Here is a 56294-nt window from a genome sequence, read left to right on the forward strand (position 1 = left end):
TGCCGCAGCCGGACGAAACCCGCATCCTCGCGGATCGCCCGCAGGTGCCGCAGCCAGCCGAAGGAATGCAGTCGGGCCGCAAATTCGCGCGACGGCAAATCGATCTCGAACGGCGACTCGCCCTCCGTGTCGAGCACGCGGCCGGCAAGAGGGAAGCGCCCGGCAAGAATTTCTTCCGCGACAAAGGGATCGACGGCCCTCAGATCCGTCGGCGCAACGATCAGGCGATTGGGGGTGGAGCCGGTAAAGCGCAGAGTGGAGACGCGCCCGATCGACAGGCGACGCGACACGCGGCGCCAGCCTTCACGCACATACAGGTAAGAAAGCCTTCGCCTGCCGGAAAACAACATCAACGCCGCCGGTTACCTCATTTCTGGCACGATCACTCACATCATCGGAGCGCGCCAGGACCTCGCGCCAGCGTCCGCATGGTGCCGCGAAGACCATTAAACTTTTATCAATCCTGCCATCTTTGATAGGCTTCCCGGTCGAAAGCGTCAAATGATGCAGTGAAACAGGGCCTTGAGGCCCGGTTCCAGCTGCTGAAAGCTCAGTTTGCGCTGTTATTTGCGCCGAATCACCGCCGCGTAGAAACCATCGAGGCCGCTCGAAAACGGTGCATCGAGCGGCAGCATGGCCGGCGTCGTCCGCATTTCGCCGACCTGCGTGATCGCATCCTCGAGCCCCGGCCAATCCGCTGCAGAAATCGGAACGCGCTCGTAGCTTTCGCCGGAACCGATAACCCGAGCAACGACCTCTTCGCCTTCACGCGGGTCGAGGGAGCAATTCGAGAAGACGACGGTGCCACCGGGCTTGACCACCGTCAGCGCATGACGAAGCAGCCGCTCCTGCAGGTCGGCAAGCTTTTCGATGTCTTCCGGTCCCTTGGTCCACAACACATCAGGGTGACGTCGTGTCGTGCCGGTCGAGGAGCAGGGAGCGTCGAGAAGCGCCGCATCGAACAGGGCTTCCGGCTGGAAGTCCGCCATGTTGACTTCCTTGGTCTCAGCCTCGAGCCCCAGCCGCTTGAGATTGCCCTTCAGCCGGCGCAAGCGGCTGCCGGACTGGTCCAGCGCCGTCACTTCGGCGCCGGCAAGAATGAGTTGGGCCGTCTTGCCGCCCGGTGCGGCGCAGAGATCGACGGTCCGCTTGCCCTTGAGGTCGCCAAAGAGCCGCGCAGGGATCGATGCAGCCGCGTCCTGGACCCACCAGCCGCCATCATCGAATCCGGCTAAGGAGGGGATGGACCCGGAGAATGCGCCGAGCCGCACAGAGCCGGTCGGCAGGACGGTGCCACCAAGCCGCTCGGCCCAAGCCGCAGGCTCGGATTTGACGGAAAGATCGATTGCCGCCGGCGTCAACTGCGCCTCGGCGATCTTCTCGGCCGCCGCTGCGCCGTAGTGGGCAATGAGGCGCTCGAAGAACCATTCCGGCATCGCCGGAATATGGCGCGTGCTTTCGAGAACGGCTTCCTTTTCGCGCGACAGGCGCCGCAGCACGGCGTTCACGAGATTGGCGAAGCGGCGGTTGCGCGGATCGTTCTGCGCCTGTTCGACGGCGAGATCGACGGCGGAATGATCGGGCACGTCGAGATAGAGGATCTGTGCCGCTGCCACGGCAAGCACATGCTCCAGCGCCCGCGCACCCTCCGGTAGGGGCGTCTGCAGCAGCGAGTTGATCGCAGCCTGCACGCGCGGGAGATGGCGAAGGGCGGAATTGAGTATTGCCCGGACCAGAGCGCGGTCGGCGTCGTTAAGCTCGCGATAGGCCGGGTTGCCGTGCTCGCTGTCGAGCATGCCGTCGAGCGACGTCTTGCGGTCGATAACTGCTGCCAAGATCTTCGCGGCGGCCTGACGAGCCCTCAACCCCGGCTTCTCCGGACCACGCGGCGCCGGAGCGGGCTTCTTCGATTTCGCTGCGCCGCCGTTGCGGTGCGATCGTTTCGGACGTGAATCGTTGTTGTTTTCTGCAGACATCAGGACCAGGGACCTTTGGGCGGTTCGGAACCACCGCGACCCCATCCGGTAGAGGGCACAGAGCGCGATTTGCGCACGGGATTATCAGCACGAACCGGCGGCGTCGAGACCGAAGGCATCTCCTGCGCCATCTGCTCCAGGGCCGCGATGCGGTTTTCGGTGTTCGGATGGGTCGAGAACAGGTTGTCCATGCGCTCGCCGGAGAGCGGATTGATGATGAACATATGCGCCGTTGCCGGGTTGCGCTCGGCATCGTCATTGTGGATCTGATGGGCGGCGCCTGCGATCTTCTGCAGCGCCGAAGCGAGCGCCAGGGGCTTGCCGCAAATCTCGGCGCCGCGACGGTCGGCCGAGTATTCGCGCGTCCGGCTGATCGCCATCTGCACCAGCATTGCCGCCATCGGCGCCACGATCATCGCGACAAGCGTGCCGATGAAGCCGAGCGGATTGTTGTTTTCACGGTTGCCGCTGAAGAAGAAGGCAAAGTTGCCGAGCATCGAGATCGCGCCGGCAAGGGTTGCCGTCAGCGTCATCGTCAGCGTATCGCGGTTCTGCACGTGCGCGAGTTCATGCGCCATCACGCCGGCGACCTCGTCATAGTCGAGAGCGTGAAGCAGCCCGGTCGACGCGGCGACCGCGGCATTCTCCGGATTGCGACCGGTGGCAAACGCGTTCGGCTGCGGGCTATCGATCACATAGACGCGCGGCATCGGCAGGCCGGCATTGCGAGCGAGGTCACGCACGATGCCGTAATATTCCGGGGCACTGCGCTCATCGACCTCCTGCGCGCGGTACATGCGCAGCACCATCTTGTCCGAGTTCCAATAGGAGAAGAAGTTCATGCCTGCGGCCATGACGAAGGCGATCATCATGCCGCCCCGTCCGCCAATGGCGAAGCCTACCGCCATGAACAGGGCGGTCATGACTGCAAGCAGCATGGCGGTGCGGACAAGGTTCATCAGGAGGCTCCGGGTCGTCTACGTTTCACGTGAATCAGGGTTCCCGTCCGGGGAACGGCATCCTATATGATGGGTGCAAACACCCAATTCTTCAATATTGATGCTCGAATCCGGATACCGTTCAGATGCAGAACGACAATGACAACGCCGCCGACCGCCCGAAGAAGCCGCTGCCGCCCGCCGCTGTGCGGGCGCTGAAGGAAGCGGAAGAGCGGCGTCAGGCGGAGATCAAGAAGGAACTGCCGCAGGAGATCGGCGGGCGCGGAGGTGAAGATCCAGCCCGCTACGGCGACTGGGAGATCAAGGGTCGGGCGATCGACTTCTAAGTTCAGGTCGGGCGCCCGCGCCTGCAACCGCGATCTGAATCCGGCTCACGAAATGGTTTGACGGCCACCTGGCGACGAGAGGAGAACCGCCGCACGTCCAAGAGACGCGCGGCGGTTTTCAAGGTCAGGCCTTGTTCTGGCGGTTCGCGATCAGATCATCGACAACGGCCGGATCGGCGAGCGTCGAGGTATCGCCGAGCGCACCGAAGTCATCCTCCGCGATCTTGCGCAGGATGCGGCGCATGATCTTGCCCGAGCGGGTCTTCGGCAGGCCCGGAGCGAACTGGATCTTGTCCGGCGTCGCGATCGGCCCGATTTCCGAACGGACATGCTTCACCAAGGCGGCGCGCAGTTCGTCGTTGCCGATTTCACCAGCCATCAGCGAAACATAGCAATAGATGCCCTGGCCCTTGATCGGGTGCGGATAACCGACGACGGCCGCTTCCGAGACGAGATGATGCGACACGAGCGCCGATTCCACTTCGGCCGTACCGAGGCGGTGGCCGGAGACGTTCAAGACATCGTCGACGCGGCCGGTGATCCAGTAGTAGCCGTCCTCATCGCGGCGGCAGCCGTCACCGGTGAAATACTTGCCCTTGTAGGTGGCGAAGTAAGTCTGACCGAAACGCGCATGGTCGCCGTAGATCGTGCGCATCTGGCCCGGCCAGCTGTCGGTGATGCAGAGGTTGCCGTCGGCAGCACCTTCCAGAACATTGCCTTCGTTGTCGACGAGCTGCGGCTGAACTCCGAAGAACGGCCGCGTGGCCGAACCGGGCTTGAGATCGGTCGCACCCGGCAGCGGCGTGATCAGGATGCCGCCGGTCTCGGTCTGCCACCAGGTATCGACGATCGGCGACTTCTGCTCGCCGACGACGTTGTAATACCACTCCCAGGCTTCCGGGTTGATCGGCTCGCCGACCGAACCGAGCAGGCGAAGCGACGAGCGCGAGGCGCGCTTGACGAAGTCGTCGCCGGCGCCCATCAGCGAGCGGATCGCCGTCGGCGCGGTGTAGAAGACGTTGACCTTGTGCTTGTCGACCACTTCCCAGAAACGCCCCGCGTCCGGGAAATTCGGCACACCTTCGAACATCACGGTCGTCGCCGCATTCGCGAGCGGACCATAGACGATATAGGAGTGACCAGTGACCCAGCCGACGTCGGCGGTGCACCAGTAGACCTCGCCATCGCGGTAGTCGAAGACATATTCGTGCGTCATCGACGCATAAACGAGGTAGCCGCCGGTCGTATGCAGCACGCCCTTCGGCTTGCCGGTCGAGCCCGAGGTGTAAAGGATGAACAGCGGATCTTCCGCCTTCATCTTCGCCGGCTCGCAATGCGGCTTCACGGTCGCGATTTCCTGGTGGTACCAGAGGTCACGGCCCGGTGCCCAAGCGGTCTTGCCGCCGGTGCGGCGCACGACCAGAACCTTGTTGACGATGACATGCTGCTTGGCCGCGATGTCGATCGCCGTATCGGTGTTTTCCTTGAGCGGGACCGGCTTGCCACCGCGCACGCCCTCGTCGCAGGTGATGACGAAGGTGGACTCACAGTCGACGATACGGCCAGCAAGTGCGTCCGGCGAGAAGCCGCCGAAGACGACCGAATGGATGGCGCCGATGCGGGCGCAGGCGAGCATCGCATAGGATGCTTCCGGGATCATCGGCATATAGATGGTGACGCGGTCGCCCTTCTTGACGCCATGCTTCTTCAAGACGTTGGCAAGGCGGCAGACCTGCTCGTAGAGCTGGTTGTAGGTGATCTTCTTGTCGATATAGGGATTGTCGCCTTCCCAGATGATGGCAGTCTTTTCGCCATGCGTCTTCAGGTGGCGGTCGATACAGTTGTAGGAGACGTTGGTAAGGCCGTCTTCATACCACTTGATCGAGACCTTGCCTTTGAAGGACGTGTTCTTGACCTTGGTATAGGGCTTGAACCAATCGATCCGTTTGCCGTGCTTGCCCCAGAACTTTGCCGGATCGGAAACGCTCTCCTCGTACCACTTCAGGTAAGTGGCGTTATCAAGCAGCGTCCGGCTCTTGGCAGACTTCAACACCGGATAGATTTTGGCGGACATATTTTCCTCCCTACGCATTCCTAGTGCGGTTCGCCCCTCCTAGGGCTCCCCCGTTTCGCGCACATTCATAGCAGGTCAAATGCCCGCCGCAATTAGACAAAAGGACATTTGGAACTGAAGAATTGCAATTTCGCGACAACGACGGTATAGAGGCCCACATTTCCCGGAAATCAGTGGTAGACTCCACGGCCCGCGACACCGGCGCGGCGGACAAAAGGACTATATCCATGGCTCAGCAACTGCTTATGCCCAAGGCGACCGCCGTCTGGCTGGTTGACAATACCGCGCTGTCCTTCGACCAGATCGCGCAGTTCTGCAAGCTGCACCCGCTCGAAGTGAAGGCGATCGCCGACGGTGAATCCGCGCAGGGCATCAAGGGCCTCGACCCGATTGCGACCGGTCAGCTTTCGCGCGACGAGATCGCCCGCGCCGAAGGCAACCCCAACCACAAGCTGAAGCTGTCCGAGCCGAAGGTTCGCGTACCTGATAGCAAGCGCAAGGGCCCGCGCTACACCCCGGTTTCCAAGCGCCAGGATCGCCCGAACGCCATTCTGTGGCTGGTTCGCAACCATCCGGAACTCAAGGACGCGCAGATCTCGCGCCTCGTCGGTACGACCAAGTCGACGATCGAGCAGATCCGTGAGCGCACCCACTGGAACTCCGCCAACCTGACGCCGATGGATCCGGTAACCCTCGGCCTCTGCTCGCAGATCGACCTCGACCTCGAAGTCGAACGCGCTTCCAAGGGCCGTCCGCTGCCGACGGCTGCCGAACTCGGCCAGACACTGGAATCGGCCCAGGAAACCGAAAAGCTGGGCTTCAGCTACGAGCGCGAGGAAGAGAAGGAAATCGACGCCGATGCCGTCTTCGCCAAGCTCAAGTCGCTGAAGTCGGACCGCAAGGACGAGGACGAAGACGATCAGTACTGATCGCCGTCCAGCCCATTGAAAAAAGCCCGGATCGACGATCCGGGCTTTTTTGTTGGTCAGTGCTCAGCAACGTGCTCAGTAGGCCGAACCGGATGGATCATTGAGGTTGTGGCGCTCGGTCCCCTGAAGGGGCGGATTGAAAATGCTGACGAGGATCAGGTCTTCGTCCTTGCCGCCGCGCAAGAAATGCTTGTCGTGCTGGTCGAGCACGTAGATATCGCCCTTGTTGATCGGGAAGACCTTGCCCTGCATGTCCTCGACCTCGCCGTGCCCGGCGATGCAATAGCAGGCTTCGAGATGGTTGCGGTACTCGAGCAGCGATACCGTTCCGGCGCGCACCACCGTGTGGCAGACGGTGAAACCCATACCGTCCCTCTCGGTGAGCAGCCGATGACTGGTCCCGCTGCCCCACTCGACGAAATGATCAGTTGCTTCGATCTGCTGCAGGCTGCGGACGAACATGGGCCTCTCCATCTGTAAACATTTCTAATATCCGCCAACGGAAAAGCTCTCTCCCGCCTCGGTTGGAAGCCCAGTATCGATTGACATAGACAGGCAATCAAACGACGATTCCTCAAGGATTTGATGAGGAAAACTTACAGATGATGTTACCCCCACTCGGCATGCTGCGTGCCTTCGAAGCCGCAGCGCGTCTGGCGAGCTTCTCCCGCGCCGGTGACGAACTGCATGTGACGCACGCCGCCATCAGTCACCAGATCCGGCTGCTGGAGGCGTGGTTCGGCCGGCCGCTCTTCATGCGCGAGAAGCGTGGGGTCAGTCTGGCGCCGGAGGCGGAGAACCTGTCCGCCGTGTTGACATCGTCATTCGAGCGCATCGCCGCGGAAACGGAGTTGCTGCGGCTGAACGCCAAGGCGCAGTTGAGCGTTGCCTGCATACCCTCGATCGCCACGCGCTGGCTGATCCCGGCACTCGGCGAATTCCTGCAGCGTCACCCCGAGGTGGACGTCAAGGTCGTCTACGCGATGGCCGAGCAGCAATTGCGGGAAACCGGCTGCGACGTCCTCATCACGCTCGGCGCCGACAAGAGCGAGGGGACCCGCTCCGATCGGCTGTTCTCCCGCATCAATCGGCCGGTTGCGAGCCCCCGTTATCTCGAGCGGAAAGGCGCGTTGAGGACACCAGAGGCAATCGCGTCTGCCGATCTGCTGCACGACGAAACGACGTCACGCTGGCGCGATTGGCTGACAAGAGCAGGGCAGGAGACCACGCAGACGTTGCGTGGCCCGGTTTTCCAGGATTTCAATCTTCTGGCGACGGCGGTCATTGCCGGCCATGGCGTGGCGCTTTGCCCGGTCGAAGTCTTCCGCCGCGAAATCGAAAACGGTGACCTGGTGATCCTGTCCGATGTCGCCACCCTGGAGGACGAGAGCTACTTCCTGATCACCAAACTCACACGCTCGAAGGCGGCAGCCAGTTTCGCCGATTGGTTCGCGGCCATTGTGCACGCCTAATACGGAATGCACCTCGCAGATTCATGAGCCGGCTTACCAATCGTTATACACCGATGCCGCGCCCATGCAGCGCAACGGTGATTTCGTCGAGGATGACTGGATCGTCGATCGTCGCGGGCATCTTCCAGGGCTGGCGGTCAGCGATCTTCTGGATCGTGGCGCGCAGGATCTTGCCCGACCGCGTCTTGGGCAGCCGCTTGACGCAGATGGCCAGGCGGAAGGCGGCAACAGGTCCTATGCGTTCGCGCACGAGGCTGATGACCTCGCGCTCGATCTCCGACGTTTCACGGGAAACATTGGAGTTGATGACGAGGAAGCCGGCCGGTACCTGGCCTTTCAGGTCGTCGGCAATGCCGATCACGGCGCATTCGGCCACATCGGGGTGGCTGGCGCAGACCTCCTCCATCGCTCCGGTGGAGAGGCGATGGCCAGCCACGTTGATGATGTCGTCCGTCCGCGCCATGATGAAGATGTAACCATCCTCATCGAGGTAGCCGGCATCGGCAGTCTTGTAGTAGCCGGGAAACTCGTCGAGATAGGCCGCACGGAACCGATGGTCAGCATTCCAAAGCGTCGGCAGGCAGCCGGGCGGCAGCGGCAGCTTTACCACCACATTGCCGAGCGTACCGGCGCCAACCGGATGTCCGGCATCGTCGAGAATCTGGACGTCGTATCCCGGCAGCGGAACCGCCGGAGAACCGTACTTTACCGGCAGGAGCCCGAGCCCCATCGGATTTCCCGCCACGGGCCATCCCGTTTCCGTCTGCCACCAATGGTCGATGACGGGCACGCCGAGCGCGTTTTGTGCCCATCGGATCGTGTCGGGATCCGCCCGTTCTCCGGCAAGAAACAACGCGCGGAATTTCGACAGGTCGTATCGGCGAACGTGGGAAGCCTCCGGATCTTCCTTGCGGATCGCTCTCAGCGCCGTCGGCGCGGTGAACATCACCACGACGCCGTGTTCGGCAATGAGGCGCCAATAGGTGCCTGGATCCGGCGTGCCGACCGGCTTGCCTTCGAACAGGATCGAGGTGCTGCCGTTGAGGAGCGGACCGTACACGATATAGGAGTGGCCAACGACCCAGCCGATATCGGACGCAGCCCAGAACACTTCGCCCGGCTGCACGCCGAAGAAATTCTCCATCGACCATTTGAGCGCGACCATGTGGCCGCCATTGTCGCGCACCACGCCCTTGGGCTGGCCGGTCGTGCCCGACGTGTAGAGCACATAGAGCGGATCGGTCGAGGCGACCGGAGTACAGCCGACCTCTTCTCCCGCCTGCTTGGCCGCCGCCAAAGCCGCAGCGAAATCGAGGTCGCGTCCCTCGGTCATGGCGGCTTCCGCCATCTCGCGTTGGAAGACGAGGCAATGGGCCGGCTTGTGGGTCGCGATGTCGAGCGCCGCATCCAGCAGCGGCTTGTAGGCCACGGTGCGCCCAGGTTCGATGCCGCAGCTTGCGGACACAATGAGCTTGGCCTGGCAATCGTCGATGCGTACGGCGAGCTCGTTGGCGGCAAAACCGCCGAAAACCACGGAATGCACGGCGCCGATGCGCGCAGCCGCCAGCATAGCAACCGCCGCCTGCGGGATCATCGGCATATAGATAATGATCCGGTCGCCCTTGCCAACGCCGAGTTTCCGGTAGACGGCGGCAAGCGCTGCTACATCGCCGAGCAGAGACGCATAGGAGATGCGCTCGACCCGCCCGGTGACGGGACTGTCATAGATGAAGGCGATTTGCTCGCCACGGCCCGCGGCCACATGGCGATCCAGGCAATTGTAGCAGGTATTGGTGATGCCTTCGGCGAACCAGTGCCCATAGATGCCAGCGTCCGCATCAAATGCACGTGCCGGTCTTTCAAACCAGTCGATCGCATTGGCGGCATTTGACCAGAAACTCTGCGGGTCCGATTTCCAGCCCGCGTACACGTCGGCATAGCGACTCGCCATGTCCGTTCCTCCCTGCGCATATTGCCGGACATGTCCGGCCTCCTCGTGCACAAGGATAGGCTAATGAGAGACGAGGGGAACCCCGACGAAAGCGGTATGTGACGAACGGACCTCAGCGCGCGCCGAAAATGGCCGAACCGACGCGAACGCCGGTGGCGCCGAACTGGACGGCCGTCTCGAAGTCGCCTGACATGCCCATCGACAGCTTCTCGAGCTTGCAGGCAGCAGCCAGCTTCGCGAGCAGGGCAAAATGCGGGCCGGGATTTTCTTCCACCGGCGGAATGCACATCAGTCCCTCGATCGAAAGACCCAGCTCGTTGCGGCAGAGATCCACGAAGGCAACGGTCTCCTCCGGCGCGATGCCGGCCTTCTGCGGCTCCAGCCCGGTGTTGACCTGGACGTAGAGCCTAAGCGCCCGGCCCTGCCTCTGCATTTCGGCCGCAAGCGCGCGGGCGATCTTCTCGCGATCGACCGTCTCGATGACATCGAACAGCGCGACGGCTTCCGCCGCCTTGTTCGACTGCAGCGGGCCGATCAGGTGCAGTTCGAGACCGGATGTCTCGGCCTTCAGCTCCGGCCACTTGCCCTGCGCTTCCTGCACGCGGTTCTCGCCGAAGACCCGCTGCCCGGCGGCAATCACCGGGCGGATGGCGTCGGCGTCGAAGGTCTTGGAAACAGCGACCAGCGTGACGGCACCCTTGGCGCGACCGGCAGACTTCTCCGCTGCCTGAATCCGGCTCACGACATCCTGCAACCGTTCTTGAACTTCCATGGACCTGCTCTCCGACACGGGATTTCCAAACCACTGACCGAGCGGCTTAGGCAAAGTTGAGCCGATTGCCAAGGCCGCTCCGCCATGGACAGGCTCAAATCCGCCAAAGTGTCGCGGCAAACCCTTCAAAAACTTGACCGTCAGGCGGTTTCGTGGTGAAGGTCACCCCAATTATCATGAGGCGCCACTATGCGCCGCAGAACTTCCGGAACATCGAAAAGACATGTCTAGCGAACGATACAATCCGCGTGATGCCGAGCCCCGTTGGCAGCAGGAATGGGATAAGAACGAGGTCTTCCAGACCGAGAACGACGATCCGCGCGAAAAGTACTATGTGCTCGAGATGTTCCCCTATCCCTCGGGCCGCATCCACATGGGCCACGTGCGCAACTACACCATGGGTGACGTGGTAGCGCGCTACAAACGCGCCCGCGGCTTCAACGTGCTGCATCCGATGGGTTGGGACGCCTTCGGGATGCCGGCCGAAAACGCCGCAATGGAGCGTGGCGTGCACCCGGCCAGCTGGACCTACCAGAACATCGCCTCGATGAAGGCGCAGCTGAAGGTTATGGGCCTGTCGCTCGACTGGAACCGCGAGTTCGCCACCTGCGACCCCGCCTATTACCAGCGCCAGCAGTACCTGTTCCTGGACTTCCTGGAAAAGGGCCTCGTCTACCGCAAGCAGTCCAAGGTCAACTGGGACCCGGTCGACAACACCGTGCTCGCCAACGAGCAGGTGATCGACGGCCGTGGCTGGCGCTCCGGCGCGCTGGTCGAACAGCGCGAACTGACGCAATGGTTCTTCCGCATCACCGACTTCAGCCAGGAACTGCTCGACGCGCTCGATACGCTGGATCAGTGGCCCGAGAAGGTGCGCCTGATGCAGAAGAACTGGATCGGCCGCTCCGAGGGCCTGTCGCTGCGTTGGGAAATCGTCGAAGGCACCGCCGGCGACGCAACCGAGCTCACCGTCTACACCACCCGTCCGGACACGCTCTTCGGCGCCTCCTTCCTGGCGATCGCCGCCGATCACCCGCTGGCAAGGCAGGTGGCGGCCAGCAACCCTGAGGTCGATGCATTCTGCGAGGAATGCCGCCGCGCCGGTACCTCCCTTGCCGCGCTGGAAACGGCAGAGAAGAAGGGTATCGACACCGGTATCCGTGCCAAGCATCCGCTCGATCCGAGCTGGGAGCTGCCAGTTTATGTCGCCAATTTCGTGCTGATGGACTATGGCACGGGCGCCATCTTCGGCTGCCCCTCCGGCGACCAGCGCGACCTCGACTTCGCGCGCAAATATGACCTGCCGGTCGTTCCCGTCGTCATGCCGAGGGACGGCGATGCCGCGACCTTCGCCATTGGTGACGAGGCCTATATCGGCGACGGCGTGATGATCAACTCGCGCTTCCTCGACGGCCTGTCGACGGAAGACGCTTTCGAGACCGTTGCTTCGAAGCTCGAGAAGGAAATGCTCGACCGTGCGCCGCGTGCCGAGCGCAAGGTCAATTTCCGCCTGCGCGACTGGGGCATCTCGCGCCAGCGCTACTGGGGCTGCCCGATCCCGGTCATCCATTGCGAGGACTGCGGCGTGGTACCAGTTCCGAAAGCCGACCTGCCGGTCGTGCTGCCGCCGGACGTTACCTTCGACAAGCCGGGCAATCCGCTCGACCGTCACGCCACGTGGCGCCACGTCGCCTGCCCGCACTGCGGCAAGGACGCCCGTCGCGAGACCGACACGATGGACACCTTCGTCGATTCGTCCTGGTATTTCACGCGCTTCACCGCACCCTGGGAAGACAATCCGACCGACCCCAAGGTCGCCAACCACTGGCTGCCGGTCGATCAGTACATCGGCGGTATCGAGCACGCCATCCTGCATCTGCTCTATTCGCGCTTCTTCACCCGCGCGATGAAGGCCACCGGCCATGTTGCCGTCGACGAGCCGTTCAAAGGCCTGTTCACGCAGGGCATGGTCGTGCATGAAACCTATAGCCGCGGCGAAGGCGCCCAGCGCGAATGGGTGACGCCGGCCGAGATCCGCATCGAGGAGATCGATGGACGCCGTAGCGCGACGCTGATCGAAACCGGTGAGGAAATCACCATCGGCTCGATCGAGAAGATGTCGAAGTCGAAGAAGAACGTCGTCGATCCCGACGACATCATCGCTTCCTATGGCGCTGATACCGCCCGCTTCTTCGTTCTCTCCGATTCGCCGCCGGATCGTGACGTGATCTGGTCGGAAGCCGGTGTCGAAGGATCGCATCGCTTCGTGCAGCGCGTGTGGCGTCTGATCAGCGAAGCGGCCGAGAAGCTGCGGGCAATCGAGGCCGCCCCGGCGCTCGAAGGCGAGGCTCTCGCTGTTTCGCAAGCCGCGCACAAGACGCTGCGCGCGGTCGAGGCCGACTACGACAAGCTCGCCTTCAACAAGGCCGTGGCGCGCATCTACGAGCTCGTGAACACGCTTGCCGCACCGCTGACCCAGGTAGCAGCCGGCAAGGCCGACGCGGCCCTGGCGGGGGCTGTGAAGGATGCGACGACGATCCTGATCAACCTCATCGCACCGATGATGCCGCACCTCGCCGAGGAATGCTGGCGCGAGGTCGGGGGCGAGGGCCTGATTGCGGAACGCGGCTGGCCGGCTTTCAACCCCGCTTTGGTCGTCGAGAACGAAATCACCATGCCGGTGCAGATCAATGGCAAGAAGCGCGCCGATTTGACAATCGCTCGCGATGCGGATCAGAGTGCGATCGAAAGCGCCGTCCTGGCGCTCGATGCCGTCAAGTCCGCGCTCAACGGCAGCAGCCCCAAGAAAATCATCGTCGTGCCCCAGAGGATCGTCAATGTCGTTGTCTGATAGAGCTGGTTTCCGTATCCGGTCGATTCCGGTTCTGGCTGGCGCGCTCATGTTGACCGCGCTCGCCGGCTGCCAGGTCCGGCCGCTCTATTCCGACCCGGTCGGCACCTCGACGGCACTGGCGGCGATCGAGATTTCCGAAGCCACCGACCGTGTCGAGCAGGAAGTGCGTAACGCGCTGATCTTCCTGGCCGCAGGTGGTCAGGGCGAGCCCGTGAATCCGCAGTATCACCTAGCGCTCACCGTCACCCACCGGTCTATGGGCGTGCTCTACGATCAGGCCAAGGACCGCGCCGGCGCCGGCCGTATCGTCGTCAAGGCGGACTACAATCTGACGAAGATCGGTACGGGCGAGACCATCAAGTCCGGCAACCGCACGGCCGTTGCTCTCGTTGACTTCCCGGTCCAGGAATTTGCCAAGGTGCGCGCCGTTCGTGACGGCGAAAACCGCGCAGCCAAGGAACTCGCCGAGCTGATCCGGGCCGACATCGCCGCGGCTCTCAGCCGCTAACGGGTGTCGGCATGAGCGAGGTCAAGTCGCACGAGTTCGACTCCTTTCTCCAGAAGTCAGCCGGAATCTACCGGCTTTTCATCCTCTACGGGCCCGACCGCGGGCTCGTCTCCGAGCGTGCCACTGCAATCGCCGCCCGTTGCGGCGTGCCGCTCGACGATCCGTTTTCCCTGTTGAAGCTCGATGTCAGTGAACTGACGCAATCGCCCGGGCGGCTGCTCGATGAAGTAAACTCGATCGGCCTCTTCGGTGGAGAAAAGCTCGTCTGGGTCCGTGGCGCAGCCAATGAAAAGCCGCTGGTCGATGCGTTGCAGATCCTTTCGTCCGAGCCACCGACCGGAAGCTATGTGATCGTCGAAGCCGGCGACCTCAAGAAGGGGTCCGCACTTCGAAAGATCGGCGAGAGCGCGCGTTCGGTCGCCTGTATCGCCTGCTACAGTGACGACGCGCGCAGCCTGCAAGCGCTGATCGACAAGGAACTCGGCGACGAGAAGCTGGGCATCAGCACCGCAGCACGGCAACGATTGCTGGAGGCGCTCGGTGGCGACCGCCTGGCCTCACGAAACGAGCTGCGCAAGCTTGCGCTCTACTGCCGTGGCAAGTCCACGGTGGACGAAGAAGACGTGCTCGATATCGTTGGGGATGCCAGCGCCATCTCCGTCGACGATGCCGTCGATGCCGTGCTGAAGGGCGACCTCGATGGATTGCTGCATGCGATGCAGAAGATCACTACATCCAAGACGCCGGCCTTTCTGGTGCTGCAGGCGTGCCTGCGCCAGTTTCAGCAGCTCGATGTGATGCGCGCCGAGATGGATGCAAGCCGCCAGCAGGCGGGGCAAGTGATCGCCACGCTGGGGCGTGGGCTGCACTTTCGCCGCAAGCCGATCGTCGAGGCAGCCTTGAAGCATTGGTCGAGCCCGGCCATCCGCCGCGAGCTCAATCGCCTGCAGACGACTATCTTTCAGAGCCGCAGCCGTGCAAGCCTGGAGGAAAGCCTGGTGCTGCAGAACCTGATGGCGATCGCGGTGCAATCGGCGCGACGCTGACCTGCCTCTGTCGATCCAGTCCCGTTGCCGCAGCCTAGTGTTCGAATTTCGCCAACAGGTCTTCAGGCTGCATGAGGGAGATGGGTGGACCTCGCCGTCCGAAATTCAACTGGACGCCAAAAGATCTCATCATATCAAATAATTAGGCGCGCCGCTCGTTGGAGCGACGCGCCATCAATACGCCAAAGCAAAAATACGCACGAGTGGCTTATCGCCGCTCGAGCAGCCGGCAGATTTCTTCCAGTTGATCCAGCGTCTTGTAGGCGATGCGCAAATGACCACCGGACGCCTTGTGGTTCACGGTAACCTCAAGCCCGAGGCTATCCGACAACGTGCGCTCGAGCGCCAGCGTATCGGCATCCTTCTCGTCGCGACGGACGGTCTTGCCGTAATTCGGATCGTTCTGCGCGCGAATATCGTTCTGAGCGATGCGCTCGGCGTCACGCACCGAGAGCCCCTTGGCAATGATCGTCCGGGCGAGGGTAGCCGGATCCGAGGTCGGAATGAGTGCGCGCGCATGTCCAGCCGAAAGCGCGCCTTCCGACAACATGTCCCGAACAGGTTCCGGCAGTTTCAAAAGACGCAGGCTATTGGCGACATGACTTCGGCTCTTGCCGATGATCTCGCCGAGATCGTTCTGCGTATAGCCGTGCTCGGCGATCAACTGCTCGTAGCCAAGCGCTTCGTCGAGCGGATTGAGATCCGAACGCTGGACGTTTTCGACGATAGCGATTTCAAGCGCCGTGCGATCGTCGACGTCGCGAATGATAACCGGGATTTCGGTGAACCCGGCCAGTTGTGCGGCACGCCAGCGGCGCTCGCCGGCGATGATCTCGTAGCGATCGACGCCGATGGTGCGAGCAACAACAGGCTGGACAATACCATGCTGACGGATCGAATTGGCGAGATCCTGGAGTTCGGCTTCGTCGAACTGACGACGCGGGTTGCGCGGGTTGCGCGATACGAACTCGATCGGCACGCGCCGATCCGGATTGACCGGGGCAGGGGCAGCTGCCCCTGTTTGCAACGGCTGATCCATCTCGCCGATCAACGCGGCCAGTCCGCGACCAAGCCGCCTCTTCGAGCTATCGTCGTTCATATCGTCACCCGAGTTAAATTACGCTACCGAAATGATTATGCCGCTTTGCGCTGGCGCTCGCGTTGAATGACTTCGGAGGCCAGTTGCAGATAGGCCTGACTGCCAGCGCACTTCAGATCATAAAGAATGGCCGGCTTGCCATAGGAAGGCGCTTCCGAGACGCGAACATTGCGCGGGATCAGGGTGTGGTAGACCTTGTCGCCGAGATGCGTCCGCACATCGCTAACAACCTGCTGTGCCAGGTTGTTGCGCGAATCGAACATGGTCAGGACGATGCCCTGGATATCCAGGCTCGGATTCACGGTTCGGCGAATCTGATCCACAGTCTCCAGCAGCTGGCTCAGACCCTCGAGCGCGAAGAACTCGCACTGCAGAGGGACAAGCACCGAATGGGCGGCCGCCATCGCGTTCATCGTTAGCAAGTTGAACGATGGTGGGCAATCGACGAGCACGTAGGAATATTCCATCGCGGCGGGGCTAACCAAGGCCTTGCGTAAACGGAAGACACGATCCGGTTCCTGCGAAATTTCCATCTCGACGCCGAGAAGGTCCATGGTCGATGGAATGATCGAGAGATTCGGAACGGCTGTCTGCTGAGCTATCTCGCCGATCCCGTGCGATCCCATCATCAGCTCATAGGATGACAGGTTCCGATCGCGGCGTTGAATGCCGAGCCCGGTGCTGGCGTTGCCTTGCGGGTCCAGATCAACGATCAGAACGTGTTCGCCAATAGCAGCCAATGCGGTCGCCAAATTGATGGCGGTCGTGGTTTTGCCGACGCCGCCTTTCTGATTTGCGATTGTGATGATCCGGTTTTTGCCACCAAACATGTTTCCGCTCGCGATCACTGGGCCCTGCGCGCCAGATTTGCGATCTCGAGCACGACAGAATCCGGCTCGACCACGCTTGGATGTTTTACCAGATCAAACTGATAGCGGCCAACGGCTTTGTCGATTTCGCGCTGGTAATCCCGCCCTTTGTGGAAGTAGGCGACCGCTTTCTGCTCCTTCGCCGTCATCCATGGCGCAGAATAGTCGAGCAGCAAGGTCAAATCCGCGAGCGCGCGCGCCGAAACCGCGTCCGCTCGGGGAATCAATGCGCCTGCTTCTTCGATTCGAACCGGGTGAACCGAGCCGCGCGCACCCGTTTCGGCCAGAGCTACACGCAGAAAGGCAGCCTTCTTGTTGTTGCTTTCAACGAGATGGACCCAACCGTCGCCAAGTTCGGCGAGATAGATCGCCGTGATGACACCTGGAAAGCCGCCACCGCTGCCGAGATCGACCCAGGTCTTCGGACCGGGCGACAACTGCGCGAGCTGCAAGCTATCGACAATGTGGCGACGCCAAAGATCCTCGATCGTGGACGGCGCAACGAGATTGATCGACTTCGCCCACTTCTGAAAGAGCTTGGCAAAATGCTCCAGCCGTTCATTCGTTTCACGTGAAACACGCAGTCCGTTCAACACATCGATTGGACTCGCCTTCATTGTACGCCGGCCTTTTCTTCACGTTCTACCGTTCGGTTCTGTCGCTTCACCCACGCCAGGATCAGCGATGCTGCTGCCGGCGTCATACCATCGACCTTCATCACGTGAGCCAGATTGCGGGGCGCCTGCTGCTTCAGCTTCTGCTTCAGCTCGTTGGAGAGGCCTGAGAGCATATCGAAGTCGAAGCCATCGGGTATGGCGAGATTTTCCTCGCGCTGAATGCCGGCGATATCCGCCGCCTGCCGATCCATATAGACCGCATAGACCGCATCGATTTCAAGCGCCTCAACGACGCGCGGACCAATCGACGACAGCTCGGGCCAGATCGGCTGCAAGCCGGCAATCGACTGATCGGGATAGGACAGGATCTCGAAAGCAGTGCGCCGTTGGCCATCCTGGTTGAGCTTAAGGCCATGACGGTTACCTTCAGCCGGGGTTACCGAGAGGCCTTTCAACAGGGCACGCCCTTCGTCGAAACGCGCGCGCCAATCGACAAAGCGTTCGCGCCGCGCAGCCGAGATGCAGCCGACCTCCATCGCAAGCGGTGTCAGGCGCGCATCGGCATTGTCGGCCCGCAGCGACAATCGATACTCCGCGCGGGAGGTGAACATGCGATAGGGCTCGGTGATCCCGCGCGACGTCAGGTCGTCGATCATGACACCAATATAGGACTGCGTTCGGCTGAACACGATTTCGGGACGGTTGGTCGCGGCCAAGGCGGCGTTCAAGCCGGCAACAAGACCTTGCGCCCCGGCTTCCTCATAGCCGGTCGTACCGTTGATTTGACCGGCGAGGAAAAGCCCTGGCATCTTGCGGACAGCAAGGGTCGCGTTCAGTTCACGCGGATCGACGTGATCGTACTCGATGGCATAACCAGGCTGCAGTATTGCGACATTCTCCAATCCTGGGATCGTCTTGATAAAGGCTTCCTGGATGTCAGCCGGCAGCGACGTCGAAATGCCGTTCGGGTAGATCGTATCGTCGTCGAGACCCTCCGGCTCCAGGAAGATCTGGTGACCATCACGCTCGCCGAATCGTACGATCTTGTCCTCGATGGACGGACAATAGCGCGGTCCGATACCCTCGATCTGTCCGGAGTACATCGCCGACTTGCCGATATTGTCGGTAATAATCTTGTGCGTCTCTTCCGTCGTCCGCGTCACACCGCAATCGATCTGGCGATTCACGATCCCGTCGGTCATGAACGAAAAGGGCACAGGATCTTGGTCTGGACCTTGCCGGCCAACACGCGCCCAGTCGATGGTGCGTCCATCCAGGCGGGCGGGCGTTCCGGTCTTCAGGCGGCCGAGGCGCAACCCAAAACGCAGCAAGGTTCCCGAGAGCCCGACGGACGGTTCCTCACCGACGCGACCGGCCGGTATCTTCTGATCGCCAATATGGATGAGGCCCTTCAAGAACGTGCCCGTCGTCAGAACAACGGAGTTCGCTTGAAAGCGGCGGCCGTCCTTCATGACGACACCGTGGATGCAGCCTTGCTCTTCCAGAAGGTCGAAGGCATCGCCCTCGATAACGGTTAGATTCTCGATGGCAGCGATCTCCCGCTGCATGGCTTCGCGATAGAGGCGGCGATCGGCTTGCGTACGCGGTCCGCGCACCGCTGGACCCTTGCGACGGTTGAGCAAACGAAACTGAATACCGCCGGCATCAGCGACGCGTCCCATCAAGCCGTCCATCGCGTCGATCTCGCGGACCAGATGTCCTTTTCCCAAGCCGCCGATCGCCGGGTTGCAGGACATAACGCCGATCGTGGATGCCTTGTGCGTGATCAATGCTGTGTTGGCGCCCAGACGCGCAGCCGCAGCCGCGGCTTCGCAGCCGGCATGGCCACCGCCAATGATGATTACGTCAAATTGCATCATTGCCTCTTCTCCAGGGTTGACCCGGCACGAATCGTTTCACGTGAAACACAACGAAGGACTCGCACACGTTGTATTGCTCTGGCCTACTGGTTATTTCCCGATACAGAATTCAGAAAATATCACATCGAGAAGGTTCTCAACATCCACGCGGCCGGTTATCCGTCCAATTGCGTCGCCAGCAAGGCGCAACAGTTCCGCGCGTATATCCAGCCCCAAGTCCTGCCTTGCCAAGCTGTCGTCGATCGACCGCTGCGCCTGCCGGAGACTATCGACATGGCGCCGCCGCGAAGGCAGCGACAGCGAGGTCCGCCCACTGAGATCCGGCAGATGCGCCGCGATCGCGTCCAGCAGACCCTCCATGCCTTCGCCGCTTTTCGTCGAGACCAACACATCCGCGGCCCCCTCGCGCCAGCCATCACTGTCGCGATCAAGTTTGGTTCCGACGCGCAGCACGGGCGTCGTGTCGCATGGGAAGTCGGACATGACATCAAAACCGTCCGGCGCATCGGCCAACAGCAAGATCAGATCCGCTCGCTCGATAATTTCTCGTGCGCGACGAATACCTTCTTGCTCTACCTTCTCGTTGGTTTCCCGCAGCCCCGCAGTATCGTAGAGCTTTACCGAGAATCCGGCTAAGGAAAGATCCACGGAGAGAACGTCGCGGGTCGTACCGGCAATCTCGGTGACGATTGCAATGTCACGCTGGGCCAGTGCATTGAGCAAACTCGACTTGCCGGCGTTCGGCGCACCGGCGATGACGATCTTCAGGCCGTCGCGGATGATCTCCGCGATCGGCGCATCGGCAATATGTGCTGCTATCTCTTGCGATAGCATGGACATATCCTGCCAGATGCGCTCGCTGACCGAGCCCGGCACATCGTCTTCATCGGCAAAATCGAGCTCGGCCTCGATCATCGCTCGCGCATGGGTCAAGCGCTTCGCCCAGCCGGCATAGATCTTTGATTGTCCACCGCCGGAGTGTTCGATCGCGAGCCGGCGCTGCATCTCGGTTTCCGCAGCAATCAGGTCGGCGAGACCCTCCACCTCGACCAGGTCAAGCTTGCCGTTCTGGAAGGCGCGGCGCGAGAACTCACCGGCTTCCGCATGGCGCAAACCCTCGAGCTTCGAGAGTTCCTCTAGCAAGGCGTTTACTGCCGCCCGACCACCATGGATCTGAAGCTCGGCGCAGTCTTCTCCTGTAAAGGAGGCAGGTCCGCGAAAATAGAGAACAAGGCCGCTGTCGATGACATCGCCGTTACGGGACCGAATCGATCTCAATGTCGCCGACCGAGGTGTTGGCACACCACCACACAACGCCTGCAACACCGCTTCGGTGCGCCCGCCGCTGATACGCACGACTGCGACGCCGGCGGGAAGAGATCCGCTGGAAAGCGCATAAATCGTGTGCGTCGCTGTCATGGGCTCACCTGAAAAGACCGCGGACACGCAGGGCGCGTCGATGGTCGATGCAATGGGGATCGTCGAAGTTCCGGACCGGATCGTTCCGCTTCGCGGAGCGCGCTCACGCGGGGCAAACGCTATCTCAATGGGTCGGCGTGCTTATGCCGAAAGAATGCCGAAATTTCAAGGCCTCGCCGCATCCTCGTATTTCACGGTGCGCACGTGTTTCACGTGAATCAGCAGAAACGGTGTCTGTCTGATTGCGGGCCTAGTCGGAGATTGTTGCGAAACCGAATCGAATGACCGGAGAATCCGGCTAAGGTTTTGAAACAAGAAAACCGGCCGACGCGTGGTCGACCGGTCCCGAAGTCGGATGATGAACGCGTCTTAGGTGTTCATCGAGTCGAAGAAATCGCCGTTGTTCTTCGTCTGCTTGAGCTTGTCGATGAGGAACTCGATCGCGTCGGTCGTCCCCATCGGCGCCAGAATACGGCGCAGCACAAAGATCTTCTGGAGGTCCTGGCGCGGAACGAGCAGGTCTTCCTTACGCGTACCGGACTTGAGAATGTCCATCGCCGGGAAGATACGCTTGTCGGCCACCTTGCGGTCGAGCACGATTTCCGAGTTACCGGTGCCCTTGAACTCTTCGAAGATGACTTCGTCCATGCGGCTGCCGGTGTCGATCAGCGCCGTCGCGATGATCGTCAACGAGCCGCCTTCTTCGATGTTACGGGCGGCACCGAAGAAGCGCTTCGGGCGCTGCAGAGCATTGGCGTCGACACCACCGGTCAAGACCTTGCCCGATGACGGAACAACGGTGTTGTAGGCGCGGCCGAGGCGGGTGATCGAGTCAAGCAGGATAACGACGTCACGACCGTGTTCCACGAGGCGCTTGGCCTTTTCGATCACCATCTCGGCGACCTGTACGTGGCGGGTCGCCGGCTCGTCGAAGGTCGAGGACACGACTTCGCCCTTCACCGAGCGCTGCATGTCCGTCACTTCTTCGGGACGTTCGTCGATCAGGAGAACGATCAGGTAGCATTCCGGATGGTTCGCGGTGATCGAATGGGCGATGTTCTGCAGGAGAACAGTCTTACCGGTGCGCGGCGGAGCGACGATGAGGCCGCGCTGGCCTTTGCCGAGCGGCGCAACCAGGTCGATGACCCGGGCCGACAGATCCTTCGAGGTCGGAACGTCGAGTTCCATCTTGAAGCGCTCGTTCGGGTAAAGCGGCGTCAGGTTGTCGAAGTGAACCTTGTGACGGATCTTTTCCGGGTCATCGAAGTTGATGGTGTTGACCTTGAGGAGGGCGAAGTAGCGCTCGCCTTCCTTCGGTCCGCGGATCGGACCCTCGACCGTGTCGCCGGTCTTCAGCGAGAAGCGGCGGATCTGGGAGGGCGAGATGTAGATATCGTCCGGACCGGGGAGGTAGTTTGCATTCGCCGAGCGCAGAAAGCCGAAGCCGTCCTGGAGCACTTCAACGACGCCTTCACCGATGATCTCGATATCCTGGGCCGCGAGCATCTTGAGGATTGCGAACATCAGCTCCTGCTTGCGCATCGTGCTGGCGTTCTCCACCTCGAGCTCCTCGGCGAAAGCGAGCAGATCGGTCGGCGTCTTGTTCTTGAGTTCTTGTAGCTTCATTTCAGCCATGAAGGATCCATGTTTGGTATGGGTAGTGGGGAGATGGCGAGTATTCGTTAGGGAGCTGCAGCAGGAAGGGGCAGGCTCTTGTCTTTGTCACAAGCCATGAAGAGGAGATGGCAGAAAATAGCGATTCACGTGAAACCCTGCAAGGGGCTGTCGCAAATTAGAAACGCCTATGACAGGCCGCAAATCGATTAAATTCAGAATGGCTTCACGACGACCATGATGACGATGAGGATCATCAAGAGGGTAGGCGCCTCGTTCATCAACCGCCAATAGCGCGCATCGTGCCTGTTCTCGTCGCGCTGAAAGGCGCGCACAGCACGGCTGAAACGCATGTGGACACCGGTCAGCAGGACCACGAACAGAAGCTTGGCATGCAGCCAGCCACCCTGGAAGCCATAAACGCTCCAGGCCAGATAAAGCCCGAGCACCCAGGAAATCATCATGGCCGGGTTCATGATGACTTTCAGGAGCCGCAACTCCATCATCTTGAAGGTTTCCGACTGGGCGGAGCCGGGCTCCGCATCCGTGTGGTAGATGAACAGCCTGGGCATGTAGAGCAACGCCGCCATCCAGGACATCACGGCGATAACATGCAGCGCCTTGATCCAGAGATAGAGATCATCCGGGCGCCAGACGAACAGACCGACGAGAAGCGCCACGAACGCACCAAGCGCGATCGCTGCCCTGAGCCGCGCCCTGTTGCCCGGCGCCCGGTCGGTCTGCTTCTCCGCCATCACCGCGCTCCACGAACCCGGGCAACCAGCGCCGAGACATGATCGGGATCGGCCTGCGGCGTTATGCCATGGCCGAGATTGAAGATCAGCGGACCGTGACCGAGTGCGTCGAGAATGCGGTCAATGCCTTCCTCAAGCGCCACGCCGCCGGCAACGACCCGCATCGGATCGAGATTGCCCTGTATCGGCCCTTCCTTCTGCAGATCCTTCGCAAAGGAAAGCGGAACGGTCCAGTCGAGACCGATCGCGTCAGCACCGGTCGCCTGCCGATATCCGTTCAACAGCTGCCCCGCGCCCTTCGCAAAGGCGATGATCCTTGCCTGCGGCCGCTGCGCCCGAACGGAGGCGATGATCCGCTGCACCGGCTTGACGGCGTAGCGGGCGAATTCCTCCTCACCGAGAACACCTGCCCAGGAATCGAAGATCTGCACCGCATCGGCGCCGGCATCGATCTGTCGCACGAGATATTCAGCCGATACATCCGCCAGAAAGGCGAGCAGATGATCAAAGGCTTCGGGATTGCGATACGCGAAGAGACGGGCAGGGGCCTGGTCCGGGGTCCCCTGTCCGGCGATCATATAGGTCGCCACCGTCCAGGGAGCGCCACAGAAGCCGAGCAGCGTCGTTTCCGAGGGAAGCTCTGCGCGCAACCGCGAAACCGTCTCAAAGACCGGCTGGAGGTGTTCAGCGATGCCCTCAGGCTTCAGGAGACGGATACCATCATCATTGATCGGATCCATCCGTGGCCCATGGCCTTCCTCGAAGCGCACGTTGCGTTTCAGCGCATCGGGAATGACCAGGATGTCGGAGAAGAGAATGGCGGCATCGAAAGCGTAGCGACGGATCGGCTGCAACGTGACCTCGACTGCGAGATCGGGCGTGTAGCAAAGATCGAGGAAGCTTCCGGCTACGGCGCGCGTTGCCCTGTACTCGGGCAGGTAGCGTCCCGCCTGGCGCATGAGCCAGATCGGAGGAGGTGACACCGTCTTCCCCGCCAAAACCTCCAGAACCTTTCTGCGTGTTTCGGTCACGGATCGTCTCTCCCAATTTAAAATCAAAGATATTTAGAAGGTTTCTATTTCTTAGAGTCGGTGGGTATCAAGGATTAAAACAACGCACTGACTTGTCCACGACCGGCGATCACGACGCCCAGCGAAGGGAGAATGAGTTCGATCTCTGGAAAAACAACGTGGTCAATCTCAGAAAGGCATTTTAAATCAGTTCTTTAAGTCGCGTTCGATTTTTGACGCGCCTGTGGAAAAGCAGTTGATATGCGTGACACTTTGTCCGCGCCGTGAGTCTTGTCCACATCCGCCGCGAAACAATGTCCGCCGCAGCCCCAATTGTGAATAACTCGGCTGTTTTCCACTTGCCTGGATCCAGGCCCCGTCGTTAGCTGTGTTTCATCCCGGCTTATCAACAGCACCAGGAGAATTGCGTGGAGAACAAGAAAAACTACTTCCACCTTCACCTGATTTCGGACTCAACGGGCGAGACTCTGATTGCTGCCGGGCGCGCCGCCGCGGCCCAATTTCAAAGCTCGCATGCGCTCGAGCACGTCTATCCGCTGATCCGGAACCGCAAACAGCTGCTGCAGGTTCTCGACGCGATCGACGGCGCACCGGGCATCGTTCTCTATACGATCGTCGACCGCGAACTCGCCGACATCATCGATCGCCGTTGCCGCGAGATGGGCGTCCCTTGCGTCTCCGTGCTGGATCCCATCATCGACCTCTTTCAGTCCTATCTGGGATCCCCGTCGCGGCGGAGATCCGGTGCTCAGCATGTGATGGATGCGGAATATTTCGCGCGCATCGATGCGCTCAATTTCACCATGGACCATGACGACGGTCAGCTGCCGGCGGATTTCGACGACGCGGATGTCGTCCTCATCGGCATCAGCCGGACGTCGAAGACGCCGACCAGCATCTATCTCGCCAACCGTGGCATCAAGACAGCGAACATCCCGATCGTCCCCGGCGTACCGTTGCCTGAAAGATTGATGGAAGCGACGAAGCCGCTCGTCGTCGGGTTGATCGCGACGGCCGACCGTATCTCGCAAGTGCGCCAGCACCGGGTGCTCGGAACGACGCAAGGCTTTCACGGCGATGAGTACACCGACAAGGCCTCGATCACCGAGGAACTGAAATATGCCCGGTCGCTCTGTGCGCGCAACAATTGGCCGGTCATCGATGTCACCCGCCGTTCGATAGAGGAAACGGCAGCGGCAATCGTTGCCCTGCGTCCACGTCTGCGTTAGAGCGGATTCGAACAATTCGGGAACTTGAATGATGACATCTTCGCTCGTCCTGGCTTCGGCCAGCCCGTTTCGCCGGGCGCTCCTGGAGAATGCCGGCCTGGTCTTTGAAGCGAAGGCAGCCGAGATCGATGAGCGGGCGCTGGAAAAGCCGCTCGAGGATAAAGGCGCTGCGCCCGAAACCGTTGCGCTCGAACTGGCGGAAGCAAAGGCACGCGATGTCGCCAGGTATTTCGCAGACGCGCTGGTGATCGGATCCGATCAGACAATGTCATTGGGGTCGCGGGTCTACCACAAGCCGAAGACCATGGCGGAAGCTGCCGCACATCTGCTTTCGCTCTCCGGCCAGACGCACCGCCTGAACAGTGCCGTCGTCCTTTTGCGTGGCGAAGATGTCATCTGGCGCCATGTGTCTTCCGCCCACATGACCGTGCGCCCGCTGACGGCAGATTTCGTCGAGCGTCATCTAGAGCGTGTCGGCGAAAAGGCGCTTTCGAGCGTCGGCGCCTACCAGCTGGAAGGCGAGGGCATCCAGCTCTTCGAAAAGATCGAGGGCGACTACTTCACCATCCTCGGTCTCCCGATGCTGCCGCTGCTTGCCAAACTCCGTGAACTGGGAACGATCGATGCGTGATTCACGTGAAACATTTGTTAACCACGCCTTCGTCACCGGCTATCCGATCAAGCATTCCCGGTCGCCGCTGATCCACGGCTATTGGCTGAAACAGCTCGGTCTGCCCGGCAGCTATCGAGCGCACGAGGTCAAGCCGGAAGAATTCGCCGCCTTCATTGCCAGCCTCAAGGACGGGACATCCGGTTTCTGCGGTGGCAATGTGACCATCCCCCACAAGGAAGTGGCCTGTCGGCTGGTGGATCAGCCGGATGAGCTCAGCCAGGAACTCGGCGCCGCCAACACGCTGTGGGTTCAGGACGGAAAGGTGCATGCCACCAATACCGACGGCCGCGGCTTTGTTGCCAACCTCGACGAGCGGGCGGCCGGCTGGGACCGGACGTCGACGGCAGTCATTCTCGGCGCCGGCGGCGCAAGCCGGGCGATCATCCAGGCTGTTCGTGATCGCGGCATCAAGACGATCCATGTCGTCAATCGCACCGTCGAACGGGCGCAGGAACTTGCCGACCGGTTCGGTCCGGCGGTGGAAGCCCATCCGATGGGCGCACTCAAGGACGTGATGACCGGCGCAGGCCTGTTCATCAATACCACCTCGCTCGGCATGGACGGCAGCGAAGCACCGGCGATCGACTTCGGCGTTATGGCTTCGAGCGCAGTCGTCACGGATATTGTCTATGTTCCGTTGAAGACGCCGATCCTGGCGCAGGCAGAGGTGCAGGGCCTTGCGATCGTCGACGGTTTGGGCATGCTTCTGCACCAGGCGGTGCCCGGCTTCGAACTCTGGTTCGGCTGTCGGCCGATGGTGGACGCCGACCTTCGACAATTGATTATCGACGACATGGACAGGCACTGATGATTATCCTTGGGCTCACCGGATCGATTGCCATGGGCAAGTCGACGACCGCCCAGATGTTTCGCGACTTCGGCGTGCCGGTGAACGATGCCGACGAGGTCGTGCATCAGCTCTATAGCGGCGAGGCGGTGGCGCCGGTGGAAGGGGCGTTTCCCGGAAGCACGAAAGATGGAAAAGTCGATCGCACCGAACTCTCGCGCCAGCTCATGCAGGCGCCGGAACGGCTGCGCGAGCTTGAGGCGATCGTCCATCCGCTGGTGCGCGGCAAGGAGCAGGAGTTCCTCGCGGAAAACCAGGCCGCCAGCGCGCCCTTCGTCGTCCTCGACATTCCTCTCCTGTTTGAAACGGGTGCGGACAAGCGGGTCGATCGCGTCGTCGTCGTGACCTGTTCGGCCGAGCTGCAGCGCCAAAGGGCGCTGAAGCGCCCAGGAATGACCGAGGAAAAACTTGCGATGATCCTTGCGCGTCAGGTGCCGGACAGCGAAAAGCGTAAACGCGCCGACTACATCATCGATACCAGCGACAGTTTCGACGTCACCCGGGGCCAGGTGAAGGCCGTCGTCGACCAACTCGCAGCCAGCAACGGAGACGCGGATGCGTGAGATCATCTTCGATACGGAAACGACAGGCCTCGACAATCGCGAGGACCGGGTGATCGAAATCGGCGGTGTCGAGCTCGAGAACCAATTTCCGACCGGCCGTACGCTGCACATCTATATCAATCCCGGCAACCGCAAGGTTCACCCGGATGCGCTCGCCATCCACGGGATCACCGACGAGTCCCTGAAGGACAAGCCGCCATTTGCCGATGTGGTCGACCAGATCCTCGAGTTTTTCGGCGACGCCCGTTGGGTCGCTCACAACGCCACCTTCGACATGGGCTTTATCAACGCCGAGTTTGCGCGTCTGGGCATGCCGCCGATCGCCATCGAGCGTGTGACCGACACGCTGGCGCTTGCCCGCCGCAAACACCCGATGGGGCCGAACTCGCTGGACGCGCTTTGCCGTCGCTACGGTATCGACAACTCGCACCGCGCCAAGCACGGCGCGCTTCTCGACTCCGAACTGCTGGCGGAAGTCTACATCGAGATGATCGGCGGCCGTCAGGCAGCACTCGGCCTTGTGTCCAGCAGATCGACCGATCAGGCAATCGAACTCGACGACGCGCCGATCCTTATCGGCCAGCGGCCGCGTCCTTTGCCGAACCGGCTCTCGGAGGCGGACCTCGCCGCCCACGCGGCGTTGATCGCGAAGATCGGCGCCAAGGCGATCTGGGCAAAATACGACCCCCAGGACTAAGGCAGATACGAAAAAGCCCGGCACATTGGCCGGGCTTTTCGTTTCAGCAATCTGAAATTCGATCAGTTTGCGGTTTCGTTCGAAACCTGGGCGCGGACCTTTTCTTCGGCCATGCGCTGAGCGAACATCTGCGCGAAATCGATCGGATCGATCATCAGCGGCGGGAAGCCGCCGTTGCGGGTTGCGTCGGCAACGATCTGACGGGCGAACGGGAACAGCAGGCGCGGGCACTCGATGAAGAGCAGCGGCAGCATGTGCTCCTGCGGGAAACCGGCAACGCGGAAGACGCCGCCATAGGCGAGCTCGACGTTGAACAGGACGCGGTCGCCGTCCTTGGCTTCTGCGTTCAGCGAGAGCACGACGTCGAAATCGTTCTCTGCGAGCGGGTTGGCATTGACGTTGACGTTGATATTGATCGACGGCGCCTTGTCACGGGCTTGCAGCGAACGCGGCGCGCCCGGGTTTTCGAAGGAAAGGTCCTTGATATACTGGGCGAGGATGTTCAGCGTCGGGCTCTGCTGCGCGCTGCCGTTGCCGTTGGATGCGGTATCAGTCGTCATAAGGGTTCCTCGACAAAAATAGGTGAGGCCATCTAGCATTTCGGCCTAGGGCTTACAACCCTGCGGGCCCGGCGCTTTCCAGCGGGCGCTGGGTTTCTGCTCCAAGCGGAAAGCTGAAAGCATGCTCCGGAATATGGGCGATAGAGTGCCGTTCGCGCATTCTGTCACCGTGGCCTCTTGGCTAGGGCTGGCGGCGATCGCCGACCTGTGGCGGATCCTCGTCGTCCGTTCGCGAGAATTCGCCCTCGTCGAGATCGATGACGCGCGGCGAGGGGCGCGGTTCGTGCGGCCGTGTCCAGCCGGCACCGGATGCCGCGGTCACGATCGTCATTCGCTTGCGCAGGAAACCGGCAACCGCATTTCGAACGAAAGGCAGAAACAGCAGGAGGCCGATCACGTCGCTGACGAAGCCCGGCACCACCAGCAGGATCGCCGCGACGAACAGCAATGCGCCGCCAAGCACCTCCCGGCCCGGGTCGCTACCTTTACGCGTGGCGTCCTGCATTCGCCGAATGACGGTAAATCCCTGGACTCTCAGCAGGATAACGCCGACAAATGCACTGGCAAGAACCAGCAGCAACGTCATCAGGAGGCCGATCTCCCGGCCGACGACGACAAAACCGGCGATCTCGGCCAGCGGAAGCCCTAGGATGGCAAAGGGGATAAGAAATGAACGCATCGATGCTGCCCGAAAATGAAACCTGGTGTCACATCCCCGTCTAAGGGTGCGACATCGCCATTTGAATGATCTATCCTTGCGGACTATATGGAATAGCCACGAGAAATTCTAACAGCGGTTCCGGGTGGAAATGGGCTCTTTTGACTTCATCACGTTTTTTTTCCTGATCGCCGCGGTGGTCATTTTCCTGCAACTGCGCAGCGTCTTGGGCCGCCGGACCGGGAGCGAGCGGCCGCCGTTTGATCCGTATTCGCCACGCGACATGAGCCAGGGGCCGGAAAACGGCGACAAGGGCAAGGTCGTGCAACTGCCGCGCCGCGAGAATGCGGACGAAGAAGCAAACCGCTACGAAATGATCGACGCTTTCGCCAAGACCGGAACGACGCTCAACACCCAGCTGCGGGCGCTGAGCGACGCGGATCAGGGTTTCGATCCCAAGGAATTCGTCAACGGCGCCAAGATGGCCTACGAGATGATCGTCATGGCTTTCGCGGACGGCGACCGAAAGACGCTGAAGAATCTGCTGTCCCGCGAGGTCTATGAGGGCTTCGACGCGGCGATCACCGATCGCGAGCGAAAGGGCGAAGTCGTCAAGTCCACCTTCGTCGGCATCGACAAGGCAGATATCATTCACGCCGAAGTGAAGGACAGCGAAGAGAACATCACCGTTCGCATCGTCAGCCAGCTGATTTCGGCGACCTATGACAAGCAGGGCGGTTTGATCGACGGCGACGCCGAGTCGGTTGCGGAGGTCAACGATCTCTGGACCTTCGCGCGCGACATTCGTTCGCGGGATCCGAACTGGAAGCTGATCGCCACCGAATCCGAAAACTGAGCGGACGCGGTACCGATGTCCTATCGATTTGAGCCAGCCCGTTTCGCCGAGCTTCCGGGCTGGCAGCATGATGATCCGACCGCGGTGATCGAGGCGATGCGTCGCTGTCACCAGCATGTCTCGACGGCCAAACCCTATCGCACGGGTTCTCTCGGGATTTCAGTCGACGATCTTTTGCCGGCCTTCTCCGCCTCGCGGCAGCAGGTTGGTAGCGGAGAGAACGCACGGGCGTTTTTCGAAGCGCATTTCGTCCCCTTCCGGATCGTGCCCGAAACGGGTTCCGGTTTTGTCACGGCCTTTTACGAGCCCGAGATCGATGTCCGCACCGAAGCGGACGAGACCTATCGTTATCCGCTCTACCGCCGACCGGACGATCTGGTCGATGTTCACGATGGCAACCGGCCGGAGGGCATGGATCCCTACTTCGCCTTCGGTCTCTCCGAGGGTGGCCGGATCAGCGAGTATCCGGACAGGCAAGCGATCGAGCAGGGCCATCTGGCCGGCCGCGGCCTGGAGATCGCCTATGCGAAGTCCAAGGTCGAGGTCTTCTTCGTTCATGTGCAGGGTGCCGCACGGCTCCGCTTCCCGGACGGTTCGCGTCGCCGTGTCACTTATTCGGCCAAGACCGGGCACTATTTCTCAGCCGTTGGCAAATTGCTGATCGAGCGCGGCAAGATCGATGCCGCCACCGTTTCGATGATGAGTATTCGCGACTGGCTGGAAGCGCATCCCGAAGAGGTCGATGAGGTTCTCTGGCACAACCGGTCATTCATCTTCTTCCGCGAGGCAGACGTCGAGGACGAGCGGCTGGGGCCGATTGCCGCCGCCAAGGTCTCGCTCGAACCGAACCGCTCATTGGCAGTTGATCGGCTGATCCACACCTTTGGCGTTCCTTTTTTTATCGCGAGCGAGAGCCTGACGCGGCTCGATGACGGAAAACCCTTCCAGCGTCTGATGCTGGCGCTCGATACGGGCTCGGCGATCGTTGGCCCAGCCCGCGGCGATATCTTTACCGGATCCGGTTTCGAGGCCGGTGAGCGGGCCGGAGCGGTCCGCAACGCGGCCGACTTTTACGTCTTCGTTCCCAAGGCGGCCGCGGCCCGTTACGGCCATGGCTAAGGACAAGAAACTTTCGGCCGAGGATCGCATTCTCTGGGGAAAGGTTGCCCGTTCGGCGAGACCGATGCCCGGTCGGCTCGCCGACCTGATGGAGATTCTGGCCGAGGACGAACAGGCAAAACCTCCGGAAGAGGCGAAGGGCAAGCAGCGGCCGCAACAGCCGGCAACAGCTCTCGAGCAGCCGGGCATAGCGCTGACGAAGAAGCTCGGCGAAAAAGTGCATCATCCACTGGAGCGGCCGGTCAAGCGCAAGCTGGCAAAGGGGCACCTGGTGCTTGAGGGCCGGATCGACCTGCACGGCATGATCCAGAGCGAAGCGCACGGACTTCTTCTGCAGTTTCTGCTGCGGGCGCACGAGCGGGGGCTGCGACATGTGCTCGTCATTACCGGCAAGGGCACCTCGTTCGGCAGCGACGGCGCCTTGAAGCGGGCGGTGCCACTCTGGTTCTCGCTTCCCGAATTCCGGCCGCTGATTTCGTCCTATGAGCCGGCCGCCCGTAACCATGGCGGCGACGGCGCGCTCTACGTCCGCCTGGCGCGGGTGAGAGGCAGCGCGCTATGACGCCCTTCGGCCAGGCTCTGCGCGACCTCAGGCGCCGCAAGGGCGTGTCGCAGAAGGAGATGGCAAAGGCGATCGGCGTCTCGGCCGCTTATCTCTCGGCGCTCGAGCATGGAAAGCGCGGTGCGCCGAGCTTCGACTTCCTCCAGCGCGTCACCGGTTACTTCAACGTGATCTGGGACGAGGCGGAGGATCTGTTCCGCATTGCCAACGTCTCCTCGCCAAAAACGGTGCTCGACACGTCGGGTCTGACGCCGGAGCACACGGCCTTTGCCAACCGATTGAGCGAACAAATTCGCGCTTTGTCTCCGGAGACGATCCGCAAGCTGCAAGATGTTTTGGAAAAAGCCACATTTCCTGATAATGACAGGGGATGAATGCTTGTTTCCGGCCGCCGCGCGGCGGTCCGGGATTTGGAACCCTGGACAAATTTTCTATAGTCCAAGAGGCGTCCGAGACGTGATTCGCAACGAATCACCATGTCCGAAGAACCTGGAAAGACCCGTAGCTGAATGACCGACAATCCTGAGACCGAAACCGGCGCCAGCGCCGAATATGGTGCCGATTCCATCAAGGTGCTGAAGGGCCTGGATGCCGTACGCAAGCGGCCGGGCATGTATATCGGCGACACCGACGACGGCTCCGGTCTGCACCACATGGTGTACGAGGTGGTGGACAACGCGATCGACGAAGCGCTTGCGGGCCATGCCGACATCGTGACGGTGTCGCTCAATCCGGACGGCTCGGTGACGGTAACCGACAACGGTCGCGGCATCCCGACTGACATCCATAAGGAAGAGGGCGTCTCGGCGGCCGAGGTCATCATGACCCAGCTGCACGCCGGCGGTAAGTTCGACCAGAACTCCTACAAGGTTTCGGGCGGCCTGCACGGCGTCGGCGTGTCGGTGGTCAATGCGCTTTCGGTTTCGCTCAAGCTGAAGATCCGGCGCGCAGGCAAGATTCACGAGATGAGCTTCACCCACGGTGTCGCTGACGGCTCTCTCGCCGTTACCGGCGACGCCGGCGATGAGACCGGGACCGAGGTGACGTTCCTGCCGAGCAGCGAGACCTTCACCAAGACCGAGTTCGACTACAACACGCTCGAGCACCGCTTGCGCGAACTCGCGTTCCTGAATTCAGGCGTTCATATCATCCTCACCGACAAGCGCCATTCGGACATCCGCCAGGACGAGATGATGTACGAGGGCGGTCTTGAGGCCTACGTCGCCTATCTCGACCGCGCGAAGAAGCCGCTGGTGCACAAGCCGGTATCGATCCGCGGCGAGAAGGACGGCATCACCGTCGAAGTGGCGATGTGGTGGAACGACAGCTATCACGAAAACGTGCTCTGCTTCACCAACAACATCCCGCAGCGCGACGGCGGCACGCATATGGCGGGCTTCCGTGGCGCGTTGACCCGGCAGGTCACGTCCTATGCCGATACGTCCGGCATTACAAAGAGAGAAAAGGTCACGCTCCAGGGCGAGGACTGCCGCGAAGGCCTGACGGCCGTACTCTCGGTCAAGGTTCCCGATCCGAAATTCTCGTCGCAGACCAAGGACAAGCTGGTGTCGTCGGAAGTGCGACCGGTGGTCGAAAGCCTCGTCAACGAGGCGCTCAGCACCTGGTTCGAAGAACATCCGACCGAAGCCAAGATCCTCGTCGGCAAGGTGGTCGAAGCCGCTGCCGCCCGCGAAGCTGCCCGCAAGGCGCGCGAACTGACGCGCCGCAAGGGCGCGCTCGACATCTCGTCGCTGCCGGGCAAGCTGGCGGACTGCTCCGAGCGTGACCCGGCAAAGTCCGAAGTCTTCCTGGTGGAAGGGGACTCGGCGGGTGGTTCGGCCAAGCAGGGCCGGTCGCGCGAAAACCAGGCGATCCTGCCGCTGCGCGGCAAGATCCTCAACGTCGAGCGTGCGCGCTTCGACAAGATGCTGTCGAGCCAGGAAATCGGTACGCTGATCACCGCGCTCGGCACGTCGATCGGCAAGGACGAGTTCAACGCCGACAAGCTGCGTTATCACAAGATCATCATCATGACGGACGCCGACGTCGACGGCGCCCACATCCGCACCCTGCTGCTCACCTTCTTCTTCCGACAGATGCCGGAACTGATCGAGCGCGGCCACATCTACATCGCCCAGCCGCCGCTCTATAAGGTGACGCGCGGCAAGTCGGCGCAGTATCTGAAGAACGAGCAGGCGCTCGAAGACTACCTGATTTCGATGGGTCTCGAGGAAGCGACGCTGCAGCTTGAATCGGGCGAAGTCCGTGCCGGGCAGGACCTGCGCGAGGTGATCACCGATGCCCTGCGCTTGCGTAACCTCATGAACGGGCTTCACTCGCGCTATAATCGGGCGATCGTCGAGCAGGCGGCCATCGCCGGCGCGCTGAACGTCGAGCTCAACGGCCAGCGCGACGAGTACGAAAAGACCGCCGCCGAGATCGCGCGGCGTCTCGACGTGATCGCCGAGGAAACCGAGCGCGGCTGGACCGGCACAGTTACCAGCGAAGGCGGGTTGCGGTTCGAACGCATGGTTCGCGGCGTCAAGGAATTCGCCGTACTCGACATGGCGCTGATCGGTTCGTCCGATGCCCGCTATATCGACCAACTGGCATCAAAGTTGAAAGAGATCTACTCGGCACCGCCGGTATTGCGTCGCCGTGACGGCGCGCAGGAGGTCAGCGGCCCGCGTGCGCTTCTCGACGCGATCTTTGCCGCTGGGCGCAAGGGCCTGTCGATGCAGCGCTACAAGGGTCTGGGTGAGATGAACGCCGAGCAGCTCTGGGAAACGACGCTCGATCCGAACGTCCGCTCGCTGCTGCAGGTCCGGGTCACCGACGCCACCGACGCGGATGGCCTGTTCTCGCGTCTGATGGGAGACGAGGTTGAGCCGCGTCGCGAGTTCATTCAGGAGAATGCGCTGAGCGTCGCAAACCTCGACATCTGATCGAGGCCCATGCAGAGACATAAAGAAAATCCCGGCCTCAGAGCCGGGATTTTTCGTTGGCGCTTCATTCGCCCTTGAACTGGCCCTCGAAGGCGAATTCGCCGACCGGCTGGCGTTGGCTCGGGATTTCGCGTGCGCGCAGATCGTCCGGCAACGTCGAGGAATCGGCAAGCCGGCCGATCGCAACGGCGGCTTCGACCCGGTAGTGTTCGGGAACATTCAGGGCGTGCATCGCCTTGTCGCGATCGATACCGGCCATGCCATGGGTGTGCCAGCCCGCGAGCGAGGCCTGCAAAGCGAGGCTGTACCAGGCCGCCCCAGTGTCGAAGGCGTGGGTATAGGCGTGCCGCATCTCGCCGTTCTGCGCTGCATTATGCGTTCTTGAAATCACGATCAGAAGTGCTGCCGCGTTCTTCGCCCAGCGCTGGTTTCCCTCGTCGAGCGTGTCGAGCAGCACCGGGAAGCGATCTGTGCCGCGGCGCGCATAGATGAAGCGCCAGGGTTGACGGTTGCTGGCAGACGGCGCCCAACGCGCCGCTTCGAAGAAGGAAAGCAGGGTTTTTTCGTCGATTTCCTCATTGGTGAAGGCGCGGGGCGACCAGCGCTCGATGAACATGGCATCGATCGGATGGTCAGCTTTTCTGTTGTCGGTCGCCGTCATGGACAAGCCTCTTCTCGGTGTCGCGTGAACCTGGGAATGCCGCTGGACCGACTGGCGGCCCATGGTTTGATTCGTTTCGAACGCTACATGAGGACGGATGGCGAAGAAACGGGTTGGATACATGGAAACGTGAGCGCCCGCGCGCCTTGTGCGCCTCAGGAAATTGCAGAAACGGCGACTCGAGGTCATTGCCGTTTCCAAAAAAAAAGTTGTATAAGTTCTGTAGGATTTGAGAGAGGACGGATCATGTCGTTTAAAGACCCATCATTGTTTCGCCAGGCAGCCCTCGTTGGCGGCGAGTGGATCGAGGCGGACGCGGCAAACGCGATCGAGGTGAACAACCCGGCGACGGGCGAAATCATCGGCCGGGTGCCGAAGCTCGGCGCCAAGGAAACCAGGGCTGCGATCGAGGCCGCGCGCGTGGCCCAGAAGACCTGGGCAGCGCGCACGGCCAAGGACCGCGCCGGCGTGCTGCGCAAGTGGTTCGAGCTGATGATCGAGAACAAGGACGATCTCGGCCGCATCCTGACGCTGGAGCAGGGCAAGCCGCTCACTGAGGCGACCGGCGAGATTGTCTACGGTGCAAGCTTCGTCGAGTGGTTTGCCGAAGAGGCGCGCCGCATCTATGGCGACCTGATCCCCGGCCATCAGCCCGACAAGCGCATCCTGGTCATGAAGCAGCCGATCGGCGTCGTCGCGGCGATCACGCCCTGGAACTTCCCCAATGCGATGATCACCCGCAAGGCCGGCCCGGCCTTTGCCGCCGGCTGCGCCATGGTGTTGAAGCCGGCTGCCCAGACGCCGTTCTCGGCGATCGCGATCGCCATTCTGGCCGAGCGTGCAGGCCTGCCGAAGGGCCTCTTCAGCGTCATCACCGGTTCTGCCCGTGAGATCGGCGCCGAGATGACCTCGAACCCGGTCGTGCGCAAGCTGACCTTCACCGGCTCGACAGAAGTGGGGGCCGAGCTCTATCGCCAGAGTGCTGCCACCATCAAGAAGCTCGGGCTGGAACTCGGCGGCAATGCGCCGTTCATCGTCTTCGACGATGCCGATCTCGATGCCGCCGTCGAAGGCGCGCTGATCGCCAAGTTCCGCAACAACGGCCAGACCTGCGTGTGCGCCAACCGCATTTATGTGCAGGACAAGGTCTATGATGCCTTCTCCGACAAGCTCGCCAAGGCGGTCGCCAAGCTGAAGATCGGCAACGGTCTCGACGAAGGCGTGATCCTTGGCCCGCTGATCGACAAGGCGGCGCTGGAAAAGGTCGAGGAGCATATCGCCGATGCGGCGTCCAAGGGTGCGCGGGTGATCCAGGGCGGCAAGCGTCACACGCTCGGCGGCACCTTCTATGAAGCGACGGTTCTGGCCGACGTCACCCAGGCGATGGCGGTTGCACGCGAGGAAACCTTCGGGCCGGTCGCCCCGCTCTTCCGCTTCACCGACGAGGCGGATGTCGTCGAGCAGGCCAACGACACCGAGTTCGGTCTCGCGTCCTACTTCTACGCCAAGGACCTGGCGCGGGTGTTCCGGGTCGCCGAAGCGCTGGAATACGGCATGGTCGGCGTCAACACCGGGCTGATCTCGACGGCGGAAGCGCCGTTCGGCGGCGTCAAGCTTTCCGGACTTGGCCGCGAGGGCTCGCGCTACGGCATCGAGGAGTTCACCGAGATCAAATACGTCTGCCTCGGCGGCGTTGCGTAAGATACGGTACCCAATCTGAAAAACCGGCCGGAAAGTTCTGGCCGGTTTTTTTCTTTGCCGGTAGAAATCTCGTGATTGCGGGATTGAGGCATCGCTCGTCCCGTCGCATAGCAGGAGGAGACGACCCATGCCGGCACCGAAGAACCCTTTCAAAGCAGCCCTGCGCGAAAACCGCTTCCAGCTTGGGCTCTGGGTGGCGCTAGCCAGCCCCTATGCGGCCGAAGTGGTGTCCGGCAGCGGCTATGACTGGCTGCTCATCGACGGCGAACATGCGCCGAACGATATCCCGCTGCTGTCCGCACAGTTTCGTGCCGTCTCCGCATCGGCGAGCCACCCGATGGTTCGCCTGCCGGTGGGCGATACCGTGCTGATCAAACAGATCCTCGATACCGGCGTGCAGACCCTCCTGATCCCGATGGTCGAGAGCCTGGCGCAAGCGCAGCAGTTGGTGCGCGCCACCCGCTATCCGCCCCATGGTATTCGCGGCGTCGGCGCCGCCCTCGGGCGGGCCTCGGAGTTCGGCCGCATCGGCGACTATCTTCAGACCGCCGGCGACGAAATCTGCCTGATCCTGCAGATCGAGAGCCGCGCAGGTCTTGCCGCCATCGACGAGATTGCCGCGCTCGATGGCGTCGACGGCCTGTTCATTGGCCCCTCCGATCTGGCGGCCGACATGGGTTACCTTGGCAAGCCGGGTCATCCGGAGGTGCGCGCGGCGATCGCCGACGCGTTTGAGCGCATCAAGAAGGCCGGCAAGGCGCGGGGCATCATGACGCTCGATCTCGAACAGGCGCGAGACTATCGCGAGATGGGCGCCGATTTCATGGCGATCGGCACGGATGTCACCTCGCTCGTGCGCGCGACGACGGCATTACGCCAGGAGTTTCTCGGCGAGGCGACGTCGGTTCCGAAAAAGCAGGAATCCGGCTACTGATCGCAGATTGCCTGGAGCTCGGGCATGGCTACGCCGGGGCTCCAACGCCGCAAATCGACGATCCGCCGTTCGATCTTTTCGCGATGATGATTGGCGATATCGCCTAGGCGGTGGTTGAGGAACGGGTTTCTGAAGCGTTCCAGCGTCGCGGTCACGTAGTCTGCCGCTTCGCTCTCCAGGCCTTTTGCGGCAAAGGCGGGGATCACTTCGGATTGGTAGATTTTGTCCAAGTGCGCGGCGATGCCGGGGTCGGCCAGGATTTTCCGAACGGTCTCGTTCTGGCCGCGACCTTGCCTAAGCCAGAGCTCGGCGAGCACCGTGTGGCCGAGATTGAGAATGTGAAGCTTCAGCTTCTCGTAAGGCGTCAGGTCATCCACGAGCTTCACGCACGGATGGATGCAAGGGAGCCGCAGGCCGGACTGGTTTTCGATCGCCCAGAGCGCATAAGGTTCGGCAATTGCACCAGCAGGCTCGAGCGGCTCGGAGACGATGCGGTCGACCAGCGTGTTGGCCCAGACGACATCCTTGTCCAGCCAGTCGATAAAGGCGCTGTTTCCCATCCGCTCCGCCGCGAGCCGCAGCATCAGCGCCTTCAACACGTCGCCGTTGCGCGACACGAGCTCGCAAGGAAGAATCGTCAGCGGGCGTCGGGCCGCGTCGAAACGCGCCTTCAAGAGCAGGAGCAGCTTACCCGGAAAGGAAAGCGGAATGTCGGTTATCAGGTCGTTGTCGCCGACCTGGTAACCCGTGTCGCCGGTGTTGGAGATCAGGATTTCGGCTTCCTCGGCGATAATCGCCCGGATCTCGCTCCAGTTTTGGGCGGTCGAAAGCGCGCGCGCCACGCTTGTCACTCGCTGCGTCGCGTTGATCGTCTCGCCTTCCTGGATGCCACGGATGATGACGGGAAAGCCTTCCGGCCGGGCAAGGGCTGTAAGGCGTCCAGACCGTTCGCTCGAACCTGTCGTTTGCACGATCGTGATCGGACCGGGCGCTTCCCCCTTTTTCAGCGCTTCGCTGATGAAGAGGTCGGCATGCGCCTGAAGGAAACGGCTCGTCCCGAATTGCACGATCGGCGTCGGCATGCATAGGCTCCGATAGCTGGCTATGGAATGGATTGGAGCAGGGTTTCGCGAGCGGACTGAAGGTGTCGCCGGCAGGCCTGTTCCGCCTTGGCCGGGTCGTGCGAACGCAGTGCTTCGATATAGGCGAGGTGTTCTTCGAGCGCGCGGGCGTTGCGCTGGCGGGCATTCGTCTTGTTCCACTGGTAGTGATAGTGGAAGACGATCGCGATGATGTCGTAGAAATCGACGATGAACCGGTTGCTCGATGCCTTGTGTACCAGCAGGTGAAACTGCTCGTCGAGCTCGGAGAACTCCCGGTAGCGATTGTCGATGTCGGCGAGGATGTCCCGGTGCAGAGCCTCGATCTCCCGAAGCTCATCCCACGCCGGATGGTTGTCGGGCAAAGAGACAAAGCGCGCGGCCGAGCGCAGTTCGAACATCTCGCGCACTTCCGTCAGTTCCAGCGCGAATTCGCGGGTGAAACCCTTGAGGATCCAATGGCTGTTCGGCCGCTTCTCGATCAGGCCGAAGCGGCTGAAGCGGATCAGGAATTCACGCACGCTGGTCGTGCCGGTTCCAATGTCGCGCGCCAGTTCCAGTTCGTTGATCTGCATGCCCGGCTCGGCGCCGCCGGCGAGAATCCGGCGCATGAAGCTGCGCTCGATGATCTCGGCGAGTGAATCCGTCTCTTCCGTCGGAAAATAATCGTCGGGCCGGGGTTGTCGCAGCACGCTCTTTTTGCGCTTGTCCCAGGCAATCAGCTGCAGTTCCTCGAAGCGGCTGAGGATCGCGCGCACCGTCGTCCGGCTGACGCCGAGCATCTGTCCGAGTTCTGGCTCGGAGGGCAGCGAGGATGTGTCCGCCAGCAACTTCAGGCAGCGGTTATAGGCATCCTTGAAGACGGTGTTCTGCTTTGCCATGGGCGACGTCCGGATCGTTCGAAGTTTTCTGCGCTTACGCGGAAGGCTCCTCTATCTCGTCGCTCCGGTTTTGTCTGCGTCTGTCATCCACATCTGTTCCTCCCAAGTCGCTCCGCGGCGTCTCGGCCTGCCGCCGATGTTTTCGCTATAATACCCATTGACGGCTATCTGTCTATTGTAGATAAAAGACAGAACGAAAATCATTTGGGAGAAACCGGGTGTCTGCGCCGTCCACCATCCTGCTCGCACCGGAGGACAATGTCGTCGTGGCGACGCTGGCCATTGCCGCTGGCGACGCCCTGCCGAACAATGTTCATGCAGCAGCGAAAGTCGATGCCGGCCACAAGATCGCGATCCGCCCGATCCGCGCCGGCGAGCCGGTCTTGAAATACGCCCAGGCGATCGGCCGGGCGACCGCCGATATCGCGCCGGGCGACCACGTGCACTCCCACAACCTCGCCTTCGACAAGGATCGCTTGGCGATCAGCCCACAGGGGGTGCCGGAAGCGGCAAGCGATGCCGACAAGGCCCGCACCTTCATGGGCTATCGAAGAGGTGATGGCCGGGCAGCGACGCGCAACTACATCGGTGTCGTCGCCAGCGTGAACTGTTCCACCACGGTCTGTCGCGCCATCGCCGAGGAGGCGAACAGGCGCATTCTCCCGAGATATGAGGGTATCGATGGTTTCGTGCCGATCGTGCACGATCAGGGCTGTGGCATGTCCTCGACCGGCGACGGCATGGCCAATCTGCACCGCACGCTCGCCGGCTACGCCCGCCATGTCAATTTCGGCGGCGTTCTGATGGTCGGCCTCGGCTGCGAGGTCAACCAGTTGACGCTCTATGGTCAGAGCGGCGGCGGCGCGGAGAAACGTCATTTCAACATCCAGGAAGCCGGCGGCTCGCGTCGATCCGTTGAAAAGGCGCTGGGCATTCTCGAGGAAATTGCGGCCGAAGTCGGCAAGGAACGTCGTATTGCGATCCCGGTCAGCGAGATCATCGTCGGTTTGCAATGTGGCGGTTCGGATGGGCTTTCGGGCATCACCGCAAATCCGGCGCTGGGTGCTGCGGTCGATATCCTTGCCGCGGCCGGCGGCACGGCGATCCTCTCCGAGACTTCGGAAATCTATGGCGCCGAGCACCTGTTGCGCAGCCGTGCAGTCAACGAAGCAGTGGCGCTGAAACTTGATGGGCTGATTGCCTGGTGGGAGAGCTATGTGGCGATGCATGGCGCCTCGCTCGACAACAATCCTTCGCCGGGCAACAAACGTGGTGGCCTGACCACGATCCTCGAAAAATCGCTCGGTGCCGTCGCCAAGGGCGGCCGCTCGCCGCTGAACGCGGTCTACCGTTATGCCGAACGCGTCACCGAGCACGGGCTCGTCTTCATGGATACGCCTGGCTACGACCCGGTATCGGCCACTGGCCAGGTCGCCGGCGGCGCCAATGTCATTGCCTTTACCACCGGTCGCGGCAGCTGTTTCGGCTGTCGGCCCGCGCCGTCGATCAAGCTTACCAGCAACACGGCGCTCTACCGGGCGATGGAAGAGGACATGGATATCGATTGCGGCGTGATCGCTTCGGGGGAGGCGAACATTGCCGGGCTTGGCCGCGAGATCTTTGACCTGATCATCGAGACCGCTTCGGGCCGCAAGACCAAGAGCGAGCTTTTCGGCTACGGCGATAATGAGTTCGTGCCCTGGCATCTGGGCGCAACGCTCTAATTACGTAGGCCTTGGAGGAGGAAACGGGGAAATGCAGACGAGACGGATCGGTCGAACCGACCTATCGGTGACCGAGTTTAGCTTCGGCGCCGCCGGTCTTGGCGGCCTCTACCGCGAATGCACCCGCGAGTCGGCGATGGCGACCCTGGACGCTGCCTGGCAGTCGGGCATGCGCTACTTCGACGTTGCGCCCTTCTACGGCCTCGGCCTTGCCGAGCGCCGCGTCGGCGACTTCCTGCGCGATAAGCCGCGCGACCAGTTCGTGCTTTCCACCAAGGTCGGCCGTCTCCTGCATCCGGTGCCGCAAGACGAGGTGCCGGACTATTCCTATGTGAAGCCGCTCAATTTCGACGTCACCTACGACTACAGCTATGACGGCATCATGCGCTCGGTCGAGTTCAGCTACGCCAGGCTCGGGCTCAACCGCATCGATATCCTCTATGTGCATGATATCGGCGTCTATACCCATGGCGCCGCCCGCAATGCGATCTATCTGCGGCAATTGCTGGAGGGCGGCCTCAAGGCGTTGGAGGAGCTGAAATCCTCGGGAACGATTGCGGCCTATGGTCTTGGCGTCAACGAGGTGCCGGTCTGTCTCGACGTCCTGCGCCAGGCCGATCTCGACTGCATCCTGCTCGCTGGGCGCTATACCTTGCTAGACCGATCGGCTGTCGCCGAACTGCTGCCGCTCTGCGAGAAGAAGCAGACTTCGCTCGTCGTCGGCGGGGTCTTCAATTCGGGCATCCTGGCGACGGGACCGGTCGAAGGCGCGCATTTCGACTACATGCCGGCAACGGAAGATATCCGGCAAAAGGTCGGTGCCATGGACGCGGTCGCCCGCGGCATGAACGTGCCGCTTGCCGCACCCGCCATGCAGTTTCCGCTCGCCAGTCCGCAGGTCGCCTCGGTGCTGCTCGGCACCGCCAAGCCGCAGAGCCTGGCGCGCAACATGGCGCTCGTCGAGCACCGGTTTTCCGCCGCCGATTTCGCCGCCTTCGAGCCCTTCACACTGGTCGCACCGGAGCTCGGGGACGAGCCGGTTCGGGTTTAACGGACGGCACTAAAGCGCCGTCTAAAATGCTGTTCCGGCAGCTTGCCAAGCCGGGATTGTCGTATTAGCATTCCAATATGTTTTTTATCGATAAAAGGTCGATAAGCCAGCACCTGCGATCGATCTCCAAGAAGTGGAACACGGTGCACCAAGAGGAGAAACCTGGGATGAGCATTCTGAAAAGCAGCCTTACCCGTCGCGCCTTTACCGTCTTGGCCGGCGCCGCGATGATCGCCGGCATGTCGCCGGTCGCCTCCTTCGCGCAGGACGTGACGATCCCGATCATCGTCAAGGATACCACGTCCTTCTACTGGCAGATCGTGCTCGCTGGCGCCCGCGCCGCCGGCAAGGATCTCGGCGTCAACGTACCGGAACTCGGCGCTCAATCCGAATCCGATATCAACGGCCAGATCAGCATTCTCGAGAACGCGGTTGCGGGCGCGCCGGCTGCCGTCGTCATTTCGCCGACGGAATTCAAGGCGCTCGGCAAGCCGATCGATGAGGCGGCAAAGGCCGTTCCGATCATCGGCATCGACTCCGGTGCCGACTCCAAGGCCTTCTCGTCGTTCCTCACCACCGACAACGTCCAGGGCGGCCGCATCGCTGCCGATGGTCTCGCTGCGGCGGTCAAGGAAATGAGCGGCAAGGAAGAGGGTGAAATCGCCATCATCACCAGCCTTCCGGGCGTCGGCTCGCTCGACCAGCGCCGCGAAGGCTTCCTCGATCAGGTCAAGGCAAAGTATCCGGGCTTCAAGGTCGTCGTCGACAAATATGCCGACGGCCAGGCGACCACCGGCCTCAACATCATGACCGACTTGATCACCGCCAATCCCAACCTTGTCGGCGTCTTCGCGTCCAACCTGATCATGGCGCAGGGTGTCGGCCAGGCAATTGCCGAAAACAAGCTCGGCGACAAGATCAAGGTGATTGGCTTCGACAGCGACGACAAGACGGTCGGCTTCCTCAAGGAAGGCGTTCTGGCCGGTCTCGTCGTTCAGGATCCCTATCGCATGGGTTATGATGGCGTGAAGACGGCGCTCGCGGTCTCGAAGAAGGAGAAGGTCGAGGCGAATGTCGATACCGGCGCCAATCTGGTGACCAAGGCCAACATGGCCGAGCCGAAGATCGACGCTCTCTTGAACCCGAAGGTCAAGTGACGACGGCTGCGGCGGGCGTTGAGCCTGCCGCGCCCGCTTGCGGCCGGAACGAGGACCGGCCGCAAGCGATCTCTGCGATGGGAGGAATGCGCAGATGACCGATTTGCAAGAGGCACGCGACGGGAGGACCGAAGGACTGCATGTGGCGACACGCCATCCGGTTCCGAAAGGCGAGCCTATCCTGGAGCTGCGCGCCCTGCAGAAGAAGTATGGCGCCGTCGAAGCCTTGAAGCCGGCGTCTCTGACCTTTCTTTCCGGTGAAGTTCACGCGATCGTCGGTGAGAACGGGGCCGGCAAGTCGACGCTGATCAAGCTTCTGACCGGCGTCATCAAGCGCACATCCGGTGAAATCTTCTGGTGCGGAAAACCCGTTCAGCTTGGCACGCCGCAGGAGGCGATTGAGCGCGGTATCAATGCCGTGCACCAGGAGGTCGTACTTTGCGCGCACCTGTCGGTCGCGGCCAATATGTTTCTCGGCGACGAGATCAATCGCAACGGCCTGATGCGCAAGCGCGCCATGACCGATGCGGCACAAAGCGTGCTGGATGATCTCGGCTTTAACCTGCCGGCCGGTGCCGTTCTTGGTAGCCTGACGATCGGCCAGCAGCAGCTTGTCGCCACGGCACGCGCGGCCATGCGCGGCACGCAGTTTCTGATCTTCGATGAGCCGACCGCCTATCTCACCCGCCAGGAATCGGCACAGCTCTTCCGGCTGATCCGAAGGCTGCAGGCCGAAGGCGTGACGATCGTCTATATCAGCCATCGCATGGAGGAAGTGTTCGAGCTTGCCGACCGTGTCTCGGTGCTGCGTGACGGCACCCATGTCGGCACCCGCAAGATCGGCGAGACCAATGAGGCGGAACTGATCGCGCTGATGATCAACCGCACGATCGAGCAGATCTATCACAAGGAGCATTTTCCGCCCGGCGAGATGATCGTCGAGACGCGCAACTTGAGCGGCCCCGGCTTTCAGGATGTGTCGCTGACCGTGCGCGCCGGCGAGATCGTCGGCCTCTATGGGCTGATCGGCGCAGGACGCAGCGAGTTCGCGCTCGGCCTTTATGGCCGCCATCGTCCGACCGCCGGTGAGGTCTATTGGCAAGGCCGCAAGGTTGAGATCGCCAGCGAGCGTAAGGCCATGGACCTCGGCATTGCGCTTGCGCCGGAAAGCCGGCGCGACCAGGGCCTCTGCCTCAACCTGCCGATCGGCCTCAACATCAATCTGCCGGTTTTCAACCGGCTGACACGCGGTCTGACGATCAATGGCCAGCAGGAACGGGAAAACGCCGACCGCCAGATTCGCGACCTGAAGATCAAGACGCCGTCACGCCGGGTGCTGGCCTCCGCCATGTCCGGCGGCAACCAGCAGAAGATCGTCATCGGCAAGTGGCTGAGCCACGGCGCCAAGCTTTTCATCTTCGACGAGCCGACGGTCGGCGTCGATGTCGGAACCAAGGCGGAAATCTATCGCCTGTTCGCGCGGCTTCTGGAGAACGGGGCGGGCATCATCCTGATCTCGTCCTATCTGCCCGAGGTCTACGAACTGGCGGACCGGCTGCACGTGTTCCGGCGCGGGCGGCTGGTCGCCAGCCACGACTATCGCGCCGCGAGCCATGAGGAAGTGCTGACGCAGGCAATTGGCGTTTGAACCGATAAAAACAAACTTGAGGATGCAGGGAGGAAGACGATGAGTGCGGAAACGGTGGAGAGCGGCGCCAGCGCGGCACCACGCAAGGGCGTGAGCATTCTGTTCGGCCTTACCCTCCTGGGGTTGCTTCTGTTCCTCTGGCTGCTGTTGGGCTTCGCGACCAACAGTTTCTGGACGCCTAACAACATCAGCAACCTGCTGCGCCAGGGGGCGATGACGGCGATCCTTGCGGTTGGCCAGACCTTCGTTATCATCACGGCCGGCATCGACCTTTCGGTCGGTGCCGTGGTCGGCTTCACCAGCGTTATCGTCGCCTGGCTGCTGGCCGCCGGCGTGCCGCTCTGGATCGCCATCATCCTCACGCTAGCCTTCGGTGTCCTGATCGGCGCATTCCACGCCTTCGGCATCGTGCGCATGGGCCTGCCGCCCTTCATCATCACGCTGGCGACCCTGACCTCGCTCCGCGGTATCGGCCTCTTAATCACCAATGGCTCGACCATTTCGATCACCAATGAGGCCTTCACCAATTTTTCGCGGGCGGATTTCCTGGGCGTTCCCAGCCTGTTCTGGATGGTGATCGTGGTGGCGATCCCGGCCTATGTCTTCCTGCATTTGAGCCGGTTCGGCCGCTATCTCTTCGCCGTCGGCTCCAACAGTGAGGCCGCCCGTCTCTCCGGCGTCAACGTCCACCGCACGATCTATCTCGCCTACATCCTGTCGTCGACCTGCGCCGCCTTCGTTGGCCTGCTGCTTGCCTCGCGCATCGGCATCGGCAACGCCACCCAGGCCGAGGGTTGGGAACTGCAGGCGATCGCCTCGTCGGTCATCGGCGGCACCAGCCTCTTTGGGGCCGTCGGCTCGGTGCACGGGCCGCTGCTCGGCGCCTTCATCCTCGCAACGATCAACAACGGCGCCAACCTGTTGAACGTCAACTCGTTCTGGCAGCGCATCATCACCGGCGCGCTGATCATCGTCATCGTCTATTTCGACCAATTGCGTCGCCGCAGCGCCCGCTAGGCGCCGCCGTACTCGAGAGAATTGCCATGAAAGCCGTGCTCTGCCCACAACCCGGTCGGCTGGAGGTCGTCGATCGCACACCAATCGAAACCGTGCCGGACGGTTGGGTCCGCCTTGCCGTCAGCCATGTCGGCATCTGCGGCACGGACTACCATATCTTCGCCGGCAAACATCCGTTCCTCGAATATCCGCGGGTCATGGGCCACGAGATCTCGGCAACGGTGATTTCTGGCGGGCGAGGGACGACGATAGCGCCCGGCACGCCGGTCGTGGTCAACCCCTATCTCTCCTGTGGCGCTTGTATTGCCTGCCGAAAGGGCAAACCGAACTGCTGCACGGCCATCAAGGTTCTCGGCGTCCATACCGACGGTGCGTTTTGCGAGGAGATCGTCGTGCCGGAGGGTAATCTTTATCCGGCGGAGGGTCTGTCGCCGGAGGCCGCGGCAACGGTCGAGTTCCTCGCGATCGGCGCCCACGCGGTCCGCCGGGCATCGACGGATGCAGGGGCACGGGCGCTGGTTATCGGTGCCGGGCCAATCGGACTCGGCACGGCGATCTTCTCGCGCATCGCCGGCCATGACGTGGTGCTCGCCGACACCAGTACCGAGCGGCTGGACTTTGCCGCTCGCAAGCTCGGCTTTGCCAAGGGCATCGTCGTGGATGTTGATGCGGCGGCGCGCATTGCCGCTGCGACGGACGGCGACGGTTTCGATGTCGTCTTCGACGCCACCGGGCACGGTGGTTCGATGCAGGCGGCCTTCGCCCACGTCGCCCATGGCGGTACCCTGGTCTTCGTCAGTGTCGTCAAGGACGAGATCCGCTTCTCCGATCCGGAGTTTCACAAGCGCGAGATGACCTTGATCGGCAGCCGCAACGCGACCCGGCAGGATTTCGACCACGTCGTCGCGTCGATCGCGTCCGGCCTTGTTCCTATCGACGCGCTGATCACCCACCGCACCACGCTCGATGGCGCGGTTGCCGATCTGCCGCGATGGGCGGAGGAAAAGACGGGTCTGGTGAAGGCAGTCATCCAAGTGGCGGCCACCTGAGTGATGGCGGCTTTGCTGCATCGCCACAGGGGAGCGTACCCATATTTTGCTGCGGCGAGGCGCCAGATTTTCCTGAAAACGTCAGGCAGCGTGCCTCAATGCACGAAAACAGCGGAAAACGGCCAGTTTCGAGCGAGCTCGTTTGCAAATCGTCAGGAATCCAGATTCATTCTGGCTTCAGGCCTTGTATCGAGGCGAGACGGGTATATTTGTTGCGCTGCACAAGAAAAATGGTAGTCTGGCAGCGATTGCGGACACCAAGACAAACAATCGCAAGCTTGCGTCCGACCGGGAGCGGCGTTGTCGTTGATTGAACCAAGGGGTACGCTTCCCATGTTCTACCAGCTCTATGAACTGAACCACGCAATGATGGCGCCGTGGCGCACGGCAGCCGACGCCATGCGTCTCGCGTTCAGCAATCCGATGAACCCCGTCTCGCACACTTATTTCGGTCGCGCCGCCGCCGCCGGTCTCGAAGTGTTCGAGCGCTCCACCCGCCGTTATGGCAAGCCGGAGTTCGGTCTTCCCGAGACTGTGGTCGATGGTCAATCGGTTTCGATCTACGAACGCATCGTCTGGCGGGCGCCATTCTGCAACCTCATTCATTTCGAGCGTGCGCTTCCCAAGGGCCGCGCACCCGATCCGAAGGTGCTCATCGTCGCGCCGATGTCCGGCCACTATGCGACGCTGTTGCGCGGCACGGTGGAAGCCCTGCTTCCGCATTCCGATATCTACATCACCGACTGGATCGATGCCCGCATGGTGCCGCTCAGCGAAGGCACCTTCGATTTGGATGACTACATCGACTACGTCATCCAGATGCTGCATTTCCTCGGGCCCGACACGCATGTGATCGGCGTTTGTCAGCCCGCGGTGCCGGTGCTTGCCGCCGTCGCGCTGATGGAAGCTGCCGACGATCCGCTGTCGCCGGCGACGATGACGCTTATGGGCGGTCCGATCGACACCCGCATCAACCCGACCGGCGTCAACCAGCTGGCGGAAGAACGTTCGATCGAATGGTTCCGTGACAATGTCATCATGCCGGTGCCGTGGCCGCAGCCAGGCTTCATGCGCATGGTCTATCCGGGCTTCCTGCAGCTTTCCGGCTTCATGTCGATGAATCTCGACCGGCACCTGATCGCCCACAAGGAGTTCTTCGCCCATCTGGTGAAAAACGACGGCGATGCCGCCGAGAAGCACCGTGACTTCTATGATGAATATCTCGCGGTCATGGACCTGACGGCCGAATTCTACCTGCAGACCGTGCAGGTGGTGTTCATGCAGCACGCGCTGCCGAAGGGCGAGATGATGCATCGCGGCAAGCGCGTCGACACGACCGCGATCAAGAAGGTCGCGCTCTTGACGGTCGAAGGCGAGAACGACGATATCTCGGGCGTTGGCCAGACGAAGGCGGCGCAGACCATCTGCACCAACATCCCGGATCATATGCGCATGCACTACATGCAGCCGGATGTCGGTCACTACGGCGTCTTCAACGGCTCTCGCTTCCGCCGCGAAATCGCGCCGCGCATCGTCTCGTTCCACCGCGAGCATGCGCGCCACGCAAAACCGGTAAAGCAGCTGATCAAGGGCGGAAAGTCGGCCTGATCCCGGCTCTTGGGGTCGTTTTGACCGCGTAGAGTCAAGGGTTTGTCGGATTCCGGAGGGAGGCGTCTTGCAGAGCCAGGGGCGCCTTCCCACATCGTTTTCATCGGGTCGCATGGGCGGCCCGGATGATTGCGAGGAATCCTGAAGATGAACCAATCTGCAATGATCCGTCCGGATTGGACGCCCGCGACCATCGCTCTGATGGTGCTTGGCTTTGTGGTCTTCTGGCCGCTCGGCCTGGCCATGCTCGCGTACATTCTCTTTGGCGAAAAGCTCAAGACGTTCAAGAAAGACGCAAACGATACGGTGGATGGCATGTGCTCGGCTTTCAAGCGCGGCGGCCGCCGTTCCAACTGGACGCATCGTACCGGCAACGTCGCTTTCGACGACTGGCGCGAAGCTGAACTGGCTCGCCTCGAAGAGGAGCGCCGCAAGCTCGACGAGATGCGCGAAGAATTCGACACCTATGTGCGCGAGCTTCGCCGCGCCAAGGACCAGGAAGAGTTCGACCGCTTCATGCGCGATCGCAAGAATGGTGGCTCGGGTCCGATTGTCGAAGCCCATTAACCTGACGAAACCGCTTCCGGCGTTTCACATGAAACGCCGGATCACTCTCGGCACGCATCCAACCAGCGAACAGTAGGCGAAAGCCCCGCGAATCGGTTAGAAAGCCTGCATGTTCCCTTCCTTAAAGCGGCGCATTCAACCTGCACCACCCGCAACAACGCGGCAGATCGAGGTCGCCGGCAAGTCCCTGCCGCTGACGATCAAGCAAAACGCGCGCGCGACGCGCATGACGCTGCGCATCGAGCCAGGCGGGCGGGCCCTGAAGATGACGGTGCCGCAGGGCCTCCCCGAGCGCGAGGTGAATGCCTTCCTGACACGGCACCAGGGCTGGCTGATGACCAAGCTCGCCCGCTTCTCCGGCGAAAGCCAGATCGAGGAGGGCGGTTCCATCCTCATCCGCGGCGTTGCCCACCGCATCGAGCGCACCGGCAAGATCCGTGGGCTCACGGAAGCGATCGTGATCGATGACGAACCGGTGCTGCGCGTCAGCGGTGGCGAGGAACATCTCACACGGCGCATCGTCGATTTCCTGAAGAAGGAAGCGCGCCAGGATCTCGACCGGTTGGTGGCGATCTATACCGGCCGTATCGGCCGGAGGGCAAAGTCGCTTTCGCTCAAGGACACGCGCAGCCGCTGGGGATCATGCTCAGCCGACGGGGCGCTGAGTTTTTCCTGGCGCATCGTCATGGCGCCGCCAAAGGTCATCGCCTATCTCGCTGCGCATGAAGTGGCACATTTGCAGGAAATGAATCACGGGGCCGACTTCTGGGCGCTGTGTGGGAGGCTGTGTCCGGATACGGACGATGCCAAGCGATGGCTCCGCCGCAACGGCACGATGCTTCACGCGATCGACTTCGATTGAATCTTGGAGGGCGACGAGCGGCGCGTTATGCGCGGTGGCGCAGCGCTTCGCGGATCTTCTCGTCGGTCTTGTATTGGCTGAGCGCATAGACCGACCAGATCGCCGCCGGAACCCAGCCGATCAGGGTCAACTGCAGGATCAGGCAAATGAGGCCAGCAAAGGGGCGGCCGATGGTAAAAAACTGCAGCCAAGGCAGGATAAGCGCGAGCAACAGGCGCATCAGTCTCTCCGTTGTGGTAAAATGCATATGGTGAAAGCGCGCCTGCCGCGCAAGGGGCGCGCACCCGCCAAAGGACGGGTGCAGGGGCGCTGAGTGACCGCTTTTGCGTCGGTTTTTGGCTCGACTCGCGCGGCATTTCATGCAAGGTCGCTTCTCATGAAAACCCAAGTGAAGATATGCGGGCTGAAGACCGCGGAAGCGGCCGAGCGTGCTGTCGCGCTCGGCGCATCCCATGTCGGCTTCATCTTTTTCCCGAAGAGCCCCAGGAACATCGAGCCCGACGATGCCGGCCGCATCGCCGACAGGATTCGCGGCCAGGCGAAGATCGTCGCCGTCACGGTCAATGCCGACAATGACGAGCTTGACGAGATCGTCTCGGCCCTCAATCCGGATATCCTGCAGCTTCACGGCAGCGAGGACGCGGAGCGACTGCTGACGGTCAAGGCGATGTATGGCCTTACCGTCATGAAGGCCCTTTCGGTGCGCGAAGCATCTGACCTTGAAAAGATCGATGCCTATATCGGCATTGCCGATCGCTTCCTCTTCGATGCCAAGCCGCCAAAAGGGTCCGATTTGCCCGGTGGCAACGGCGTTTCCTTTGACTGGAAGCTTCTCGATGCGCTTGACGGAAGCGTCGATTACATGCTTTCCGGTGGTCTTAACGCCGACAACATTGGCGAGGCCATGGCGCAGACCAGCGCGCGTGCCATCGATATCTCCTCCGGCGTCGAGAGCGCGCCGGGCGTCAAGGATCTGAAGCTCATGGAATCGTTTTTCAATGCCGTTCGCCAGGCGGAGGCGGGCATGCCACGGTCAGGGAGCAGGACGTGAACCAGGCGCCAAAGTTGAATTCCTTCCGGGGTGGCCCGGACGAGGACGGCCGTTTCGGTATCTTCGGTGGCCGCTTCGTGGCCGAAACCCTGATGCCGCTGATCCTCGATCTCCAGAACGAGTGGGACAACGCGAAGAACGATCCGGCCTTCAAGGCGGAGCTGGAGCATCTCGGCGCGCATTATATCGGCCGCCCGAGCCCGCTCTATTTTGCTGAACGTCTGACGGCGGAGCTTGGCGGCGCCAAGATCTACTTCAAGCGCGAAGAGCTGAACCACACCGGCTCGCACAAGATCAACAACTGCATTGGCCAGATCCTGCTTGCCAAGCGCATGGGCAAGACGCGCATCATCGCTGAGACCGGTGCCGGCCAGCATGGCGTGGCTTCGGCAACCGTCGCTGCCCGCTTCGGCCTGCCCTGCGTCGTCTACATGGGCGCGACCGACGTCGAGCGCCAGGCGCCGAACGTCTTCCGCATGAAGCTCTTGGGTGCCGAGGTAAAGCCGGTGACGGCCGGCAGCGGCACGCTCAAGGACGCCATGAACGAGGCGCTGCGTGACTGGGTCACCAATGTCGACAACACCTACTACCTGATCGGCACGGCTGCCGGCCCGCATCCCTATCCGGAGATGGTCCGCGATTTCCAGGCGGTGATCGGCCAGGAAGCCAAGGAGCAGATGCTCGCCGCCGAAGGCCGGCTGCCGGATCTCGTCATTGCCGCCGTTGGCGGTGGCTCCAACGCAATCGGCATCTTCCATCCGTTCCTCGATGACGAGAGCGTCAAGATCGTCGGCGTCGAAGCCGGCGGCAAGGGCATCGAAGGCGACGAGCATTGCGCCTCGATCACAGCCGGTTCGCCCGGCGTGCTGCATGGCAACCGCACCTATCTGCTGCAGGACGGCGACGGCCAGATCAAGGAAGGGCATTCGATTTCGGCCGGTCTCGACTATCCCGGCATCGGCCCGGAGCACGCCTGGCTGAACGATGTCGGTCGCGTCGAATACGTGCCGATCATGGACCACGAAGCGCTTGAGGCGTTCCAGACGCTGACCCGTCTCGAAGGCATCATTCCGGCGCTCGAGCCGTCGCATGCGCTTGCCGAAGTCATCAAGCGCGCGCCAAAAATGGGCAAGGACGAGATCATCCTGATGAACCTCTCCGGCCGCGGCGACAAGGACATCTTCACCGTCGGCAAGTTACTGGGAATGGGGCAGTAAGATCATGACCGCACGCATGGACAAGCGATTTGCCGATGTTGCGGCCGAAGGACGTCCGGTCCTCGTCACCTATTTCATGGGCGGCGATCCGGATTTCGAGACGTCGGTCTCAATCATGAAGGCGCTGCCGAAGGCCGGCGCCGACGTCATCGAACTCGGCATGCCTTTCTCAGACCCGATGGCCGACGGCCCGGCGATCCAGCTGGCCGGTCAACGCTCGCTGAAAAGCGGACAGACGCTCGCAAAGACGCTTGAGATCGCCCGCCGTTTCCGTGAGGACGACCAGCGCACGCCGATCGTGCTGATGGGCTATTACAACCCGATCTATATCTACGGCGTCGACCGCTTCCTGACGGATGCGCTGGCCGCCGGCATTGACGGCCTGATCGTCGTCGACCTGCCGCCGGAGATGGACGACGAACTCTGCATCCCGGCGCTGGAGAAGGGCATCAACTTCATTCGCCTGGCGACGCCGACCACGGACGACCGTCGCCTGCCGAAGGTCCTCGAAAACACCTCCGGTTTCGTCTATTACGTGTCGATGAACGGCATCACCGGTTCGGCTCTGCCCGATCCGTCGTTGATCGCCGGCGCCGTCGGGCGTATCAAGGCACACACCAATCTGCCCGTTTGCGTCGGTTTCGGCGTCAAGACGGCGGAACATGCAAGGGCCATCGGAGCATCTGCCGATGGCGTGGTCGTCGGTACGGCGATCGTCAACCAGATCGCGTCGAGCCTGACCGAAGAGGGCAAGGCGACCGATGCGACGGTTCCGGGTGTCGAAGCGCTGGTGAGAGGGCTCTCGGCAGGCGTGCGGTCCGCACGTCTCGCAGCAGCCGAATAATTGCCTATATTAGCGCGCACAACCCGAAGGAAATCTTCAGGAGTTACTAAGTGAACTGGATCACAAACTACGTTCGGCCGAAGATCAACTCGATGCTGGGCCGCCGGGAAGTTCCGGAAAATCTCTGGATCAAGTGCCCGGAAACCGGCGAGATGGTGTTCCATCGCGATCTCGAGGAAAACAAGTGGGTCATCCCGCAGTCCGGCTTCCACATGAAGATGCCGGCCAAGGCGCGGTTGAAGGACCTGTTCGACGGCGGCATCTTTGAAGCGTTTCCGCAGCCGAAGGTTGCTCAGGACCCGCTGAAGTTCCGCGATTCCAAGAAATACGTCGATCGTCTGCGCGACAGCCGCGCCAAGACTGAACTCGAAGACACGATCGTCGCCGGTCTCGGCCGCGTCCAGGGCGTCAAACTCGTCGCCGTCGTGCACGAGTTCAACTTCATTGGCGGCTCGCTCGGCATGGCTGCCGGCGAGGCGATCATCAAGGCCTTCGAACGGGCGATCGCCGAGAAGTGCCCGCTGGTCATCTTCCCGGCTTCGGGCGGCGCCCGCATGCAGGAAGGCATCCTGTCGCTGATGCAGCTGCCGCGCACCACGGTTGCCGTCAACATGCTGAAGGAAGCCGGCCTCCCCTATATCGTCGTACTCACCAACCCGACCACCGGTGGCGTCACCGCATCCTACGCGATGCTCGGCGACATTCACATGGCCGAGCCCGGCGCGGAAATCGGCTTTGCCGGGAAGCGCGTGATCGAGCAGACGCTGCGCGAGAAACTGCCGGAAGGTTTCCAGACGTCGGAATACCTGCTGGAGCACGGCATGGTCGACATGGTCGTCAAGCGCCATGATCTGCCGTCGACGCTCGCCCGGGTCCTGAAAATCCTGATGAAGAAGCCGGCGGAAGCCTCGAAGCTCAACGGCGGCACGCAGCCGGCCGCCTTGCCGGTCGCTGCCAGCGCTTGAATAAGCGCTGGGCTGGTCGAACTGCGTAGAACAAAATAATGCATCTCCGCGATTTCTTGTGTGTGGGGATGCTGCAACTCAAGGCGTTACAGCGATCGGTAGACGGCCTATAAGGCGCGCGCTGTAGCAGCCGAGCGTGTCGGGGCGGGGTTAAGAGATGGCAGCGGTGGAAGCCAGCGAAGCGGGCTACGAGATCGAAAAACTTCTCGCCCTTCACCCCAAGGGCTTCGACCTGTCGCTGGACAGGATCACCCGGCTTCTCGCCGCCCTCGGCAATCCCCAGGATCGTCTTCCGCCGGTGATCCATGTCGCCGGTACCAACGGCAAGGGCTCGGCGACCGCGTTTTCGCGGGCGATCCTCGAAGCAGCCGGCCTCAGCGTTCACGTCCACACGTCGCCGCATCTCGTCAACTGGCACGAGCGCTATCGCCTGGGCGTCAAGGGTGGCAAGGGCAGGCTCGTCAGCGATCCCGTTCTCGCCGATGCCGTGCGTCGCGTCGCCGAAGCCAATGGCGGCGAGAAGATCACCGTCTTCGAGATCCTGACCGCCGTCACCTTCCTGCTCTTTGCCGAGCACCCGGCCGACGTGGCGATCATCGAGGTTGGTCTCGGCGGCCGCTTCGACGCGACCAACGTTATTGCCCGGCCGGCCGTCTCGGTCGTCATGCCGATCTCGCTCGACCATCAGGCCCATCTCGGTGATCGGGTGGAGCTGATAGCCGCCGAAAAGGCCGGCATCATGAAGCGTGGCTGCCCCGTGGTAATCGGCCAGCAGGAGGAAGAGGCCGCCCGTGACGTGCTCGTCTCGACGGCGGAACGCCTCGGTTGCCCGATGTTTGTCTATGGCCAGGATTTCATGGCGCATGAGGAGTTCGGTCGCCTCGTCTATCAGGACGAAGGCGGGCTCGCCGATCTGCCGCTGCCGAAGCTGCCGGGGCGCCACCAGTATGCCAATGCCGCAGCCGCCATCCGCGCGGTGCGGGCCGCCGGTTTCGATGTTTCCGAAGCGGCGATCGAGAGGGGCCTCGCGGGCGTCGAATGGCCCGGACGCCTGCAGCGCCTGACCAGCGGTAAGCTCACGCATTACGGGCCCAATGGCGCGGAGATCTGGGTCGACGGCGGCCACAATCCCGGCGCCGGTCAGGTGATCGCCGAGGCAATGGCGACCTTCGAGGAGCGCGAATCGCGCCCCCTGTTCCTGATCATCGGCATGATCAACACCAAGGAGCCGATCGGCTACTTCCGCGCCTTCCTCGATCTCGCTGAGCAGGTCTTCACCGTTCCGATCCGCGGTTCCGATGCTGGGCTTGATCCTGTGGCGCTGGCCAGTGATGCCGCATCGGTCGGCTTCGAGGCTTCGGCGGTCTCGTCCGTTGCCGAGGCGCTGACGGTCATCG

53 protein-coding genes (2 of these 53 running past the window's edge) are annotated in these 56294 nt (G+C 61.8%); 32 read left to right on the forward strand and 21 right to left on the reverse strand.

The annotated features are described in order from the left end of the window. From AC3WVQ_RS18120 to htpX, 3 genes are all read right to left on the reverse strand, one after another. On the reverse strand, positions 1–350 hold the beginning of the coding sequence (locus AC3WVQ_RS18120; protein WP_110819700.1) for a heparinase II/III family protein. The gene continues 1336 nt to the left of window position 1, outside the view; 350 of the gene's 1686 nt are visible here — the first part of the coding sequence; its start codon is at positions 348–350; the stop codon falls past the left edge of the window. 213 nt (positions 351–563) lie between these two features. Then, positions 564–1976: an RsmB/NOP family class I SAM-dependent RNA methyltransferase gene (locus AC3WVQ_RS18125; RefSeq protein WP_060521511.1), complete on the reverse strand. Its 1413-nt coding sequence runs from the start codon at positions 1974–1976 to the stop codon at positions 564–566. After that, positions 1976–2935 (reverse strand): zinc metalloprotease HtpX, encoded by a 960-nt coding sequence (gene htpX, locus AC3WVQ_RS18130; protein ID WP_110819701.1) that lies wholly within the window; start codon positions 2933–2935, stop codon positions 1976–1978. The genes AC3WVQ_RS18125 and htpX overlap by 1 nt, the downstream gene beginning before the upstream one ends. Positions 2936–3060: 125 nt before the next feature. Between htpX and AC3WVQ_RS18135 the strand changes: the two genes are divergently transcribed. Next, a complete protein-coding gene (locus AC3WVQ_RS18135) occupies positions 3061–3261 on the forward strand; it encodes a DUF1674 domain-containing protein (protein ID WP_034800155.1) in 201 nt (66 codons plus the stop codon). 124 nt (positions 3262–3385) lie between these two features. Here AC3WVQ_RS18135 and acs read toward each other — a convergent pair whose 3' ends face one another. Continuing rightward, positions 3386–5335 (reverse strand): acetate--CoA ligase, encoded by a 1950-nt coding sequence (acs, locus tag AC3WVQ_RS18140; protein WP_060583722.1) that lies wholly within the window; start codon positions 5333–5335, stop codon positions 3386–3388. Between the two features lie 227 nt (positions 5336–5562). Here acs and AC3WVQ_RS18145 point away from each other — a divergent pair, with 227 nt between their 5' ends. Continuing rightward, entirely contained in the window at positions 5563–6264 is a 702-nt protein-coding gene (locus tag AC3WVQ_RS18145; RefSeq protein WP_034800153.1) for a DUF1013 domain-containing protein, read from the forward strand. A 75-nt stretch (positions 6265–6339) separates the two neighbouring features. Here the strand turns inward: AC3WVQ_RS18145 and AC3WVQ_RS18150 are convergent, their stop codons facing one another. After that, positions 6340–6726 (reverse strand): ectoine synthase, encoded by a 387-nt coding sequence (locus AC3WVQ_RS18150; protein WP_110819702.1) that lies wholly within the window; start codon positions 6724–6726, stop codon positions 6340–6342. Between the two features lie 143 nt (positions 6727–6869). Between AC3WVQ_RS18150 and AC3WVQ_RS18155 the strand changes: the two genes are divergently transcribed. Continuing rightward, on the forward strand, positions 6870–7736 hold the full coding sequence (locus tag AC3WVQ_RS18155; protein WP_110819722.1) for a LysR substrate-binding domain-containing protein: 867 nt from the start codon (positions 6870–6872) through the stop codon (positions 7734–7736). Between the two features lie 43 nt (positions 7737–7779). On the opposite strand, the gene AC3WVQ_RS18160 is transcribed toward AC3WVQ_RS18155, so the two are convergent. Beyond that, entirely contained in the window at positions 7780–9687 is a 1908-nt protein-coding gene (locus AC3WVQ_RS18160) for a propionyl-CoA synthetase (RefSeq protein ID WP_110819703.1), read from the reverse strand. A 112-nt stretch (positions 9688–9799) separates the two neighbouring features. Then, positions 9800–10459, reverse strand: coding sequence for a YggS family pyridoxal phosphate-dependent enzyme (locus tag AC3WVQ_RS18165; protein WP_060583727.1), 660 nt, complete (start codon positions 10457–10459; stop codon positions 9800–9802). Positions 10460–10682: 223 nt separating this feature from the next. Between AC3WVQ_RS18165 and leuS the strand changes: the two genes are divergently transcribed. The 3 genes from leuS to holA are packed head-to-tail and all read left to right on the forward strand — an operon-like array spanning position 10683 to position 14867. Then, entirely contained in the window at positions 10683–13310 is a 2628-nt protein-coding gene (leuS, locus tag AC3WVQ_RS18170) for a leucine--tRNA ligase (RefSeq protein ID WP_492382888.1), read from the forward strand. Further along, on the forward strand, positions 13297–13821 hold the full coding sequence (lptE, locus tag AC3WVQ_RS18175) for an LPS assembly lipoprotein LptE (protein WP_034800148.1): 525 nt from the start codon (positions 13297–13299) through the stop codon (positions 13819–13821). Before leuS ends, lptE begins: the two co-directional genes overlap by 14 nt. Before the next feature lie 11 nt (positions 13822–13832). After that, on the forward strand, positions 13833–14867 hold the full coding sequence (holA, locus tag AC3WVQ_RS18180) for a DNA polymerase III subunit delta (protein WP_034800147.1): 1035 nt from the start codon (positions 13833–13835) through the stop codon (positions 14865–14867). Between the two features lie 208 nt (positions 14868–15075). On the opposite strand, the gene AC3WVQ_RS18185 is transcribed toward holA, so the two are convergent. The 8 genes from AC3WVQ_RS18185 to hemE all read right to left on the reverse strand — a co-directional run bounded on the left by AC3WVQ_RS18185 (position 15076) and on the right by hemE (position 24151). Beyond that, positions 15076–15966 carry a ParB/RepB/Spo0J family partition protein gene (locus AC3WVQ_RS18185; protein WP_034800146.1) on the reverse strand — a complete coding sequence of 297 codons (891 nt, stop codon included), beginning with the start codon at positions 15964–15966 and terminating at the stop codon, positions 15076–15078. A 35-nt stretch (positions 15967–16001) separates the two neighbouring features. Next, positions 16002–16796: a ParA family protein gene (locus tag AC3WVQ_RS18190; RefSeq protein ID WP_060521519.1), complete on the reverse strand. Its 795-nt coding sequence runs from the start codon at positions 16794–16796 to the stop codon at positions 16002–16004. A 14-nt stretch (positions 16797–16810) separates the two neighbouring features. Then, complete coding sequence (gene rsmG / locus AC3WVQ_RS18195) at positions 16811–17452, reverse strand: 16S rRNA (guanine(527)-N(7))-methyltransferase RsmG (RefSeq protein ID WP_034800144.1); 642 nt, start codon at positions 17450–17452, stop codon at positions 16811–16813. After that, a complete protein-coding gene (gene mnmG, locus AC3WVQ_RS18200; RefSeq protein ID WP_110819704.1) occupies positions 17449–19332 on the reverse strand; it encodes a tRNA uridine-5-carboxymethylaminomethyl(34) synthesis enzyme MnmG in 1884 nt (627 codons plus the stop codon). Before mnmG ends, rsmG begins: the two co-directional genes overlap by 4 nt. Before the next feature lie 90 nt (positions 19333–19422). After that, positions 19423–20751 carry a tRNA uridine-5-carboxymethylaminomethyl(34) synthesis GTPase MnmE gene (gene mnmE, locus AC3WVQ_RS18205; RefSeq protein WP_110819705.1) on the reverse strand — a complete coding sequence of 443 codons (1329 nt, stop codon included), beginning with the start codon at positions 20749–20751 and terminating at the stop codon, positions 19423–19425. A gap of 369 nt (positions 20752–21120) precedes the next feature. Next, positions 21121–22386 (reverse strand): transcription termination factor Rho, encoded by a 1266-nt coding sequence (gene rho, locus AC3WVQ_RS18210; protein ID WP_089044254.1) that lies wholly within the window; start codon positions 22384–22386, stop codon positions 21121–21123. Between the two features lie 194 nt (positions 22387–22580). Beyond that, a complete protein-coding gene (hemJ, locus tag AC3WVQ_RS18215; protein ID WP_089044253.1) occupies positions 22581–23123 on the reverse strand; it encodes a protoporphyrinogen oxidase HemJ in 543 nt (180 codons plus the stop codon). Continuing rightward, positions 23120–24151 (reverse strand): uroporphyrinogen decarboxylase, encoded by a 1032-nt coding sequence (gene hemE / locus AC3WVQ_RS18220; protein ID WP_110819707.1) that lies wholly within the window; start codon positions 24149–24151, stop codon positions 23120–23122. The genes hemJ and hemE overlap by 4 nt, the downstream gene beginning before the upstream one ends. A 407-nt stretch (positions 24152–24558) precedes the next feature. On the opposite strand from hemE, the gene AC3WVQ_RS18225 reads away from it, so the two are divergent. From AC3WVQ_RS18225 to dnaQ, 5 genes are read left to right on the forward strand one after another with little or no spacing between them, the layout of a single operon-like run. Beyond that, positions 24559–25380: a pyruvate, water dikinase regulatory protein gene (locus tag AC3WVQ_RS18225; protein WP_034800138.1), complete on the forward strand. Its 822-nt coding sequence runs from the start codon at positions 24559–24561 to the stop codon at positions 25378–25380. Between the two features lie 31 nt (positions 25381–25411). Then, positions 25412–26011 carry a Maf-like protein gene (locus AC3WVQ_RS18230; protein WP_060521587.1) on the forward strand — a complete coding sequence of 200 codons (600 nt, stop codon included), beginning with the start codon at positions 25412–25414 and terminating at the stop codon, positions 26009–26011. Next, a complete protein-coding gene (locus tag AC3WVQ_RS18235) occupies positions 26004–26861 on the forward strand; it encodes a shikimate dehydrogenase (protein ID WP_060583740.1) in 858 nt (285 codons plus the stop codon). The genes AC3WVQ_RS18230 and AC3WVQ_RS18235 overlap by 8 nt, the downstream gene beginning before the upstream one ends. Further along, the gene (gene coaE / locus AC3WVQ_RS18240; RefSeq protein ID WP_090295168.1) at positions 26861–27463 is read left to right on the forward strand and encodes a dephospho-CoA kinase; all 603 of its coding nucleotides are present in this window, start codon (positions 26861–26863) and stop codon (positions 27461–27463) included. The genes AC3WVQ_RS18235 and coaE overlap by 1 nt, the downstream gene beginning before the upstream one ends. Then, positions 27456–28160, forward strand: coding sequence for a DNA polymerase III subunit epsilon (gene dnaQ / locus AC3WVQ_RS18245; RefSeq protein ID WP_060521525.1), 705 nt, complete (start codon positions 27456–27458; stop codon positions 28158–28160). Before coaE ends, dnaQ begins: the two co-directional genes overlap by 8 nt. Before the next feature lie 62 nt (positions 28161–28222). On the opposite strand, the gene secB is transcribed toward dnaQ, so the two are convergent. Beyond that, entirely contained in the window at positions 28223–28720 is a 498-nt protein-coding gene (gene secB / locus AC3WVQ_RS18250) for a protein-export chaperone SecB (RefSeq protein ID WP_060521526.1), read from the reverse strand. A gap of 181 nt (positions 28721–28901) precedes the next feature. Continuing rightward, positions 28902–29399 carry an FxsA family protein gene (locus AC3WVQ_RS18255; RefSeq protein ID WP_090295167.1) on the reverse strand — a complete coding sequence of 166 codons (498 nt, stop codon included), beginning with the start codon at positions 29397–29399 and terminating at the stop codon, positions 28902–28904. Between the two features lie 130 nt (positions 29400–29529). Here AC3WVQ_RS18255 and AC3WVQ_RS18260 point away from each other — a divergent pair, with 130 nt between their 5' ends. The 5 genes from AC3WVQ_RS18260 to gyrB all read left to right on the forward strand — a co-directional run bounded on the left by AC3WVQ_RS18260 (position 29530) and on the right by gyrB (position 34860). After that, positions 29530–30234, forward strand: a complete 705-nt coding sequence (locus AC3WVQ_RS18260) for a Tim44/TimA family putative adaptor protein (protein ID WP_034800130.1) — start codon at positions 29530–29532, stop codon at positions 30232–30234. Between the two features lie 15 nt (positions 30235–30249). Further along, the gene (mltA, locus tag AC3WVQ_RS18265) at positions 30250–31353 is read left to right on the forward strand and encodes a murein transglycosylase A (protein ID WP_090295165.1); all 1104 of its coding nucleotides are present in this window, start codon (positions 30250–30252) and stop codon (positions 31351–31353) included. Next, positions 31346–31915, forward strand: a complete 570-nt coding sequence (locus AC3WVQ_RS18270) for a Smr/MutS family protein (protein ID WP_060609291.1) — start codon at positions 31346–31348, stop codon at positions 31913–31915. Before mltA ends, AC3WVQ_RS18270 begins: the two co-directional genes overlap by 8 nt. Further along, complete coding sequence (locus tag AC3WVQ_RS18275) at positions 31912–32289, forward strand: helix-turn-helix domain-containing protein (RefSeq protein ID WP_034800122.1); 378 nt, start codon at positions 31912–31914, stop codon at positions 32287–32289. The genes AC3WVQ_RS18270 and AC3WVQ_RS18275 overlap by 4 nt, the downstream gene beginning before the upstream one ends. A gap of 135 nt (positions 32290–32424) precedes the next feature. Continuing rightward, positions 32425–34860: a DNA topoisomerase (ATP-hydrolyzing) subunit B gene (gene gyrB, locus AC3WVQ_RS18280; RefSeq protein ID WP_034800121.1), complete on the forward strand. Its 2436-nt coding sequence runs from the start codon at positions 32425–32427 to the stop codon at positions 34858–34860. A gap of 64 nt (positions 34861–34924) precedes the next feature. Here gyrB and AC3WVQ_RS18285 read toward each other — a convergent pair whose 3' ends face one another. Next, a complete protein-coding gene (locus AC3WVQ_RS18285; RefSeq protein WP_090295164.1) occupies positions 34925–35521 on the reverse strand; it encodes a nitroreductase family protein in 597 nt (198 codons plus the stop codon). A gap of 246 nt (positions 35522–35767) precedes the next feature. On the opposite strand from AC3WVQ_RS18285, the gene gabD reads away from it, so the two are divergent. After that, positions 35768–37222, forward strand: a complete 1455-nt coding sequence (gabD, locus tag AC3WVQ_RS18290) for an NADP-dependent succinate-semialdehyde dehydrogenase (RefSeq protein WP_090295162.1) — start codon at positions 35768–35770, stop codon at positions 37220–37222. A gap of 127 nt (positions 37223–37349) precedes the next feature. Further along, complete coding sequence (hpaI, locus tag AC3WVQ_RS18295) at positions 37350–38156, forward strand: 4-hydroxy-2-oxoheptanedioate aldolase (protein WP_060608968.1); 807 nt, start codon at positions 37350–37352, stop codon at positions 38154–38156. Here the strand turns inward: hpaI and AC3WVQ_RS18300 are convergent. Together AC3WVQ_RS18300 and AC3WVQ_RS18305 are read right to left on the reverse strand one after the other, a co-directional pair. Beyond that, entirely contained in the window at positions 38150–39238 is a 1089-nt protein-coding gene (locus AC3WVQ_RS18300; RefSeq protein ID WP_110819708.1) for a mannitol dehydrogenase family protein, read from the reverse strand. The genes hpaI and AC3WVQ_RS18300 overlap by 7 nt on opposite strands. Positions 39239–39258: 20 nt before the next feature. Further along, positions 39259–40137 (reverse strand): GntR family transcriptional regulator, encoded by an 879-nt coding sequence (locus AC3WVQ_RS18305; protein ID WP_034801634.1) that lies wholly within the window; start codon positions 40135–40137, stop codon positions 39259–39261. 218 nt (positions 40138–40355) lie between these two features. Between AC3WVQ_RS18305 and AC3WVQ_RS18310 the strand changes: the two genes are divergently transcribed. The 9 genes from AC3WVQ_RS18310 to AC3WVQ_RS18350 all read left to right on the forward strand — a co-directional run bounded on the left by AC3WVQ_RS18310 (position 40356) and on the right by AC3WVQ_RS18350 (position 50820). Then, complete coding sequence (locus tag AC3WVQ_RS18310) at positions 40356–41861, forward strand: UxaA family hydrolase (RefSeq protein ID WP_090295158.1); 1506 nt, start codon at positions 40356–40358, stop codon at positions 41859–41861. 31 nt (positions 41862–41892) lie between these two features. Then, a complete protein-coding gene (locus AC3WVQ_RS18315; RefSeq protein WP_060608954.1) occupies positions 41893–42912 on the forward strand; it encodes an aldo/keto reductase in 1020 nt (339 codons plus the stop codon). Between the two features lie 167 nt (positions 42913–43079). Then, positions 43080–44069 carry an ABC transporter substrate-binding protein gene (locus tag AC3WVQ_RS18320; RefSeq protein WP_090295156.1) on the forward strand — a complete coding sequence of 330 codons (990 nt, stop codon included), beginning with the start codon at positions 43080–43082 and terminating at the stop codon, positions 44067–44069. Positions 44070–44163: 94 nt separating this feature from the next. Further along, complete coding sequence (locus tag AC3WVQ_RS18325; protein ID WP_110819709.1) at positions 44164–45717, forward strand: sugar ABC transporter ATP-binding protein; 1554 nt, start codon at positions 44164–44166, stop codon at positions 45715–45717. 39 nt (positions 45718–45756) lie between these two features. Continuing rightward, positions 45757–46734: an ABC transporter permease gene (locus AC3WVQ_RS18330; protein ID WP_034801644.1), complete on the forward strand. Its 978-nt coding sequence runs from the start codon at positions 45757–45759 to the stop codon at positions 46732–46734. Positions 46735–46760: 26 nt separating this feature from the next. Next, positions 46761–47783, forward strand: a complete 1023-nt coding sequence (locus tag AC3WVQ_RS18335; protein WP_090295153.1) for a zinc-binding alcohol dehydrogenase family protein — start codon at positions 46761–46763, stop codon at positions 47781–47783. Between the two features lie 333 nt (positions 47784–48116). Then, positions 48117–49391 carry a polyhydroxyalkanoate depolymerase gene (gene phaZ / locus AC3WVQ_RS18340; RefSeq protein ID WP_090295152.1) on the forward strand — a complete coding sequence of 425 codons (1275 nt, stop codon included), beginning with the start codon at positions 48117–48119 and terminating at the stop codon, positions 49389–49391. Between the two features lie 147 nt (positions 49392–49538). Beyond that, positions 49539–49958: a DUF2852 domain-containing protein gene (locus AC3WVQ_RS18345; RefSeq protein ID WP_034801651.1), complete on the forward strand. Its 420-nt coding sequence runs from the start codon at positions 49539–49541 to the stop codon at positions 49956–49958. A 109-nt stretch (positions 49959–50067) separates the two neighbouring features. Next, entirely contained in the window at positions 50068–50820 is a 753-nt protein-coding gene (locus tag AC3WVQ_RS18350; RefSeq protein WP_110819710.1) for a M48 family metallopeptidase, read from the forward strand. 25 nt (positions 50821–50845) lie between these two features. Here AC3WVQ_RS18350 and AC3WVQ_RS18355 read toward each other — a convergent pair whose 3' ends face one another. Beyond that, complete coding sequence (locus AC3WVQ_RS18355) at positions 50846–51040, reverse strand: YqaE/Pmp3 family membrane protein (RefSeq protein WP_034801662.1); 195 nt, start codon at positions 51038–51040, stop codon at positions 50846–50848. Positions 51041–51196: 156 nt separating this feature from the next. Between AC3WVQ_RS18355 and AC3WVQ_RS18360 the strand changes: the two genes are divergently transcribed. The 5 genes from AC3WVQ_RS18360 to AC3WVQ_RS18380 form a co-directional block, all read left to right on the forward strand. Continuing rightward, entirely contained in the window at positions 51197–51871 is a 675-nt protein-coding gene (locus tag AC3WVQ_RS18360; RefSeq protein WP_090295148.1) for a phosphoribosylanthranilate isomerase, read from the forward strand. After that, positions 51868–53088 (forward strand): tryptophan synthase subunit beta, encoded by a 1221-nt coding sequence (trpB, locus tag AC3WVQ_RS18365; protein ID WP_034801666.1) that lies wholly within the window; start codon positions 51868–51870, stop codon positions 53086–53088. Before AC3WVQ_RS18360 ends, trpB begins: the two co-directional genes overlap by 4 nt. A gap of 4 nt (positions 53089–53092) precedes the next feature. Further along, the gene (gene trpA / locus AC3WVQ_RS18370) at positions 53093–53932 is read left to right on the forward strand and encodes a tryptophan synthase subunit alpha (RefSeq protein ID WP_034801668.1); all 840 of its coding nucleotides are present in this window, start codon (positions 53093–53095) and stop codon (positions 53930–53932) included. A gap of 50 nt (positions 53933–53982) precedes the next feature. Beyond that, positions 53983–54897 carry an acetyl-CoA carboxylase, carboxyltransferase subunit beta gene (accD, locus tag AC3WVQ_RS18375; RefSeq protein WP_034801670.1) on the forward strand — a complete coding sequence of 305 codons (915 nt, stop codon included), beginning with the start codon at positions 53983–53985 and terminating at the stop codon, positions 54895–54897. Between the two features lie 157 nt (positions 54898–55054). Next, positions 55055–56294 carry the 5' portion of a bifunctional folylpolyglutamate synthase/dihydrofolate synthase gene (locus tag AC3WVQ_RS18380; protein WP_110819711.1) on the forward strand. 104 nt of this gene lie beyond the right edge of the window, so only the first 1240 of its 1344 coding nucleotides appear in the window; the start codon lies at positions 55055–55057; its stop codon lies off the right edge, out of view.

The sequence above is a fragment of the Ensifer sp. EB106-05-01-XG146 genome, assembly GCF_058791875.1.

What these genes read in the sequence shown, in the direction of transcription:
- AC3WVQ_RS18335 (WP_090295153.1), top strand. Translation starts at nt 46,761, where the DNA reads ATGAAAGCCGTGCTCTGCCCACAACCCGGTCGGCTGGAGGTCGTCGAT.
- AC3WVQ_RS18315 (WP_060608954.1), top strand. Translation starts at nt 41,893, where the DNA reads ATGCAGACGAGACGGATCGGTCGAACCGACCTATCGGTGACCGAGTTT.
- AC3WVQ_RS18360 (WP_090295148.1), top strand. Translation starts at nt 51,197, where the DNA reads ATGAAAACCCAAGTGAAGATATGCGGGCTGAAGACCGCGGAAGCGGCC.
- AC3WVQ_RS18165 (WP_060583727.1), bottom strand. Translation starts at nt 10,459, where the DNA reads ATGGAAGTTCAAGAACGGTTGCAGGATGTCGTGAGCCGGATTCAGGCA.
- AC3WVQ_RS18150 (WP_110819702.1), bottom strand. Translation starts at nt 6,726, where the DNA reads ATGTTCGTCCGCAGCCTGCAGCAGATCGAAGCAACTGATCATTTCGTC.
- coaE (WP_090295168.1), top strand. Translation starts at nt 26,861, where the DNA reads ATGATTATCCTTGGGCTCACCGGATCGATTGCCATGGGCAAGTCGACG.
- lptE (WP_034800148.1), top strand. Translation starts at nt 13,297, where the DNA reads ATGTCGTTGTCTGATAGAGCTGGTTTCCGTATCCGGTCGATTCCGGTT.
- acs (WP_060583722.1), bottom strand. Translation starts at nt 5,335, where the DNA reads ATGTCCGCCAAAATCTATCCGGTGTTGAAGTCTGCCAAGAGCCGGACG.
- gyrB (WP_034800121.1), top strand. Translation starts at nt 32,425, where the DNA reads ATGACCGACAATCCTGAGACCGAAACCGGCGCCAGCGCCGAATATGGT.
- AC3WVQ_RS18285 (WP_090295164.1), bottom strand. Translation starts at nt 35,521, where the DNA reads ATGACGGCGACCGACAACAGAAAAGCTGACCATCCGATCGATGCCATG.
- AC3WVQ_RS18185 (WP_034800146.1), bottom strand. Translation starts at nt 15,966, where the DNA reads ATGAACGACGATAGCTCGAAGAGGCGGCTTGGTCGCGGACTGGCCGCG.
- AC3WVQ_RS18275 (WP_034800122.1), top strand. Translation starts at nt 31,912, where the DNA reads ATGACGCCCTTCGGCCAGGCTCTGCGCGACCTCAGGCGCCGCAAGGGC.
- AC3WVQ_RS18320 (WP_090295156.1), top strand. Translation starts at nt 43,080, where the DNA reads ATGAGCATTCTGAAAAGCAGCCTTACCCGTCGCGCCTTTACCGTCTTG.
- rho (WP_089044254.1), bottom strand. Translation starts at nt 22,386, where the DNA reads ATGGCTGAAATGAAGCTACAAGAACTCAAGAACAAGACGCCGACCGAT.
- AC3WVQ_RS18255 (WP_090295167.1), bottom strand. Translation starts at nt 29,399, where the DNA reads ATGCGTTCATTTCTTATCCCCTTTGCCATCCTAGGGCTTCCGCTGGCC.
- AC3WVQ_RS18305 (WP_034801634.1), bottom strand. Translation starts at nt 40,137, where the DNA reads ATGGCAAAGCAGAACACCGTCTTCAAGGATGCCTATAACCGCTGCCTG.
- mltA (WP_090295165.1), top strand. Translation starts at nt 30,250, where the DNA reads ATGTCCTATCGATTTGAGCCAGCCCGTTTCGCCGAGCTTCCGGGCTGG.
- AC3WVQ_RS18300 (WP_110819708.1), bottom strand. Translation starts at nt 39,238, where the DNA reads ATGCCGACGCCGATCGTGCAATTCGGGACGAGCCGTTTCCTTCAGGCG.
- mnmG (WP_110819704.1), bottom strand. Translation starts at nt 19,332, where the DNA reads ATGATGCAATTTGACGTAATCATCATTGGCGGTGGCCATGCCGGCTGC.
- AC3WVQ_RS18230 (WP_060521587.1), top strand. Translation starts at nt 25,412, where the DNA reads ATGACATCTTCGCTCGTCCTGGCTTCGGCCAGCCCGTTTCGCCGGGCG.
- AC3WVQ_RS18350 (WP_110819710.1), top strand. Translation starts at nt 50,068, where the DNA reads ATGTTCCCTTCCTTAAAGCGGCGCATTCAACCTGCACCACCCGCAACA.
- rsmG (WP_034800144.1), bottom strand. Translation starts at nt 17,452, where the DNA reads ATGAAGGCGAGTCCAATCGATGTGTTGAACGGACTGCGTGTTTCACGT.
- AC3WVQ_RS18355 (WP_034801662.1), bottom strand. Translation starts at nt 51,040, where the DNA reads ATGCGCCTGTTGCTCGCGCTTATCCTGCCTTGGCTGCAGTTTTTTACC.
- AC3WVQ_RS18260 (WP_034800130.1), top strand. Translation starts at nt 29,530, where the DNA reads ATGGGCTCTTTTGACTTCATCACGTTTTTTTTCCTGATCGCCGCGGTG.
- AC3WVQ_RS18345 (WP_034801651.1), top strand. Translation starts at nt 49,539, where the DNA reads ATGAACCAATCTGCAATGATCCGTCCGGATTGGACGCCCGCGACCATC.
- htpX (WP_110819701.1), bottom strand. Translation starts at nt 2,935, where the DNA reads ATGAACCTTGTCCGCACCGCCATGCTGCTTGCAGTCATGACCGCCCTG.
- trpA (WP_034801668.1), top strand. Translation starts at nt 53,093, where the DNA reads ATGACCGCACGCATGGACAAGCGATTTGCCGATGTTGCGGCCGAAGGA.
- AC3WVQ_RS18145 (WP_034800153.1), top strand. Translation starts at nt 5,563, where the DNA reads ATGGCTCAGCAACTGCTTATGCCCAAGGCGACCGCCGTCTGGCTGGTT.
- AC3WVQ_RS18155 (WP_110819722.1), top strand. Translation starts at nt 6,870, where the DNA reads ATGTTACCCCCACTCGGCATGCTGCGTGCCTTCGAAGCCGCAGCGCGT.
- AC3WVQ_RS18235 (WP_060583740.1), top strand. Translation starts at nt 26,004, where the DNA reads ATGCGTGATTCACGTGAAACATTTGTTAACCACGCCTTCGTCACCGGC.
- AC3WVQ_RS18270 (WP_060609291.1), top strand. Translation starts at nt 31,346, where the DNA reads ATGGCTAAGGACAAGAAACTTTCGGCCGAGGATCGCATTCTCTGGGGA.
- hpaI (WP_060608968.1), top strand. Translation starts at nt 37,350, where the DNA reads ATGCCGGCACCGAAGAACCCTTTCAAAGCAGCCCTGCGCGAAAACCGC.
- AC3WVQ_RS18135 (WP_034800155.1), top strand. Translation starts at nt 3,061, where the DNA reads ATGCAGAACGACAATGACAACGCCGCCGACCGCCCGAAGAAGCCGCTG.
- AC3WVQ_RS18190 (WP_060521519.1), bottom strand. Translation starts at nt 16,796, where the DNA reads ATGTTTGGTGGCAAAAACCGGATCATCACAATCGCAAATCAGAAAGGC.
- secB (WP_060521526.1), bottom strand. Translation starts at nt 28,720, where the DNA reads ATGACGACTGATACCGCATCCAACGGCAACGGCAGCGCGCAGCAGAGC.
- AC3WVQ_RS18160 (WP_110819703.1), bottom strand. Translation starts at nt 9,687, where the DNA reads ATGGCGAGTCGCTATGCCGACGTGTACGCGGGCTGGAAATCGGACCCG.
- AC3WVQ_RS18325 (WP_110819709.1), top strand. Translation starts at nt 44,164, where the DNA reads ATGACCGATTTGCAAGAGGCACGCGACGGGAGGACCGAAGGACTGCAT.
- leuS (WP_492382888.1), top strand. Translation starts at nt 10,683, where the DNA reads ATGTCTAGCGAACGATACAATCCGCGTGATGCCGAGCCCCGTTGGCAG.
- mnmE (WP_110819705.1), bottom strand. Translation starts at nt 20,751, where the DNA reads ATGACAGCGACGCACACGATTTATGCGCTTTCCAGCGGATCTCTTCCC.
- dnaQ (WP_060521525.1), top strand. Translation starts at nt 27,456, where the DNA reads ATGCGTGAGATCATCTTCGATACGGAAACGACAGGCCTCGACAATCGC.
- gabD (WP_090295162.1), top strand. Translation starts at nt 35,768, where the DNA reads ATGTCGTTTAAAGACCCATCATTGTTTCGCCAGGCAGCCCTCGTTGGC.
- holA (WP_034800147.1), top strand. Translation starts at nt 13,833, where the DNA reads ATGAGCGAGGTCAAGTCGCACGAGTTCGACTCCTTTCTCCAGAAGTCA.
- phaZ (WP_090295152.1), top strand. Translation starts at nt 48,117, where the DNA reads ATGTTCTACCAGCTCTATGAACTGAACCACGCAATGATGGCGCCGTGG.
- AC3WVQ_RS18330 (WP_034801644.1), top strand. Translation starts at nt 45,757, where the DNA reads ATGAGTGCGGAAACGGTGGAGAGCGGCGCCAGCGCGGCACCACGCAAG.
- AC3WVQ_RS18125 (WP_060521511.1), bottom strand. Translation starts at nt 1,976, where the DNA reads ATGTCTGCAGAAAACAACAACGATTCACGTCCGAAACGATCGCACCGC.